At 46.9% G+C, this 57,671-nt stretch carries 51 protein-coding genes, 3 tRNA genes, 1 pseudogene, 1 riboswitch and 1 other annotated feature (1 of these 57 running past the window's edge); of the genes and pseudogenes, 17 read left to right on the top strand and 38 right to left on the bottom strand.

Features of this window, described 5'->3' with window-relative positions; genetic code table 11:
• The 7 genes from ftsX to ACWP87_RS05705 all read right to left on the bottom strand — a co-directional run.
• On the bottom strand, positions 1-225 hold the start of the coding sequence (ftsX, locus tag ACWP87_RS05735) for a permease-like cell division protein FtsX (RefSeq protein ID WP_005684490.1). The gene continues 663 nt to the left of window position 1, outside the view; 225 of the gene's 888 nt are visible here — the first part of the coding sequence; it begins with the start codon at positions 223-225; its stop codon lies off the left edge, out of view.
• Positions 215-901 carry a cell division ATP-binding protein FtsE gene (ftsE, locus tag ACWP87_RS05730; protein WP_005684489.1) on the bottom strand — a complete coding sequence of 229 codons (687 nt, stop codon included), beginning with the start codon at positions 899-901 and terminating at the stop codon, positions 215-217. The genes ftsX and ftsE overlap by 11 nt, the downstream gene beginning before the upstream one ends.
• Before the next feature lie 76 nt (positions 902-977).
• Positions 978-2,094, bottom strand: a protein-coding gene (gene prfB / locus ACWP87_RS05725) for a peptide chain release factor 2 (RefSeq protein ID WP_154241369.1) whose coding sequence is annotated in 2 segments (ribosomal slippage) — positions 978-2,021 and positions 2,023-2,094 — 1,116 coding nt in all. Because the reading frame shifts where the segments join, the coding sequence is not laid out codon by codon here.
• Positions 2,095-2,235: 141 nt separating this feature from the next.
• Positions 2,236-4,599: a preprotein translocase subunit SecA gene (secA, locus tag ACWP87_RS05720; protein ID WP_005684487.1), complete on the bottom strand. Its 2,364-nt coding sequence runs from the start codon at positions 4,597-4,599 to the stop codon at positions 2,236-2,238.
• Positions 4,600-5,181: 582 nt separating this feature from the next.
• Positions 5,182-5,739, bottom strand: a complete 558-nt coding sequence (gene hpf, locus ACWP87_RS05715) for a ribosome hibernation-promoting factor, HPF/YfiA family (RefSeq protein ID WP_005684485.1) — start codon at positions 5,737-5,739, stop codon at positions 5,182-5,184.
• 191 nt (positions 5,740-5,930) lie between these two features.
• On the bottom strand, positions 5,931-6,449 hold the full coding sequence (locus ACWP87_RS05710; RefSeq protein WP_005688681.1) for a ComF family protein: 519 nt from the start codon (positions 6,447-6,449) through the stop codon (positions 5,931-5,933).
• A 158-nt stretch (positions 6,450-6,607) separates the two neighbouring features.
• Complete coding sequence (locus tag ACWP87_RS05705) at positions 6,608-7,873, bottom strand: DEAD/DEAH box helicase (protein ID WP_014569356.1); 1,266 nt, start codon at positions 7,871-7,873, stop codon at positions 6,608-6,610.
• Positions 7,874-7,900: 27 nt separating this feature from the next.
• Between ACWP87_RS05705 and ACWP87_RS05700 the strand changes: the two genes are divergently transcribed.
• Complete coding sequence (locus ACWP87_RS05700; RefSeq protein ID WP_029943817.1) at positions 7,901-8,557, top strand: YigZ family protein; 657 nt, start codon at positions 7,901-7,903, stop codon at positions 8,555-8,557.
• Positions 8,558-8,645: 88 nt separating this feature from the next.
• Here ACWP87_RS05700 and rny read toward each other — a convergent pair whose 3' ends face one another.
• The 12 genes from rny to ACWP87_RS05640 all read right to left on the bottom strand — a co-directional run bounded on the left by rny (position 8,646) and on the right by ACWP87_RS05640 (position 23,703).
• Positions 8,646-10,217: a ribonuclease Y gene (gene rny / locus ACWP87_RS05695; protein WP_005684479.1), complete on the bottom strand. Its 1,572-nt coding sequence runs from the start codon at positions 10,215-10,217 to the stop codon at positions 8,646-8,648.
• A 624-nt stretch (positions 10,218-10,841) separates the two neighbouring features.
• On the bottom strand, positions 10,842-11,894 hold the full coding sequence (recA, locus tag ACWP87_RS05690) for a recombinase RecA (protein WP_005688187.1): 1,053 nt from the start codon (positions 11,892-11,894) through the stop codon (positions 10,842-10,844).
• 51 nt (positions 11,895-11,945) lie between these two features.
• Positions 11,946-13,187: a competence/damage-inducible protein A gene (locus ACWP87_RS05685; protein ID WP_014569352.1), complete on the bottom strand. Its 1,242-nt coding sequence runs from the start codon at positions 13,185-13,187 to the stop codon at positions 11,946-11,948.
• Between the two features lie 220 nt (positions 13,188-13,407).
• Positions 13,408-13,998, bottom strand: a complete 591-nt coding sequence (gene pgsA, locus ACWP87_RS05680) for a CDP-diacylglycerol--glycerol-3-phosphate 3-phosphatidyltransferase (protein ID WP_014569351.1) — start codon at positions 13,996-13,998, stop codon at positions 13,408-13,410.
• A complete protein-coding gene (locus tag ACWP87_RS05675) occupies positions 13,995-14,930 on the bottom strand; it encodes a helix-turn-helix domain-containing protein (RefSeq protein ID WP_005688668.1) in 936 nt (311 codons plus the stop codon). The genes pgsA and ACWP87_RS05675 overlap by 4 nt, the downstream gene beginning before the upstream one ends.
• A gap of 86 nt (positions 14,931-15,016) precedes the next feature.
• Positions 15,017-15,745, bottom strand: coding sequence for an elongation factor P 5-aminopentanone reductase (ymfI, locus tag ACWP87_RS05670; RefSeq protein WP_014569350.1), 729 nt, complete (start codon positions 15,743-15,745; stop codon positions 15,017-15,019).
• Entirely contained in the window at positions 15,745-17,037 is a 1,293-nt protein-coding gene (yfmH, locus tag ACWP87_RS05665; RefSeq protein ID WP_014569349.1) for an EF-P 5-aminopentanol modification-associated protein YfmH, read from the bottom strand. The genes ymfI and yfmH overlap by 1 nt, the downstream gene beginning before the upstream one ends.
• Positions 17,034-18,296, bottom strand: coding sequence for an EF-P 5-aminopentanol modification-associated protein YfmF (gene yfmF / locus ACWP87_RS05660; RefSeq protein ID WP_014569348.1), 1,263 nt, complete (start codon positions 18,294-18,296; stop codon positions 17,034-17,036). Before yfmF ends, yfmH begins: the two co-directional genes overlap by 4 nt.
• A gap of 8 nt (positions 18,297-18,304) precedes the next feature.
• Positions 18,305-20,605 carry a DNA translocase FtsK gene (locus ACWP87_RS05655; protein ID WP_014569347.1) on the bottom strand — a complete coding sequence of 767 codons (2,301 nt, stop codon included), beginning with the start codon at positions 20,603-20,605 and terminating at the stop codon, positions 18,305-18,307.
• Positions 20,606-21,232: 627 nt separating this feature from the next.
• Positions 21,233-21,640 (bottom strand): DUF1149 family protein, encoded by a 408-nt coding sequence (locus ACWP87_RS05650; RefSeq protein ID WP_005687267.1) that lies wholly within the window; start codon positions 21,638-21,640, stop codon positions 21,233-21,235.
• 23 nt (positions 21,641-21,663) lie between these two features.
• Complete coding sequence (gene trmL, locus ACWP87_RS05645; RefSeq protein WP_005688659.1) at positions 21,664-22,173, bottom strand: tRNA (uridine(34)/cytosine(34)/5-carboxymethylaminomethyluridine(34)-2'-O)-methyltransferase TrmL; 510 nt, start codon at positions 22,171-22,173, stop codon at positions 21,664-21,666.
• A 687-nt stretch (positions 22,174-22,860) separates the two neighbouring features.
• Entirely contained in the window at positions 22,861-23,703 is an 843-nt protein-coding gene (locus ACWP87_RS05640) for a methyltransferase domain-containing protein (RefSeq protein ID WP_014569344.1), read from the bottom strand.
• 65 nt (positions 23,704-23,768) lie between these two features.
• Between ACWP87_RS05640 and ACWP87_RS05635 the strand changes: the two genes are divergently transcribed.
• From ACWP87_RS05635 to rpsN, 3 genes are all read left to right on the top strand, one after another.
• Entirely contained in the window at positions 23,769-24,716 is a 948-nt protein-coding gene (locus tag ACWP87_RS05635) for a magnesium transporter CorA family protein (RefSeq protein WP_005688655.1), read from the top strand.
• Positions 24,717-24,911: 195 nt separating this feature from the next.
• Positions 24,912-25,889 carry a GMP reductase gene (locus ACWP87_RS05630; RefSeq protein WP_032953750.1) on the top strand — a complete coding sequence of 326 codons (978 nt, stop codon included), beginning with the start codon at positions 24,912-24,914 and terminating at the stop codon, positions 25,887-25,889.
• 114 nt (positions 25,890-26,003) lie between these two features.
• Positions 26,004-26,273: a 30S ribosomal protein S14 gene (gene rpsN / locus ACWP87_RS05625; protein ID WP_003564153.1), complete on the top strand. Its 270-nt coding sequence runs from the start codon at positions 26,004-26,006 to the stop codon at positions 26,271-26,273.
• 49 nt (positions 26,274-26,322) lie between these two features.
• On the opposite strand, the gene ACWP87_RS05620 is transcribed toward rpsN, so the two are convergent.
• Positions 26,323-26,697 carry a PTS glucitol/sorbitol transporter subunit IIA gene (locus ACWP87_RS05620; RefSeq protein ID WP_005687262.1) on the bottom strand — a complete coding sequence of 125 codons (375 nt, stop codon included), beginning with the start codon at positions 26,695-26,697 and terminating at the stop codon, positions 26,323-26,325.
• Between the two features lie 243 nt (positions 26,698-26,940).
• Here ACWP87_RS05620 and ACWP87_RS05615 point away from each other — a divergent pair, with 243 nt between their 5' ends.
• The 4 genes from ACWP87_RS05615 to ACWP87_RS05600 all read left to right on the top strand — a co-directional run bounded on the left by ACWP87_RS05615 (position 26,941) and on the right by ACWP87_RS05600 (position 30,932).
• Positions 26,941-27,981 carry a lactonase family protein gene (locus ACWP87_RS05615; RefSeq protein ID WP_014569342.1) on the top strand — a complete coding sequence of 347 codons (1,041 nt, stop codon included), beginning with the start codon at positions 26,941-26,943 and terminating at the stop codon, positions 27,979-27,981.
• Positions 27,982-28,184: 203 nt separating this feature from the next.
• Positions 28,185-29,003, top strand: coding sequence for an undecaprenyl-diphosphate phosphatase (locus ACWP87_RS05610; RefSeq protein ID WP_005687260.1), 819 nt, complete (start codon positions 28,185-28,187; stop codon positions 29,001-29,003).
• Positions 29,004-29,022: 19 nt separating this feature from the next.
• Positions 29,023-29,658, top strand: coding sequence for a copper homeostasis protein CutC (locus ACWP87_RS05605; RefSeq protein ID WP_015764886.1), 636 nt, complete (start codon positions 29,023-29,025; stop codon positions 29,656-29,658).
• A gap of 215 nt (positions 29,659-29,873) precedes the next feature.
• Positions 29,874-30,932 carry an FAD:protein FMN transferase gene (locus tag ACWP87_RS05600; RefSeq protein ID WP_014569341.1) on the top strand — a complete coding sequence of 353 codons (1,059 nt, stop codon included), beginning with the start codon at positions 29,874-29,876 and terminating at the stop codon, positions 30,930-30,932.
• A gap of 143 nt (positions 30,933-31,075) precedes the next feature.
• Here ACWP87_RS05600 and ACWP87_RS05595 read toward each other — a convergent pair whose 3' ends face one another.
• The 3 genes from ACWP87_RS05595 to yjbM are packed head-to-tail and all read right to left on the bottom strand — an operon-like array spanning position 31,076 to position 33,454.
• Positions 31,076-31,978 (bottom strand): RluA family pseudouridine synthase, encoded by a 903-nt coding sequence (locus ACWP87_RS05595; RefSeq protein ID WP_014569340.1) that lies wholly within the window; start codon positions 31,976-31,978, stop codon positions 31,076-31,078.
• Entirely contained in the window at positions 31,978-32,775 is a 798-nt protein-coding gene (locus ACWP87_RS05590; protein WP_014569339.1) for an NAD kinase, read from the bottom strand. Before ACWP87_RS05590 ends, ACWP87_RS05595 begins: the two co-directional genes overlap by 1 nt.
• Position 32,776: 1 nt before the next feature.
• The gene (gene yjbM, locus ACWP87_RS05585; protein ID WP_014569338.1) at positions 32,777-33,454 is read right to left on the bottom strand and encodes a GTP diphosphokinase; all 678 of its coding nucleotides are present in this window, start codon (positions 33,452-33,454) and stop codon (positions 32,777-32,779) included.
• A 166-nt stretch (positions 33,455-33,620) separates the two neighbouring features.
• Here yjbM and ACWP87_RS05580 point away from each other — a divergent pair, with 166 nt between their 5' ends.
• Together ACWP87_RS05580 and ACWP87_RS05575 are read left to right on the top strand one after the other, a co-directional pair.
• Complete coding sequence (locus ACWP87_RS05580; protein ID WP_005713275.1) at positions 33,621-34,214, top strand: CYTH domain-containing protein; 594 nt, start codon at positions 33,621-33,623, stop codon at positions 34,212-34,214.
• A gap of 69 nt (positions 34,215-34,283) precedes the next feature.
• Positions 34,284-34,919 carry a DsbA family protein gene (locus ACWP87_RS05575; RefSeq protein ID WP_005687248.1) on the top strand — a complete coding sequence of 212 codons (636 nt, stop codon included), beginning with the start codon at positions 34,284-34,286 and terminating at the stop codon, positions 34,917-34,919.
• A 240-nt stretch (positions 34,920-35,159) separates the two neighbouring features.
• Here ACWP87_RS05575 and ACWP87_RS05570 read toward each other — a convergent pair whose 3' ends face one another.
• From ACWP87_RS05570 to ACWP87_RS05560, 3 genes are all read right to left on the bottom strand, one after another.
• Positions 35,160-36,227, bottom strand: a complete 1,068-nt coding sequence (locus ACWP87_RS05570; RefSeq protein ID WP_015764885.1) for a competence protein CoiA — start codon at positions 36,225-36,227, stop codon at positions 35,160-35,162.
• Positions 36,228-36,392: 165 nt separating this feature from the next.
• On the bottom strand, positions 36,393-37,736 hold the full coding sequence (locus ACWP87_RS05565) for a PFL family protein (RefSeq protein ID WP_014569336.1): 1,344 nt from the start codon (positions 37,734-37,736) through the stop codon (positions 36,393-36,395).
• Positions 37,737-38,009: 273 nt separating this feature from the next.
• Entirely contained in the window at positions 38,010-38,276 is a 267-nt protein-coding gene (locus ACWP87_RS05560) for an ACT domain-containing protein (RefSeq protein ID WP_014569335.1), read from the bottom strand.
• Positions 38,277-38,490: 214 nt separating this feature from the next.
• Here ACWP87_RS05560 and ACWP87_RS05555 point away from each other — a divergent pair.
• Positions 38,491-39,809 (top strand): annotated as a pseudogene (locus ACWP87_RS05555) (metallophosphoesterase).
• A gap of 126 nt (positions 39,810-39,935) precedes the next feature.
• Here ACWP87_RS05555 and ACWP87_RS05550 read toward each other — a convergent pair.
• Entirely contained in the window at positions 39,936-41,144 is a 1,209-nt protein-coding gene (locus ACWP87_RS05550; RefSeq protein WP_014569332.1) for a MalY/PatB family protein, read from the bottom strand.
• Positions 41,145-41,250: 106 nt separating this feature from the next.
• Positions 41,251-41,724, bottom strand: coding sequence for a glutathione peroxidase (locus ACWP87_RS05545; RefSeq protein WP_005688627.1), 474 nt, complete (start codon positions 41,722-41,724; stop codon positions 41,251-41,253).
• 129 nt (positions 41,725-41,853) lie between these two features.
• Here ACWP87_RS05545 and ACWP87_RS05540 point away from each other — a divergent pair.
• From ACWP87_RS05540 to ACWP87_RS05530, 3 genes are all read left to right on the top strand, one after another.
• Positions 41,854-41,938 (top strand) — tRNA-Leu (locus tag ACWP87_RS05540).
• A gap of 181 nt (positions 41,939-42,119) precedes the next feature.
• Positions 42,120-42,620, top strand: coding sequence for an NUDIX hydrolase (locus ACWP87_RS05535; protein ID WP_005687236.1), 501 nt, complete (start codon positions 42,120-42,122; stop codon positions 42,618-42,620).
• Entirely contained in the window at positions 42,617-43,447 is an 831-nt protein-coding gene (locus ACWP87_RS05530) for an NAD(P)H-hydrate dehydratase (RefSeq protein ID WP_005713261.1), read from the top strand. Before ACWP87_RS05535 ends, ACWP87_RS05530 begins: the two co-directional genes overlap by 4 nt.
• A 132-nt stretch (positions 43,448-43,579) precedes the next feature.
• On the opposite strand, the gene ACWP87_RS05525 is transcribed toward ACWP87_RS05530, so the two are convergent.
• The 4 genes from ACWP87_RS05525 to leuS form a co-directional block, all read right to left on the bottom strand.
• The gene (locus ACWP87_RS05525) at positions 43,580-43,795 is read right to left on the bottom strand and encodes a zinc ribbon domain-containing protein (protein ID WP_005688621.1); all 216 of its coding nucleotides are present in this window, start codon (positions 43,793-43,795) and stop codon (positions 43,580-43,582) included.
• Positions 43,796-43,880: 85 nt separating this feature from the next.
• Positions 43,881-44,591 (bottom strand): pseudouridine synthase, encoded by a 711-nt coding sequence (locus ACWP87_RS05520; protein ID WP_014569331.1) that lies wholly within the window; start codon positions 44,589-44,591, stop codon positions 43,881-43,883.
• 4 nt (positions 44,592-44,595) lie between these two features.
• The gene (locus ACWP87_RS05515; RefSeq protein ID WP_014569330.1) at positions 44,596-46,239 is read right to left on the bottom strand and encodes a putative polysaccharide biosynthesis protein; all 1,644 of its coding nucleotides are present in this window, start codon (positions 46,237-46,239) and stop codon (positions 44,596-44,598) included.
• 616 nt (positions 46,240-46,855) lie between these two features.
• Positions 46,856-49,267 carry a leucine--tRNA ligase gene (leuS, locus tag ACWP87_RS05510; RefSeq protein WP_014569327.1) on the bottom strand — a complete coding sequence of 804 codons (2,412 nt, stop codon included), beginning with the start codon at positions 49,265-49,267 and terminating at the stop codon, positions 46,856-46,858.
• Positions 49,268-49,313: 46 nt separating this feature from the next.
• Positions 49,314-49,507 (bottom strand) — a binding site (T-box leader).
• Between the two features lie 180 nt (positions 49,508-49,687).
• Here leuS and ACWP87_RS05505 point away from each other — a divergent pair.
• A complete protein-coding gene (locus tag ACWP87_RS05505; protein ID WP_014569326.1) occupies positions 49,688-50,368 on the top strand; it encodes a phosphatase PAP2 family protein in 681 nt (226 codons plus the stop codon).
• A 55-nt stretch (positions 50,369-50,423) separates the two neighbouring features.
• Here the strand turns inward: ACWP87_RS05505 and ACWP87_RS05500 are convergent, their stop codons facing one another.
• Entirely contained in the window at positions 50,424-51,149 is a 726-nt protein-coding gene (locus ACWP87_RS05500) for a DUF4811 domain-containing protein (protein ID WP_005713248.1), read from the bottom strand.
• Complete coding sequence (locus tag ACWP87_RS05495; protein WP_005687221.1) at positions 51,146-52,624, bottom strand: MDR family MFS transporter; 1,479 nt, start codon at positions 52,622-52,624, stop codon at positions 51,146-51,148. The genes ACWP87_RS05500 and ACWP87_RS05495 overlap by 4 nt, the downstream gene beginning before the upstream one ends.
• 222 nt (positions 52,625-52,846) lie before the next feature.
• Between ACWP87_RS05495 and ACWP87_RS05490 the strand changes: the two genes are divergently transcribed.
• A complete protein-coding gene (locus ACWP87_RS05490; protein ID WP_014569325.1) occupies positions 52,847-53,317 on the top strand; it encodes a MerR family transcriptional regulator in 471 nt (156 codons plus the stop codon).
• A gap of 176 nt (positions 53,318-53,493) precedes the next feature.
• Here the strand turns inward: ACWP87_RS05490 and ACWP87_RS05485 are convergent, their stop codons facing one another.
• Both ACWP87_RS05485 and metK read right to left on the bottom strand, forming a co-directional pair.
• On the bottom strand, positions 53,494-54,987 hold the full coding sequence (locus ACWP87_RS05485) for an MDR family MFS transporter (protein ID WP_014569324.1): 1,494 nt from the start codon (positions 54,985-54,987) through the stop codon (positions 53,494-53,496).
• Positions 54,988-55,109: 122 nt separating this feature from the next.
• Positions 55,110-56,294 carry a methionine adenosyltransferase gene (metK, locus tag ACWP87_RS05480; protein ID WP_005713641.1) on the bottom strand — a complete coding sequence of 395 codons (1,185 nt, stop codon included), beginning with the start codon at positions 56,292-56,294 and terminating at the stop codon, positions 55,110-55,112.
• A riboswitch (SMK box riboswitch) is annotated at positions 56,292-56,379 on the bottom strand. Its footprint overlaps the gene before it by 3 nt.
• Before the next feature lie 93 nt (positions 56,380-56,472).
• Between metK and ACWP87_RS05475 the strand changes: the two genes are divergently transcribed.
• Complete coding sequence (locus ACWP87_RS05475; RefSeq protein WP_014569323.1) at positions 56,473-57,126, top strand: hypothetical protein; 654 nt, start codon at positions 56,473-56,475, stop codon at positions 57,124-57,126.
• Positions 57,127-57,279: 153 nt separating this feature from the next.
• Here ACWP87_RS05475 and ACWP87_RS05470 read toward each other — a convergent pair.
• A tRNA-Val gene (locus ACWP87_RS05470) sits at positions 57,280-57,352 on the bottom strand.
• A gap of 221 nt (positions 57,353-57,573) precedes the next feature.
• Positions 57,574-57,663: transfer RNA gene (locus ACWP87_RS05465), tRNA-Ser, on the bottom strand.
• Positions 57,664-57,671: the final 8 nt, after the last annotated feature.

Here is a 57,671-nt window from a genome sequence, read left to right as displayed (position 1 = left end):
ATCACGTTGTTTGGTGGTTGTTTTTTTATCAATATAAACCCGCACCTGAACATCATTTTCAACTTGTTGTGAAATGTGGTGCAGGTTGAAAATCAAGGCCATAAAAATACCGACCAACAGTAATGTGACGGTGACTGCACTAACCGCTGCAACCGACATCCAGCCGTTACGCCGCAAACTGCGCAGGGAATCTTTAACATGGCGGAAAAAGACCTTACTCTTCATTGCCGTATGTGCCTCCTTCTTCGTCACGCACTAAGCGACCCCCGGCAATTTCGAGTAGCCGGTGTTGACGTTCATTCACAATATCCTTGTTATGGGTTGCCATGATAACCGTTGTTCCATTTGCATTGATACGTTCAAGAATATCAACAATTTCATCGGAGGTTTGCGGATCAAGGTTCCCAGTCGGTTCGTCAGCAATCAACACTTTAGGCTTGTTGACAATTGCACGCGCTACTGACACCCGCTGCTGTTCACCACCGGATAATTCATCAGGAAAACGCCGCAATTTCTGTTCCAAGCCAACGAGTCCTAATACTTCGAGCACGCGGTCTTTAATTTTATCGTCCGGCGCTTCAATGACTTGCATCGCATAAGCCACATTCTCGTACACCGTCAAGCGTGGTAAAAGCTTGAAGTCCTGAAAGACGATCCCGATGTGACGACGCAAAAACGGCACCTGCGACGGCTTCATGGTTGAAAAATCAAAATCATCAATTTTAATACTACCGCTGGACGGCTTTAATTCATGGTACAGCATTTTAACGAACGTTGATTTCCCGGCACCACTAGGACCGATGACGTAAACAAACTCACCATCCTGGATTTTAAGATTCAAATCCTTAATGGCAGTGACGCCGTTAGCATACTGTTTCGTCACGTTTTCCATTTGAATCATGCATTTTGCTCCTTTTTCTAAGCTAGGATTAGTATAACAGCCGATTAAGTCAGCAAGATTTCAGGCAGATTACAGTTTAATCAGGATTTTTCTGGGCGAGCTCCCATTGCAAGTATGCATTGATAAATGGATTAAGATCGCCATCCATCACTGCCTGCCCATTACCGGTTTCGTAATTCGTTCGGTGATCCTTGACCATCGTGTACGGGTGGAAAACGTAAGACCGAATCTGTGAGCCAAAAGCAACATCTTTTTGCTCGCCTTGAATGGCTTTGGCTTTGGCCTTTTTGGCTTCCTCTTCACGCTGATATAACTTGGCTTTCAACATCGCCATTGCCGTGGCCTTGTTCTGAAATTGTGACCGTTGTGCCTGACTGGAAGTGACAATCCCGGTCGGCAGATGAATCAGCCGAACCGCACTGGAAGTCTTGTTAATATGCTGACCACCAGCACCACTGGACCGAAACACTTCCATTTTGATATCCTCTGGGCGAATATCGACTTCAATCGAATTATCAAGCTCCGGCATCACATCAACCGAGGCAAAACTGGTATGACGGCGGCCGGCGGAATCAAATGGTGAAATGCGGACGAGGCGATGGACGCCTTTTTCACTTTTCAATAAGCCATATGCGTTCTCACCGTTGATCAAAAGCGTCACACTTTTAATGCCTGCTTCGTCACCGGGTTGGTAATCCGCGACTTCAACCTTGAAACCATTCTGGTCGGCCCAGCGCTGATACATCCGCATCAACATCGAACCCCAGTCTTGTGATTCCGTACCACCTGCACCGGGATGAATTTCGAGAATTGCATTGTTGTGGTCATATGGCCCATTTAAAAGCAATTGCATCTCATACTGATCAAGTTTTTCCTGCAGATCTTTAAGCTTGGTCTCTTCTTCGCGTTGCAAATCCGGGTCGGGTTCGTCTTGTAACAACTCCAATCCAGCCTCAAGATCTTCCAGTTCATTTTCAAGTGCGTAAAAGCGATCGTGTTTTTCTTTGAGTTTATTGTTGGCATCGATCACTTTTTGTGCTGCTTCCGAATCATCCCAAAAGCCCGGTTCCGCCATTCTACCTTCATTTTCACTAATGCGTTCATTCAGCGCATCGAGGTCAAAGAGACCCCCTGAATTGATTTATTTTGGTTCGCATGGCGGCCAAGGTGTTACGCATGACACTGAGTTCCATGATAATTGCTCCTCTTTTTTTAAGTTGATTTTAGTAAAGACCGGGTTGCCTCAATCCTACATTTAGCTTCTGCTTCTGTTATCCTCAAAACACCCCAGTACCGCAAATTTGAGCTTGCAGTGCCGGGGCGCCGGTTCACCATTAACGGCGAATATTTTGCCGAATTTCGGCTTTCATGAACAATCGGGTCACATCATCATCAATTGACGCAATCATTTCCTCAAACATCCGGTAGCCTTCTTCTTGATATTCGACTAGCGGATTCATCTGCCCATAACCACGCAAACCAATAGACTGGCGTAGTTGATCCATGGCGTCAATGTGATCCGTCCAAGCTGAGTCAACAACGCGTAAGATGACCACTTTTTCGAATTCTAGCATCTGCGCGTCATCGCCAAGTTGCTTGTTTTTATGCTGGAAGTTAGTTTCAGCCATATCCGCCAGTAAACCGATGAGCTCATCTTGCGACTTGCCATCAAGTTCGCTGCGCTTGAATTTCTCCGGATCGGCCATGTTTGCGGTGATCCAGGCATACAACGCATCAAGATTCCAATCCTTTTGATCGCCTTGGGTATGCGTTTGAACGATGCGGGTGATGGTTCGATTAATCATCGCCATCAAAACGGGCTTCAGGGTCTCGTCTTCATTGATAATCTGCTGGCGCTGCTTATAGATAACTTCACGCTGTTCACGCATCACATCATCGTACTGCAACGTGTTTTTACGCGTGTCGTAGTTATTCCCTTCGACACGCTTCTGCGCTGATTCAACCTGCCGTGAGATCATCCGACTTTGAATGACCTGATCGTCATCGGCAACCTTGAACCGATCCAGCATTGCTTTGATCCGCTCAGAGCCAAACCGTTTCATCAAGTCATCTTCTAGACTCAGGTAAAATTGGGTAGAACCCGGATCACCTTGACGACCAGAACGGCCACGTAATTGATTATCAATTCGGCGACTCTCATGCCGTTCGGTCCCAATAACAGCCAAACCGCCTAACTCGGTGACACCAGGGCCTAATTTAATATCCGTCCCACGACCAGCCATGTTGGTCGCAATTGTCACAGCGCCTCGTTGCCCGGCATTCATGATGATTTCCGCTTCTTTAAAGTGGTTCTTCGCATTCAAAACCGTGTGCGGGATTTTTTCATCGTCTAATTGCTTACTCAAACGTTCGCTAGACTCAATCGCAACCGTCCCAACCAGAATCGGCTGCCCTTTTTTATGACGTTTTTTGATATCGTCAACAACCGCATTGAATTTAGCATCCAAAGTCGGGTACAAAACATCCGGTGAATCAACCCGGATAACCGGTTTATTGGTTGGAACCGAAATAACTTCCATATTATAGATTTCGCGGAACTCTTCTTGCTCCGTTTTAGCGGTTCCGGTCATCCCTGCCAGCTTGGTGTACATCCGGAAGAAGTTTTGATAAGTGATGTTAGCCATCGTCTTATTTTCATCCTGGATTTGGACCCCTTCTTTGGCTTCAATTGCCTGATGCAGGCCATCGGAATAGCGCCGGCCTTCCATTGCCCGACCGGTAAATTGATCGACAATCAGCACTTCGCCGTTAGACACCATATAGTCGATATCTTTAAGCATAATGTAATTTGCCCGCAATGCTTGGTCGATATGGTGGGTTAAAGCCGTATTTTCGGTATCGTATAGGTTATCCAAGCCAAAATTCTTTTCGGCTTTGCGAATGCCGCTTTCAGTGAGCGAAATGGTCTTCGTTGGCCAGTCAATCTTGTAATCAGTATCGGCTTTAAGCGTCTTAACGAAGCGGTCCGCCCGAATATAAAGGCCGGTTGTCTTTTCTGCGCCACCGGAAATAATCAAAGGTGTCCGGGCCTCATCAATGAGAATCGAATCAACCTCATCAACAATTGCAAAATTCAGTGGCCGTTGTACCATCTGTTCCTTATAAACCACCATGTTGTCTCGCAAATAGTCAAAACCGAGTTCACTATTGGTGGAATAGGTGATATCGCAGTTATAGGCTTCGCGTTTTTCGTCACTGTTCTTGGAGTTAAGATTCAACCCGACGCTGAGACCGAGCCAGTTGTACAACTCGCCCATTTCCGTTGCATCACGCGTGGACAAGTACTCGTTAACGGTAACCACGTGGACCCCTTTACCAGTCAAGGCATTCAAATAAACGGGCATGGTTGCCGTCAAAGTTTTACCTTCACCGGTTTTCATTTCCGCAATATTGCCTTCATGTAAAACGATCCCGCCGATAATTTGAACCCGAAACGGGAATAACCCCAAAACTCGTTTAGCCCCTTCACGCGCGGTGGCAAAAGCTTCCGGTAAAATATCGTCTAACGTTGCCCCTGCTGCAAGGCGATCCTTGAATTTTTGGGTGTTTGCTTTTAATTGATCATCTGATAATGCTGCATATTCATCTTCATAGCGCTGAACTTGATCAGCGATTTTGCCGAGGCGACCGATTTCTCGCTTATCGCTTTCGACCCATTTTCTAAGAATATTGGCCATTAATGGATTCCTCTCTGTCGAAACCTCGTAGAACTAACACTACTTTAATCATTCTAACATTTATACATCTTAACATTTATACATTCTAACATCTTAACATTTTAAAGGGGAGATTGAAAATAACTTGGTGAGCGTGAGCCAGCCCGGTTAGAAACCGGAGCATAAGTGGCCTTGGGCGTGATGACCCGGGTTTGGTCATTGCGCCCAAGGTCCTTATGTGCAGGTTTCTGGGCTGGCGAACGCGTTATGGGCATAAACCAGAACATTAGCGTCCTTGAACGTGATAACCACACTTTGGCCATTGCGTCTGAGGTCCTTACACGCAGAATTCTGCGCCGGGGAGCGCGTTATGAGCGTAAGCCAGAACATAAGTAGCCTCAGACGTGATGGCCCGCTCTTGGCCATTGCGACCAAGATCCTTAAATACAGATCTCCGCGTCAAAAATCACATTAATTGCCACACTTCTCATAAACTGTAATAGCCACACGCATCGTTTTATAGGCATGATGGAGCTGACAGGCAAATAAAAAGCAAGCCCGCTGATAAGCAGCAGCCTTGCCTTTCTTTTAAGAAAATCGCTATTATTCGTTCGTTTCAATCAAGCCATAACGGCCATCACGACGTTTGTAAACAATGCTCGTGCCATTTGTATCTGCATCTTCGAAGATAAAGAAGTTGTGGCCCAGCATATCCATCTGTAAAATGGCTTCCTGTGAATCCATTGGTTTTAACGAAACGCGTTTTGTTCGCACAACCTTCAGATTATCATCATCTTCGGCCGGTTTCGGTTCAGCCGGTGCATTGCTATCGATGTCAATCTGACCAAAGCCTTTTTCACGTGACTTGCGATTAATCTTGGTTTTGAACTTACGCACCTGCCGCTCCAGCTTGTCAGTAACAAGATCGATGCTGGCGTACAGATCCGGACTGGTTTCTTCCGCACGCAGGGTCAAGAACGACAGCGGGATCGTCACTTCTACTTTTGCGGTCTTATCTGGGTAAACCTTCAAATTGACGTGCGCTGTCGCAGTAACTGAACCACCAAAGAACTTGTTCAGTTTGCTAATCCGCTTCTCCACGTAATTTCTGATGGCTTCGGTGACTTCGATGTTTTCGCCACGAACATTGTATGTGAGCATAAAACTTCTCCCCTTTCCTGCGTGTAGGCAAAACGCTTACACGCTGATTGGCTGGGGTAAAACCCTTCCAATCTCCAACTTCATTATACCGCTCCGTGCGGCTAACGTAGCCATAGCTAAGGGTAAAACCCTTCCAATCTCCAACTTCATTATACCCGAATGTTACCACCAGACACAACAAAAGCCACATTTCACCGAATTAATGTAAACGCCTGGATAGTCCCCTTGAAACCGGCAGCCACTAAAGCATCCCGCGCGTGGTACAACGTCCGCCCCGTCGTATACAAATCATCAAGCAATGTTATCTGACGCACGCGGTTTAAGGTTTTGGCTGAAACGAGCACCCGAAAACTTTGTGGCGTCTTCAGCCGTTCTCGGCGGGTCTTTTGAGCTTGTGGTCGCGCTGTTGCCGACTTTTGGAGCCAGTTTTGTAATGGCAGGCAACCAAATAATCCTAAAATCGGATCAAACCCGCGCCATTCATAATGTTTAGCTTCGCTTGGAATGGGAACCAACGCTTCTGCATGTCGCAGACGCTCGGCAATCAAATCCTGAAAAGCTACATGCAGCCGATAGTCACCCAGTCCTTTATATTGGTAAATCCACGCCTTCATTTTCGCGTCATACACAAATAAGGCCCGATTATTTAAAAGCGGCCCATGCTTCGCCCATTTTCGACAGTCCAAACATGGCTCCGCGGCTACCTGCATTCGCCCGCAGCCGGAGCAGGTTATACCGGTAATGAAACTAAATTGGCTCAAGCAACTGTGACATAACCTCGGCGCTAGCAATGGACCACGGGAAAATAACGTTGTCAGCTTCAAGCCGCGATCTGTCGGGCGGGTACAACCAATACAGCGCATCGTCTTCACCTGCCATTCATCATCACAATTTGGCGTCTGGCTGCCAACATCGCAAGGGTATAACGATCGGAAAAGAAGACAACCGGATCGTCCGGACTATCCGCTGCCCGACCAGCTCGACCGGCAATTTGAATTAAAGCTGATGCCGAAAACTCGGGATCTGCCGCTGCTAGCACTGCAACCGCACAGCGAGGGACAGTCACGCCTCTTTCCAGAATTGTTGTCGTCACTAAAACCTCCAATTGTCCTTGTCGAAATGCTGTAACCTTTTCCGCCCGCTGCGCATCAGTACTCGCAACACCAGCCGCCTTTAGCCCTATTTGGCGCAACTTACCGGCAAGTTGTTCTGCCCAACTAATCTTCGGCACAAACAACAGACAGACTCTTTTAGTCGCTAGCACTTGCTGCACCCACACAATGACTGCTTTGGGAAGCTGATGGGGCACATGCCGTAAGTTCACTAATTGAATCCGAGGAACCGGTAATGGATGCCCGTGAAAACGGCGAAAAAGTCGACTAACCCCAAGCCGCCCCCGCCGAATTGCCTGTTTTAATTGACGATCAGGAGTGGCCGTCAAATAAGCAATTGAGCCGCGGCGTGCCTGTCTCACTGCTTGATGCAACATCGGTGTTCCGCGCATAGGAAACGCGTCAACTTCATCTACGACAATTAAGTCAAATGCCCGATAAAAGCGTAATAATTGATGAACCGTTGCTAAAAGCAAATCACTATCCGTTTGATCAAAATGCCCACCATAACGCACGGAAATGGGTGTGGTTGCAAATGCCGTTCGAAATCGTGGTGCCAGTTCCCGAATCACGTCAATTCGTGGTGAAACAATGGCCACCCGCTTTTGCTGCTGGATCAGCTGGGCAATAGTCGGAAAAAGCATTTCAGTCTTTCCCGCTCCGGTAACCGCCCAAATCAAATGCTCACGCCCTGCTGCGACACTCGCCTGTAATGCATCCGATGCCGCCTGTTGATCAGGTGTTAGTACACCATGCCAGGTTAATTGACCATCACCAACCGGCAGATGCGCCTGTTCAAACCGATAAAGATGATCGGCATTGGTCAGTCGTCCTAAAGCAACACACTCCGAACAGTAGATTCGGCCATCTGGCAGTGCAACAGGTCTGCGGCTGCAACATCGCTGACATTGCCACTGATGATGGTCTTTTACCAATGCCGGCACAACAGTTGCGTGTGATATATTAGAAACAGCTAAACGCGCCAGTTCACGCTGTGTGAGTTGGGCACCTGCCAGATCCATTTTCATCACCTCAAAAGGAGATTACGCATAATGAAGCCATATCTCACCATAAAAGAATCCGGAAATTACACTCAAATCATTAAAAAGTCTCGTTTCATCACCCACCTCGCTCGTATTCATGATGAAGACGAGGCAAAGGCTATTATTGATCGCATCAGCCACGAGCATGCCAAAGCAAATCACAATGTCTTTGCTTACGTGCTCGGTAACGAAAACCAAATCCAGCGGGCCAGCGATAACGGCGAACCATCCGGAACTGCAGGCCCCCCGACGCTTGAAGGCCTCTTGCAACATGAACTTCGCGATACACTCGCCGTGACGACGCGTTATTTTGGCGGGATCAAGCTTGGTGCCGGCGGTCTGATTCGCGCTTATGCCGGCAATGTCAACGCCGCAATTGAAACAATTGGCATTGTAGCCCGAATTAAACAAAAGGCTGTTACTTTTCAGATTCCATATGCGGATCTTGATCCACTGCAGCATTTTTTAGAAACGCACAACCTCACAATCGCAACCATTGATTATGGCGTAGCAGTGACACTGACGCTACATCTTGATGCTGACCAGTTAGACAAGAACCTCGCCTTAATCAAGGATTTCCTACACGGACAATTTGACCCACAGATCGGTACAAGTCAGTATCGTGAGGTCCCTTATGCCACGTCAGAAGTTCACAAGCCTTAAAAACGTAAAAAGATCCGCAAGCTCAATTACCGCTTGCGGATCTTTTTGGTTTACATATAGTGCCCTTTAATAAGGCCTAACTGCAAACTTATTTAGCATATTCAACGGTCCGGGTTTCTCGAATGACTGTAACCTTGATGTGACCCGGATACTCTAATTCTTTTTCAATTTCATTGCGAATGTCGCGAGCCAAAATGACACTCTGATCATCAGAAAGTTTTTCTGGCTGAACGATCACCCGTACTTCACGACCGGCCTGGATCGCGAAACTATGGTCAACGCCAGCATGACTGTTGGCAATAGCCTCCAATTTCTCTAAGCGATGCAGGTAATTTTCAAGTGATTCCGACCGCGCGCCTGGACGAGCGGCGGAAATAGCATCAGCGGCGGCGACTAGTACCGAAATGACACTAGTTGGTTCAACGTCACCATGATGGGACGCAATGGCATTAATCACCGTCTTTGGTTCTTTGTACTTTGTTGCTAGCTCGACCCCAATTTCAACGTGGGATCCATCGACTTCATGATCGAGCGCCTTACCAATATCATGTAATAACCCCGCGCGTTTTGCTAAGGTAACATCTTCTCCTAATTCAGCAGCCATCACACCGGCCAGCTTTGCAACCTGAATCGAATGATCCAGAACATTCTGACCGTAACTCGTACGAAAATGCAAGCGACCCAAAATCTTAATCAAGTCAGGGTGCATATTATGGATACCCACATCAAAAATAGCTTGTTCGCCGATTTCACGAATGCGGTCATCCATCTCTTTGCGTGCCTTATCAACCATTTCTTCAATGCGGGCCGGATGAATTCGGCCATCTTGAATGAGCTTCTCCAACGCGATTCGCGCGATTTCCCGTCGAATCGGATCAAATCCGCTCAAAACAACGGCTTGCGGGGTATCGTCAATAATTAAGTCAATCCCCGTCAAAGTCTCAAGTGTCCGGATATTTCGACCTTCACGACCGATAATTCGGCCTTTCATGTCGTCATTTGGTAAATTAACAACCGTAACCGTTGTCTCGGCAACGATATCTGAAGCACTGCGCTGAATTGCATCCGCAATCAGTACCTTGGCTTTCTTATCTGCGGCCTCCTTTGCTTCATCTTCGCTTTCTTTAATCATCACGGCGCGTTCATGCGTCAATTCTGATTGTGTCTGGTCAAGGATCTGAGTCCGAGCCTGCTCATGGCTTAGCTCGGCAATTCGTTCGAGTTCTGTCTGTTGTTTGCTGATTTCAGAAGAGATAGCTTGTTCACGTTCATCTAACTGTTGCTGCCGCTTGTTCAAATTTGCTTCCCGGTCAGCAAGACTCTGCTCTTTACGATCAAGCGTGTCATCACGCCGATCAAGAGTATCTTCTCGCTGGTTCAGTCGATGTTCTGACTTCTGGACTTCCGCCCGCCGATCTTTCAATTCGTCTTCAAGTTGGGTTCGATAGCGATGATTCTCATCTTTTGCTTCTAGCAGTTTCTCTTTTTTTAAAGTCGCTGCTTCTTTTTTAGCGGCCTCAATGATACCTTCTGCTGTCTGCGTCGCTCGATCCAAACTGTTCTGGTGGAGCTTCTTTTGAAGTGCAAATCCGATCAATAAACCGACCGCTAAAGCGATGACTGCTGCGAGGGTTATTGAGACCAGTGTTACTGAACTCATCATTTCACCTCCGCATCATCTAAGCGATTCAATCATCAAGTTGATCAAAATCTTTGATGCTTTTTTTAAATTATTACACCTCTATTAGTTTACGTGCTGGCCTGCAAGGTGTCAACTGGAGGCAAATTTAGTGAGCGCGAGCCAGCCCGGTTAGAAACCGGAGCATAAGTGGCCTTGGGCGTAATGACCGGGCTTTGGTCATTGCGACCAAGGTCCTTATGTGCAGGTTTCTGGGCTGGCGAGCGCGTTATGGGCGTAAAACAGAACATAAGTGGCCTCAGGCGTGATGACCGGGCTTTGGTCATTGCGACCAAGGTCCTTATGTGCAGGTTTCTGGGCTGGCGAACGCGTTATGGGCGTAAAACAGAACATAAGTGGCCTCAGGCGTGATGACCGGGCTTTGGTCATTGCGACCAAGGTCCTTATGTGCAGGTTTCTGGGCTGGCGAGCGCGTTATGGACGTAAGCCAGAACATAAGTGGCCTCATACGTGATGGCCCGATTTTGACCATTGCAATCAAGGTCCTTACACTCCGATTGCCGCGACTACGAACGCGTTATGAAAAGCGTGAGCCATTTTCACACCCGATCCGCTCGCAACACAACAAGCACCCCTTTTAACCAGTCATGATGCGGCAGATGTGGTAGTATCTGTCTCTATGTCTGCTTGATCGATAACGTGATCCGGCGACATTCCATAAGCAAGCCGGACTTGTTTTTCAATGGTTCGGCGCAGCTCCTCATGCGTTTCAAGATAGCTTTTAGCGTGCTCACGTCCTTGACCAATGCGCTCGCCTTGGTAGGCATACCATGAACCCGCCTTTTCAATGATGTCTTTTTCAACCGCCATGTCGACAAGTTCACCGCTTTGGGAAATGCCTTGACCATACATAATATCAACAATGGCAGTCTTAAACGGCGGTGCAACTTTATTTTTAACCACTTTGATTTTGGTGCGATTGCCAATAATATCGGCACCGTTTTTGATCTGCTCGGAACGGCGCACTTCCATACGCACAGTAGCATAAAATTTCAGCGCCCGACCACCTGGCGTAATTTCAGGATTGCCGAATACAATGCCGACTTTTTCCCGGATCTGGTTAATGAACAAGGCAATTGTTTTGGTCTTATTGATCGCCCCAGACAACTTTCGTAAGGCCTGTGACATTAGCCGTGCCTGTAACCCAACGTGTGCATCACCCATGTCCCCTTCAATTTCTGCGCGCGGTACCAGAGCTGCCACTGAATCAACCACTAAAATATCAATGGCGCCCGATGCAACCAGCTCATCGGCAATTTCTAATCCTTGTTCACCGGTATCCGGCTGTGAAAGCAACAGCTCATCAATATTGACGCCAAGTGCCGCCGCATATTTGGGATCCATGGCATTTTCAGCATCAATATAAGCGGCCGTGCCACCGTGTTGCTGAACCATGGCAACTGCATGCAAGGCCACAGTCGTTTTCCCGGAACTTTCCGGACCATAGATTTCAACAATTCGTCCACGTGGCAGCCCACCAACACCAAGTGCATCATCAATTGCAAGTGATCCGCTGGAAACAGCAGAAACGCGTGTCTCCACTTTGTCCCCCATCCGCATAATGGCCCCTTTGCCAAAATTCTTCTCAATCTTCTTTAACGCCGTTGCCAATGCTTCCTGTCGTTCGGTTTCTGCCATCTCTTACCGCCTCCTGTTTAATGAGCTTGTTCCATCCACAACTATTTGCTGTTATTCGCGTAAACGCTTCAACACCATCATCATCCCCGTCATAACGGCGCGCTTGCGGACGTCATTTCGCCCACCCGGAAAATGATAAACTTGTGCTATTGGTTTCTCTCCTAACCGCGCCAAACCAATCCAGACGGTGCCGGCTGGCTGTCCTTCCAGCTTGTCAGGACCGGCAACTCCGGTAAAACTAACGGCAATGTCTGCCGCCGCTCGTTGACGAGCATGCTCTGCCATTGCTTTGGCAGTAAATTCACTCACCACACCATGTTCTGATAGCTGACGGGCATCAATATTTAAAAATGCAGCTTTTGTCGCTAAAGCGTACGTAACGAAGCCGCCTTTGAAATAAGCCGAGACTCCCGGAACGTCTCCCAATGCCGCTTGAAATGCACCTGCAGTCAGACTTTCAGCGGCACTAATTTGCTTATCACTAGCCGCCAATGCTTTGACTAATTCCTGGGCAAGACTGTTATCGTCACCGTAGCCGTAAAAGTAGCGACCTTCACGATCCATAATGATGCCGATCATTGGCTCAAGTTTCGCCGCGGCTTCTGCTTGTGTTTTGCCACTCGCAGTTACCCGAACTGTCACCTCATGATCTTTTATATAAGTTGCAAGTGTCGGATTCGTCTGGTTGGCAATTAAATCACTTAAGTCTGTCACAAGTTGCGATTCGCCGATACCAAAGAAACGCATCACGCGACTTTCCAAAACTTCTTGATGCCCGCTATATTTTGCCAGTCGTGGCAACAGTTCATGATCAACCATCGGCACAAACTCTTTAGGTGGTCCCGGCAATAAAACATAGGCGTGTTGGCGCTGCTCAACCCATGCGCCGACCGCCAACCCGACACGATTGGCCAATACGATTGCGCCTTGGGGATACATCGCTTGCAGGCGATTATTGGGTGTCATTGGACGTTGCTGTTGTTTAACCCGCGCAGCCAACTTGGCCATAGCGTCAGCGTCTTCCACCAAGGGTAAATTCAGGTGTGCGGCTAGGGTTTGCTTCGTTAAATCATCCGGTGTTGGTCCTAAACCACCAATCAAAATAACGATATCACTGCGTTGTTCCGCCAAACTTATCGCGTCAGCCAGTCGTTTTGCATTATCCCCAACAACCTGTTGATGATAGCTCGCAATACCTAATGTAGCCAGTTGTTTAGCCATATACGCGCCATTTGTATTTGTAATTTGTCCCATCAGAATTTCCGTTCCGATAGCAATAATTTCTGCTTGCATATTTTTCCCACCTAACAATAGAATTCGATGTTTAGCACATCTGCCCTTTAATGCATTCACTCAATATTCAAAAATTCTGCTGCGATCACCCAACCATTAACATAAACAATGCCTCCAAACCCAACAAGCTTCAGTTTTATTTTACTACCCGTTCCGTTTTGCGCCGAATGACGGGCACAAAAAAACCCAAGCCATCAGCCTGGGTAAAAAAACGATATTACTACTGTTTAGATCCAAATGAATCTGCAAAAACGCCGCGATTCTTGTAAAAATATTCCACGCCGGAATAAATCGTGAAGAACACTGCAACATAGAAAAGGATTAGCGCAAACGGAATGTTAATGTTGTTGAACCATGCGTTATTGAGCATCAAAAAGATGATCGCAAACATTTGCGTATTGGTCTTAATCTTTCCGGGCCAAGCAGCAGCCAGTACCTCTCCTTCATTGGAAAGCAATAGTCGCAAACCCGTCACCGCTAACTCACGCCATAGGATAATCGCCGTTCCCCATGCTGGAATCTGTCCAGCTGCTGTCAGGAACAAAAATGCGGTCATAACTAACAACTTATCGGCCAACGGATCGGCAAATTTCCCAAAATTGGTCACTAAATGTTTGCGCCGGGCAATCTGACCATCCGCAAAATCGGTAAGTGAGGCCACAATGAAGATAATCAAGGCGATAAACCAGCTCATGGCAACTTTTGTCCCGGCAATTGTCAGATAACCAGCCGGCCAATTGAATGCCAATAACAAAGTGAAAACGGGAATTAAGAAAATGCGAATCAGCGTCAACTTATTAGGGAGATTCATTCTTGAGAAGCCTCACTTTCACTCGTACTGCTTGTGAAGGTAATCGTTCGAACAACACTGGTACCGTTCGAAATGTCAACCTTCTTGCCATTCAACTCAATCGTCGTAGCAGTCGCATTCCCTGAGCGGACTTGGAAGGTGGACGTATTATCTGGCAATGTCACCTCTTGTGTATTTCCTGATGTCAAGGAACCCTGCCAAGTTGTCGAACCATTGACAATGACTGAAATCCAAGCGGTCGCCCCGTTTGCACCGAGGGTAAGTTTATTCCCGCTGGTAGGCAAATTCTTCAACGTAACTGCCTGAGTAGCACCATTTGCCGCAGCAACAGAAATGTCGAGCTTGTCACTCTTCTTTTTGCTTTCTTTAGATGCCTTTTCTGATGACTTGGAACTACTTGATGCAGAAGACTTGCTAGACTTCGAGGATGATGAGGTTTTTGATGATTTCGATGCCTTAGAACTACTGCGCTTGGACGAAACCGCAACACTCTCGGAATCCGCGGGAATCGTTTGTTTCGGTCCGGATTGTGAAAATAGCATCACGACATAAATGACGATGATGGCAACAATCACAAAGGCAGCAATCGCAATCTGTGGCAGATAACGCCGCAAACGGTTAACCGGACTCGCTTCTTCGGCGCGGGTCGCCCGAGTCTTATTTTCAACTGACTGTGCAGCGTATTCTTGGGGTTGCGGTTCCGGGATATCCTGCTGAAATTGCGTCAACAATTCATCCCCGTCAAGCCCAACCGTATCGGCATACTGCTTGATAAAGGCACGCACATAAAAGTCGCCTGGCAACGCATCGAAATGACCTTCTTCGATTGCAATCAGGTAGCGTTTTTGAATTTTGGTAATTTGTTGTAGATCATCAATGGTATAGCCTTTTTCAATCCGGGCGTCCCGTAATTTTTGCCCAATTTCATCCATATGTTTTCTTCACCCGCTATTTTTTATTAACCATTTTCAGTATAGCATGAAAAACCGTCTGAAAGCCTTAAGAAATCCTTTGTTTACTACATGCGCCAGCCGCCTGTTACGTACAGTGTCTGTCCGGTTAGATAAGCCGCATCCTTGGCAACCAGCATACTGACATAGTAACTAATATCCTGGGGGGTCGCAAACCGAGCCGCGGGAATCTCTGCCTGAACTTTGGCGAGTGTATCGGAGTCAAACATTTTTGTATTCATTTTGGTGGTGACGGCTCCGGGGGCAACAACGTTCACGGTAATGCCAAGACTGGCAACTTCTTGTGCATAAGCCTTCACAAAGGCACTTTGCGCTCCCTTGACCGTGCTATAGGCCACCTCCATCGCTGATCCGGTACCACCATAGACAGATCCAATGAAAATAACGCGTCCATGACCAGATTGTGCCAATTTACGCTCCACTTTAGTCAAAAGAACCATCGGCGTTAACAAATGGACACGCATTAAAGTCGTCATCTCAGGGACGGTGGTTTCTTTAAAAAGATGATAATAGGTCATGCCAGCTGCAAAAATGACAGCATCAAGACTAAAAAGTTGATTTGTGAGTTCGTCTAGATGACGGTCATCCGTCAAATCATATTGTAACGGAATAAAGTCCTGATGCGGATATGCTGCTTGATAAGCCTTCATTTGATCCATCACAACTTGCTCATGCTTAAAGTAATGCAGATAAAGCGACCACCCTGCTGCCGCCAATTTTGCTGCTACCGCTTGGCCAATATCACCAGAAGCGCCAATGATTAACGCCGATCGCATTATTTCCCCTCCGGAAGCATTGTCAAAACCGTTAAAGCTTCAGTATTAAAAAGTTTAGGAATTAACTGCTCAAGATCTTCAAAACTAATCCTGTTTAATATTTGCGGAAAATCAAACAAAGACGCTTCGCCAAAGCTTAAGGCGCTTAGTTGGTTGGCAACGCCATTTAACCCATTCAATCCGGCATAGTATTTGCCGAGTGACGCGCGTTTAATTAGCGCAACCCGATTTCTATTCAAATCAGCCTGATCCGCAGCATGTGCCAATACTTCCTTGATGGCGGCGCTTAAGCCTTGAGGATCATCGGTGTCGCCGCCAACAAGCCCATAACTAAAACTACGCTGATTCGTAAAATCAAAATCAAACGAGTCATCAATCAAACCGCGGTCATACCATGCTTGATAAAGCTGCGATGAATCCCCAAACAAAACTTCCAGCAATAGGCGAATACTTAATTGATACTGCCAACCAGCAGCCGTCTGCGGAATTGCCACCTGTCCTTTAAAGCCAACCAGCGTTTTGGGACGACTGACCGGCATTTTCAACTCCCGATAAGGAATAATATCTGCTGTTTGCACGTCTGCTTCAACGCCTCGCACAATTGGCTGTCGCGTTGGAAATGTCTTTTGAGCCTGATTGGCAGCAACAAAATCAATCACATTCTCCACATCAATATTGCCAACAATCACCAAAGTCATATTGCTTGGTTGATAAAAAACGCGGTGAATGGTATAAAGCATCTCCGGCGTAATCTGAGCGATACTTGCTGCTGTTCCTGCCACGTCAACATGCGCTGGATGATTGGGGAAAAGGTTTTCCAACAAACCAGCATACACCCGCCAACCTGGATCATCTTGATACATTTGAATTTCCGAGCCGATAATGCCTTGCTCTTTAGCCACCGATTCCGTGGAAAAAAACGGTGCCTGCACAAAATCAAGCAAAATTTGCAGGTTCTTATTGAATTGAGTGGTCGTGGAAAATAAGAAGCTGGTTTTTGTCGCACTGGTAAACGCATTGGCTGACGCACCGGTCTCGCCGAAAAGATCAAATGCATCATGATCTTCTTTTTCAAATAACTTATGTTCCAAAAAATGGGCGATGCCGGCTGGATAAGTCACCATCTGTTTGCCGTCCGGAGCAAAGCGCGTATCAATCGCACCATAATCAGTGGTCATGATCGCATAACTTTTATGATAAGCCGGGCGCGGCACCACTTGCAGGCGCAAACCGTTGGGCAGCGTCGTTGTGATGAGTGTTTCATCAACATCACGGAAATATTGTGTCTTCATTCGCTGTCCTCCCCAGTCAGAAAATACGTCGCTTGCAGTTTCATCGCGGCCGCCGCTTGTTGCACTGCCTGCCGATCCACCGCCTGAATTCGGCTAGCAAAGCTTTCAAAGTCTTGCGGTGCGTCCGGCACCAACAGTCGATACAGCGCCTGATTTGTCAAAAACCGCGGACTATCATACGCTGCACGCTGATGATCCAAAATGCCATCTTTAATCGCCTGCAACCGGTCATCGGAAAAATCGCCGCGCACAATGGCTGCCAGTTGCTGCTGAATCAAATCCGCAACCCGCGCCTGATCTTTGCTTTCAATCCCGGTTTGAACCAACATCAAGCCGCGAAAAGTATCCAACATGGAACTCGCGTAGTAAGCCAGACTGGCCTTTTCGCGAACGTTGGTGAAGAGCAATGACAAACTTGAACCGCCAAACAATTCTTCTGCCACTAAAGTAGCTGCATACTTTGGACCCATCAAATCCGTACTGACATGATAGGCAAGATCAAATTTAGCTTGTTGGGCAACGACTTTGGCGGTTTGGCTGACGACTTCAGCATGCTCCGGTAAATTAAATGCAATCGCAGGGGTGGTTTGCGAGCGCGCCGCCAGTGGCCAATCAGCAAACAAAGCCGCCACGTTTTCAGCCTGGACATCGCCCAAAACGGTGATGACGACTTGATCCTCACTGATCATTTGATGGTAATAGGCGGTTAAACTCGCTGTCGTGATCGGGGCAAGATCTTCACGCGTGCCAAAGCTGGGGATAGCCTGATCAGGATCAACGCCGAAATACAGACGCTGGACGCCCAATGCTGCCTGCGTTTGGCGATCATCATCTAAGCTGGCCAGATAGTGATCCAAGTTTTGCTTTTCCCGATCAAAAGTTGCCGCGTCAAATTGCCCAGCTTGAAAGTTGGGAGAAAACAAAACCGTCTTCAAAAACGCTGCTGCCTTTGGTAACAACGGTGCATCCGTAAACCGATCGTCCACAGTACTCATTGTCACCCCAACCCGGTGCAGTCGGCCTTCGCGCGCAACACCAATACTGAAGTTTGCACCGTAAAGTGACTCTAAATGGGCCGCCATAGCTGCTTGAGTTGGATACTCCTGACTATTTGTCTCCAAAAGACTGGTCAGCAACGTTCGTTTTGTGACCGTATCTCGCCGCAATGGGGTTAAAAACTGAATATTGATCCGAGTGGTTTTAAATTGGGTGGTTGGCAAAACCATAAGCCAAACGCCCGGCTTGATTTCTTTTTGCATAGTCTCCCTCATGACTGATTCCCATCTGTTGGGGTGACGAAAACTTTCCGGGGCTTACTGCCTTCGCTGGGGCCAACAATCTGATTAGCTTCAAGATCGTCAATCAATCGTGCCGCACGATTATAGCCAATTCGAAAGCGTCGTTGCAGCATCGATGTAGAAGCGCTTTGTTGTGCAATGACAAATGCCTTGGCATCATCGTACAACTCGTCTTCAGAATCCCCTTGTTGCTCGGTTTCGACATTTTCAGTCGGCGTCATACTGTCTACATAAGCTGGTGCCACTTGATCCGTGATAGCTTTCACAACCCGTTCTACATCAACAGACGGGATAAACGCACCTTGAACTCGTAATGGCTTGGAAGCGCCAATCGGTGAAAACAGCATATCACCGCGGCCCAGAAGTTTTTCTGCGCCATTACTGTCAAGAATCGTACGTGAATCAATGCCGCTAGATGTGGCAAAAGCAATACGTGATGGAATGTTAGCCTTCATCAACCCCGTGATAACATCCACAGATGGCCGTTGTGTGGCAATGATAACATGAATGCCGGCAGCGCGCGCCATTTGGGCCAGTCGTACAATGGCGGTTTCAATTTCGTGACCCGCAACCATCATCAAGTCACTTAACTCATCAATAATGACAACGATATACGGCATTTTGGACTGACCACTGGCAGGATTTGCTGCTACTTTTTGATTAAATTCTTTCATGTTACGCACGCCTGCTGCCGCAAATCGTTGGTAGCGTTCATCCATTGCGGTTAAAATCTTATTTAAAGCACTTGGCGCCTTTTTTGCTTCGGTCACGACTGGCGTCAATAAGTGCGGCACGCCATTATAAACGGACAATTCAACACGTTTGGGATCGATTAACATCAGCCGGACATCAGTTGGCTTCGTACGCATCAAGATACTCGTCAGGATCACATTGATCATCACTGACTTACCTGAACCGGTTGCGCCGGCAATTAGTAGGTGCGGCATTTTGGTTAGATCAAAGGTGACCACTTGACCATTAACATCCCGGCCAAGTGGTAACACTAAGGGATGATTCGGTGCCTTAGGCGTCTCCGCCATGACCTCTTTAAACCCGACTGTTGCAATATGTTGATTGGGCACTTCAATTCCGATTAACGATTTCCCGGGGATCGGTGCTTCAATCCGAATATCTTTTGCAGCTAAAGCCAATGCCAAGTCGTCGGATAGATTCACAATTTTTGAAACCTTTACGCCGACCGCGGGCTGAATCTCATATTGCGTAATTGACGGCCCTAATGTCGCACTTTTAACGCCCACCTTAACCCCAAAGCTTTCAAAAGTTTCCTTCAGTTTTGTACGGTTCGTTTTAATTGCCTGATATTCTGCACTTTGGTCGACAGGCGGTGTCGCCGTCAGCATGGCTAGGCTAGGCAACTGATAGTCTGAAGCCGGCATGTCTGAGTCCAGCTTGCTGGCGGGCACCTGCGCAGTGGCAGCAGATGACTCACTCATAGGTGCGGTACTTGCTGGTTTCGTCGGGGCAGGCGCTTCACTTTGCGGCAACGGTTTAACCGGAGTTGGCCCCTTAATCGTGAAGTCATCGGCTCGCTCCGATGATGGTTCTGATTGCGTGTGAGCAGCATCCGTTGCAGCTTTTGGCGTCGATGTTGGACGAGTGGCAGCTTTTTTAGCATGTGCTTGTCTTAGCGCCGTTATGTGATCAGATACCTGAATCAATCCACGTTTGCAAGCCTGTCCAAAAGCTTGCAACCAGTTAAAAACCTGGTTGGCGCCCACCCCCAAAAACACGAGGATACCGGCAATAACACCAAACCACGCAAGAATGGTTGCGCCTAAGCTACTTAATAATGGTGCCAACAACGCAAAAAGTCCTGCACCAAGCAAGCCGCCTCCGACTTGTGACGCGGTCGTCATTAGCCCAAAATCATTTTGCAACAGGCGCCAAGTCGCTAGCAAATAATGACTGTGGACATTCAGCGTCGCCATTGTCTGTGCTGTTAGCAACACCAATGCAGCGATTAGAATGATGCTTAGTCCGATCCAGACATGCCGCGCTAACTTCGGCAACCGATCTGCTAGTAAAAACCAGATACCGGTCACAACGGTCGCAGCACTGACTACCAGAAAACTATCGCCAACTACTAACCGAAAAACGTTGGCAAGGACCGTTCCAACAATGCCGAGACGGAAAAATGCCAGGCTCGCGAACACGACAAATAGCGCGCCAACCCAACTTAAGGTGTGCTGTTGCTGTTTAGTTGGTCGTTTTTTGCGCGGTCGCCTGCGCCCGCCGCGTTTTTGTGCCATGGTCATGCTCCTTTCATTCCTGCCTATTATACACGAGCTGAGCCCGCATTTAAAAAGCCACTGCGGTGATTTTGTTACGTTCTTTTGAGATATGCGGTGTGTCGTTATGTCGGCTTTTACATTAGCCAGGGGTATGTTTGGGCATAACGCGCTTTCCGGCGCAGAAGTCAGAGCGTAAGGACCTTAGGCGCAATGGGCAAGCTCAGGCCATCACGGCTGGGGCTGCTTGTGTTCTGGTTTATGCCCATAACGCGTTCGCCAGCCCAGTAGCCTGCGTGTATGGACCTTGGGCGCAATGGCCAAAGCCCGGCCATCACGGCTGAGGCTGCTTATGTTCTGGTTTACGCCCATAACGCGTTCGCCAGCCCAGTAGCCTGCGTGTATGGACCTTGGGCGCAATGGCCAAAGCCCGGCCATTGCGGCTGAGGCCACTTATGTTCTGGTTTACGCCCATAACGCGCTCCCCGGCGCAGGGATCTGCGTGTAAGGACCTCAGGCACAATGGCCAAAGACCGGCCATTGTGCCTGAGGCCACTTACACTCCGATCCCTAACCGCGCCGGCTCGCGCTCAGCAAAAAAGGCAGCTTTCCGGCCGCCTTTTTGATCTTTCCCTATTCACTACCTGTTTAAGCTTGGCCAGGTTGTTCGTCGCTTGCGCCGAACTGAAGATTAACGCCTTGATCCAAGGCTACCGCTGTCACCTGATAGGTCAAGGTTTCAATGGTTTCAACCAGTGGCCGACTCAATTTGCCTAGTTCTTCTTGTGGCAGCTCATTTGCTTCACCGAAATAATCCATAACCTGAACAATTTGGGTGATCTTGCCGGAAATTTCAAATCCGGCATTGTCAGGCACCACGTCAAAGGGAATCATCATTTCAAAAAGATTGCCTTTTTTTAATTCTGCCTGTTTCTTAGGGTCAGACCACTGAATCTGACGCATGGCTACCTGTAAATCGTTCTTCACTGGGGTTCCTTGTTTCACGAGATCATAATGAAATGATTCAACCGTAATCGGATAACGTTTTGCTTCCATGGGTTGCGCCTCCTAGCGTATTTTCACTTTAGTTTGTCATGTTCATAGGTATGCACGGTTTCCAGTCCGGCAAAATGCTGCTGTCGTAAAGCTTCATAAACCACTAATGCTGCACAATTGGATAAATTGAGTGCGCGCACGTTTGCAGTCATGGGAATGCGAAGGCACTGATCTTCATGTTCCCGCATAAATCCCTCAGGCAGTCCAGTGGTTTCTTTGCCAAAAAGGAAATAGTGGTCGGCATGCGTATCGGTGTAATCGCGATCAGAATAGGTTTGATCTGCAAATTTGGTGATGAGATACAAATGCTGCGGATCCTTGACCGTTGCCATGAAGTCATCAAGACTATCATGATAGACAATTCGAACCTTGGCCCAATAATCCAACCCGGCGCGGCGCAAATGCTTGTCATCGGTCTCAAATCCCAATGGTTTAATCAAGTGCAAATAGCTATTGGTCGCTGCACAAGTCCGCGCAATGTTACCAGTGTTCGCTGGAATTAACGGTTCAAATAAAACAATATGATTCGCCATGTTATCGTCCCTTCAACACAAGTGCTTTCAGTGTAGCACATTCTATTGTGTTAACACCAACCTGCAGTGAGCGTGAACCGGCGCGGTTAGGAATCGGAGTGTAAGCGGCCTGAGACGTGATGGCCCGCTCTTGGCCATTGCGACTCAGGTCCTTACACGCAGATTCCTGCGCCGGTGAACGCGTTATGGGCGTAAAGGCGGACTTGTGGCCTTGGGCGTGATGACCCGGGCTTGGTCATTGCGCCCAAGGTCCTTACACGCAGACTTCTGCGCCGGTGAGCGCGTTATGACAGTAAAGGCAGACTTGTGACCTGAAACGTGATGGCCCGCTCTTGGCCATTGCGACTCAGGTCCTTACACTCCGATTCCTGCGCCGGCGAACGCGTTATAGGCGTAAAGGTGAACTTAGCGTCGAGCGTGATGTCCCCCGCCCTTGGTCATTGCGACTCAGATCCTTACACGCAGATTCCTGCGCCGGGGAGCGCGTTACGAGTCAAAAACTTGGCGCCAACCTGATTTTAAGCAAGAAAAAAACGCATTGCTTCGGAGCGCACTCAGCGAAGCGATACGTTAGTGAAGTAATTTATCGCAAACTTTTATCAATTACCCAAAAGCTAGCCCTGATAAAAGCCCGAAATAAATAGCTTAAAAGCATATTAACACCGGTTATTCCTGTTTTCAACCCTTTTACTTGACAAGATTCGAAACGGTGAGTAAATCAACCTCAATATGAATACTTTTTGGTGGATTGGTTAACATTGCCTGGCGCCGTTCAGCCGGTGCTTGCCAAGACAGTGGCGTCATGGTCATCAAATCGGTAAACTGATCTGCAGCCAGTGAAAAATCATAAGTTATTGATTGAATGGTTGCCTGAGGAAACGCTGCTAAAAACCGTTCACGCACAGGCTGGTTATCATATTCAGCCTTACGTGTTCCAGAATATAACCCTTCACGCAGCTCTTTTAAATAGCCGGCGCGTGGGATAATCTTCAGCAGCTGTCCTGTTGGTCGTAATACGCGCCGAAACTCCCGGTAGTTGCCTGGCGAGAAAATGTCGATAACCGTGTCAAAAGCATCGTTGACAAATGGTAGGTGCGCCAAATCGGCCACGGCAAATAATACTGGCGCTGCCAAACTACCCGCTAAGTTAATTGCCGGGGCTGAAATATCGAAACCGACTGCCATCTGTTGCTTTTGGTGAGCCAAGTAAGCAGTTGGTGTCCCCTCACCGCAACCAACATCTAATAGGCGTTGATGCGGGACTAATTTAGCTGCCATAGCGTCCAAAAACGGTGTAAACAATCCCGCCGTCAACATTCGCCGTCTGGCTGCTAGCATCGTAGCTGTATATTCAGTCGCGACTTGTTGATTCAAGAAGTTCACGGTCCCTTTACGACTAAAATCGCGCCGGTGTCCTTTAGAACAAATAAGCGATCCGGCTTTGACCTGCATTGGCTGAGCGCACACTGGACACGCAAATAAAGGCGTTTGTTGAGCCGCCAATTCAATTTTTGCTTCACGTTTTCGCATGATTTTCCTTCCTGCATAGCTTGGCCGCTTGTTGTAAACTAAGAGAAAAAGCCAAGGAGACTGCCATGCTTTCAATTTATCGTTTCGATGACAAAACCGGCCGGCTAAATCCACAATCGCGGATCAGTCCCGGCGTCTGGATCAATGTGGTCAACCCAACCCCAAAAGAACGGGAACAATTGCAGACTAAAGCCAATCTATCAGAAGCATTCCTACTATATGGCCTTGATCCGGATGAAGGCGCACGGTATGAGTATGATGAAGACAATGACAGCCACTTGTTTATTTTTGACATGCCCGTTGTTACCCGTGACGCCCGAAAAAAAGTGGTTTATGAAACGGCTCCGCTTGCCATTATTATTACAAATATCGCGGTGATTACGATTAACGAAGAACCGATACCGTTGCTGAGCCTTTTTTCGGAAGGCAAAATCAGCAACTTCAATCCGCAACATCAAAATCGCACCGTCTTACAGATACTGTATCAGATTTCGATCAGTTACCTGACCTACCTGCGCGATCTCAACAAAGCCCGCGAAGCCAACGAAAATAAACTTCAACGCAACTTGCGCAACGAAGAACTTTACGGATTAATGGGCATTCAACGCTCCTTGGTTTACTTTATGATGAGTCTGCGAACCGACCGTAATGTCCTGGAACAACTCAAACGCACCAACCCATTGCATCTAAACGAAGATGATCAGGATCTTCTGGAAGATACCATCATCGAAAATCAGCAAGCGGTTGAAATGGCGCAGATTAGCAATTCCATTATTAACGAAACGGCTGATACTTATTCGTCAATCATTAACAATAACATGAATGGCGTCATGAAATTTCTGACATCCTATTCAATCTTACTGACCATTCCCACGTTGGTCTTTTCATTTTATGGCATGAATGTCCACTTGCCACTAGCAGATATGAAGGTGAGCTGGATCATCACGATTGCCATTTCAATTGCGATTGCGATGGTTCTTGCCTTTCAATTTTGGCGAAACAAATTTTTCTAATCCACTTGCTACCTGGCCGGGATATCCCGGCTTTTCTTATTTTTAAGCAAAACACGAACATTAAAAAGAAAAGAAAGTATTTTGGTTGACTTTTACATTTTAATCGCGTATCTTAGCACTTGGTGTTTTGAATAACACCAATAATGCTTAACAATGTTCGGCTTTTGCGAAAGGATGAATCCGATGAACAACGGCATGCAGATTTTTGATTACGAAGATATTCAAATGATTCCCAACAAATGTGTGGTGCGCTCACGTAAAGAGGTTGATACCAGCGTGAAATTTGGCCCACACACGTTTAAAATTCCGGTTGTTCCTGCCAATATGCAGACCATCATTGATGAACCTTTGGCGATCTGGCTGGCCGAACACGATTACTTCTATATTATGCATCGCTTTCAGCCAGAACGGCGCATGGATTTTGTCCGCGACATGAAAAAGCGCGGTTTAATCGCGTCAATCAGTGTTGGCGTTAAGGATGAAGAATTTGATTTTATCGAAGCGCTGGCTGCTAACGATTTGACGCCAGATTATGTGACCATCGACATTGCCCACGGTTACGCCCAAATCGTCATTGACATGATTCAGCATATCAAACACTATTTGCCAAAAACGTTTGTGATCGCTGGTAATGTCGGAACGCCTGAAGCTGTTCGTGAACTGGAAAATGCCGGCGCCGATGCAACGAAAGTCGGCATCGGTCCCGGTAAGGTCTGCATTACCAAGCTCAAGACTGGTTTCGGGACAGGCGGTTGGCAACTTGCAGCTGTCCGTTGGTGCGCTAAAGCAGCGCGTAAACCCATCATCGCAGACGGCGGTATCCGTAACAATGGCGACATCGCCAAGTCCATTCGCTTCGGTGCCACCATGTGCATGATCGGTTCTTTGTTTGCGGGCCATGAAGAAACGCCTGGTAAGCACGTCACCATTGATGGCAAAGAATATCAGGAATATTACGGTTCAGCTTCCGAGTATCAAAAAGGCACCCATCATAACGTTGAAGGCAAAAAAATCCTGCTGCCAGTTAAGGGTAAGATCGGCGATACATTAAAGGAAATGCAGGAAGATTTACAATCCGCTGTTTCCTATGCCGGTGGTCGCGATCTGGAAGCTTTAACCAAGGTCGATTATGTCATTGTTAAAAACTCGATTTTCAATGGTGATCAATACTAATCGCTTATCTTTTGTAAGTGTTGCGAGTGACTTATTGCTGTGCTATGCTATGTGGGTTGAACTGTTCGAATACCAGTATCCAATACAAACCACAAACAAGGAGTGATTGCATAGATGGCTAAGAAGTCAAAGATTGCCAAAGAAAAAAAGATCGAAGCGACGATTGCCAAGTACGCTCCGCTGCGTGCCAAGTATAAGGCCGAGCATAATTATGCTGCTTTGCAGGCGTTGCCGCGGAATGCTTCACCTGTTCGCGCACACAGCCGTGATGAACTTGACGGTCGGCCACATGCCTACATGCGTAAATTCAAAATGTCACGCTTGAACTTCCGCGATTTGGCTCACAAAGGTCAAATTCCCGGTGTTCGCAAGGCATCATGGTAAAAAAAACACCTGTCATTACAGGTGTTTTTTAATATCCAATTAACAACCGCTAAGCTTGCGTGTTATAGGTCAATGTTGTTCCGACACGAAATGCTGGCCGCTGGGTCGGTTTGAGATAAATCGCATTCTGCATTGGCTTTTCAGCTGGTACGTCTTGGAATAACAAGGTAACGTGACCGATTGCCTTCAAATTGCTGATGGCTAACTGGCCCACGTAAGTCATGGTGAAAGCTGTCCCGTCAATCGTCAGCCGATCCCCCGCCTGAATGGAGAATTGGGATAAGGCCGCGGGATCATCAAACTGTTGAATCACTGCAACATCGCGCAGTGCATCTGTGGCTTCGGGGCCAAATAAAATAATCATGGGATCTTTTGAACTTAAAGCGTCTTTACCAATGGCAGTGATCGTTGCCGTAAATTGCATGTTGTTGCCTCCGTTTTTACTTGTGATATTTTTAAGCCTATATCGCAGTACTAAAAAAGATGCGGTACGTTCGTTTTTGTCGGTCTTGTTGTACCTCGAAAAGGGACAAGTAAGCCGCTGCTTTGAAGGACAGCTGGCAGCAAGTTAACCAGCTATGTTGGGGCGGCTCACGTTCTATATCATAGCATAAGCATCCCCAAAACATGCTATACTCAAAGCAAATTCGAAAGGAGCATTTTGTCTATGAAACAAAAACTCTTGTTAGGCGGTTATACCCGTCACGGCGGTGCTGGTATTTATACTGGTACGTTTGACGACACACAAGGCCAATTAACTGCCCCGCAACCGTATATTACCGATTTAGGTTCCCCTACTTATTTAGCCGTTTCAGATGACCATATTTTATATGCGGTCGATGCTGAAGGGGATCAAGGCGGTGTAGCCAGTTATGATCTCAACGTTAATCCTCCTAAGCTGATCAATCGCGTTTTACAACCCGGCTCTTCTCCTGCCCACATCTCAATCGATGAAAATCGTCAACTTGTATACGCGAGCAATTATCATGAAGGGCGCATCAACGTCTATAAGATCAACCGTGATCGTAGCTTAACTACGACAGACGAAATTGTGCACACCGGTAACGGTCCGCGTCCGGAACAAGACGGCGCCCATGTCCATTTCGCTGCCGTGACGCCAGATTTTCAACGCTTGGCAGTCGCTGATCTTGGTAATGACACTTTGACCACTTACACGATTAGTGATGCTGGCAAGCTTGGCGATCCCGTTGTCTTCCACGCTGAACCCGGGTTTGGTCCGCGCCATATTGCATTTAATCATAACAATCCGGTTGCTTATTTACTTGGGGAACTCTCGAGTCAGGTCAGCATCTTAAGCTATGATGCTGCCACCGGAAGTTTTGAACTTATTGCTACCTTACCGACCATTCCGGAAGATTATACGGATCATAATGGTGCCGCAGCTATTCGCCTAAGTAGTGATCAACGGTTCCTATATGTTTCTAATCGCGGCTTTAATAGTTTAACCGTTTTTGCTGTCAGTCCGGATGGTCGCAACTTATCACAACTGCAACAAATCAGTACCGCCGGCGATTTTCCACGTGACTTCAACTTCGACCTCACCGAACGCTATGTCTTAGCAGTTAATCAAAACACCAGCAACGGGACTTTATACAGCCGGGATTCTAAAACCGGGCTGCTAACCGAAGAACAGCGCGATATTCCAACTCCGGAAGCCGTTAACGTTTTGTTTCTGGCAACCAAATAGCCGACTTTCAAACTGAAAAGCGGCTTTAATCAGATCTTTTAACAGCGGCTTTAACGCAATTTGCTTAAGCCGCTTTTTGCTTGCCACAAATCAGTTCATCCTAAACCGCACAGATTATATAAGATCTCGCTAAATTGCATTTGCATTATGGCAAGTAGGATAAAACCTTGTATACTGTTAACATTGAGAATTGGAGGGTTATTATGTTTGATATTATCAAGGCCGTGATTATCGGCATTGTCGAGGGGCTGACAGAATTTCTGCCGATTAGCTCCACCGGCCACATTGATCTGGTTGACCAGGTCGTTAAGTTGTCGCAAGGACGGCAATTTATGAACATGTTCGAATACGTCATTCAGTTTGGGGCAATCTTAGCGGTTATTTTGCTTTACTTCAATAAATTAAACCCATTTTCCAAACCGACTGTCCAGGCGCAAAAAGATACTTGGCAGTTATGGGCCAAAGTCATCATTGCGGTGCTGCCATCTGTCGTTGTCGGCTTACCGCTCAATGACTGGATGGACAAACATCTACATACACCACTCGTTGTCGCAACGACTTTGATCCTTTACGGGGTTTTATTCATTGTTTTGGAAAATTACCTCAAAAATAAGCACGCGCACATTACAAGTTTGGCCGACATCACCTATCAAACCGCTTTGTTAATCGGCTTGTTCCAGGTTCTGTCAATTGTTCCGGGGACTTCCCGCTCCGGCGCCACCATTTTGGGGGCCTTATTGATTGGGACATCGCGCTATGTTGCGACGGAGTTCTCTTTCTTCTTAGCTATTCCGACCATGGTTGGCGTTTCAATTTTAAAAATTGGCAAGTATTTGTTGCAAGGCAATGGCTTTACCGGCGAGCAATGGGTTGTGTTACTAACCGGCTCAGTCGTGTCCTTCTTAGTCGCCATCGTTGCTATCAAATGGCTGCTTAAATTCGTCCAAACGCACGACTTCAAACCGTTTGGCTGGTATCGAATCATTCTGGGTGCCATCGTGTTACTTGTGATGTTTCTTTAAATAATGACAGGAGGTTACCATGTTACGAGAAATTGCTGTTGAAAACTATACCGACATTCCCAAGGCACTTGCTGCAGGCGCTGATCGAATTGAACTCAATGATAATTTGGCGGTTGGTGGGACGACCGTTTCCAAGGGTGTGATGGCTGAAAGTGCCAAGTATGTCCACGAACATGGTCGCAGCCTCGTCACTATGATTCGGCCGCGCGGAGGCAATTTTGTTTACAATGACACCGAGTTAAAGATCATGGAAGCCGATTTATTCGAGGCGCAGGCACTTGGCGTCGATGGCGTTGCATTCGGTGCCTTACTGCCGGACGGGACAATTGATGAAGATGCCATGACGAGTTTGATCGCAGCAAGCGCCGGTATGAGTGTTGTCTTCCACATGGCTTTTGATGCCATTCCCGAAACCAAGCAGCTGGCCGCCATTGACTGGCTAGCCGCACATCACGTTGATCGGATTTTGACGCATGGTGGCCCACTATCAACCCCAATTGAAACAACCTTGCCACATCTACAGGCACTGATCGCCCATGCCGCGCAAAAACAAATCACGATTCTTCCCGGCGGCATCACTAGCCAAAATGCCGCTACTATCAGCGAACAATTAGGCGTTAAGGAGCTTCATGGCACCAAACTGATCGCCTTCTAACTTTCTTTGTTTATTCAAGACACTAAAAAGCCGGCTTCAGAGACAAACTCGTCTCTGAGGTCGGCCTTTTTAATGTACCCAATTAATCCGTTGATGGTAAACCTGACTTGGCTAATATCGGTTCGTCTAAATCACAGCAGGGCGAATCGCGTTTTTCTTTTTAGAAAACGAGCGTTATGATATTAAAGGGTAAAATGAAATGAGGGTTAAGTAACATGCGTAAAATATTCATCGGTCTCATTGCTTTCATGGGACTTTTAACGTTATCCGGGTGCCAAAAGAAAACACAGGCGACCTATCTAAAAACGCCATATACACGCAATGAATTCGTCATGGGGACAACATGTACGCTTACCATTTACGATAAAGGCAAAAAGTCAGCTTTAAAAGATGGTTTTGCGATGATCCATCATGTTGACGCCGAAGCTACCTTGACCCGAGGCGGTTCAGTGCTTGATAAAATCAACGCCAATGCCGGTATCAAGCCTGTCAAGGTTCCAAAAGATTTTATGCCGCTACTGGAAAAGGCCTATTATTTCTCCAAAAACTCAAATGGCAGTTTTGACATGGCGATCGGTGCTGTTACCAATCTCTGGCAAATCGGGCTGCCCGGTGCGCGTGTTCCCGCACAAAGCGAAATCACCCAGGCATTGCCGCTCGTTAACTGGCGCGATGTCAAGCTTGACACCAAAAACAACACGGCCTACCTAACCAAAAAAGGGATGCGGCTTGACTTTGGCGGTATTGCCAAAGGTTGGGTTGCCGACAAGGTTCGCGAAGTCTTGCGTAAAGATGGGGTGACCGCCGCCATTATTGATCTTGGCGGTAATGTCGTGGTCATGGGTCATTCACCACTTGGCGCGAAACGTGATTGGCATGTCGGGATTCAAGACCCGACAGCCGCGCGCGGTACTGCCGTTGGGACAATCCCGGAAAGCAACGAATCCATCGTCACTGCCGGCACATATGAGCAATACCTAATCTCGCACGGTCACAAATATATCTATCTCTTTGATCCCAAAACCGGTTACCCATACGACAACAATCTGGCCTCGGTCACCATTGTTTCCAAAAACAGCGTGGACGGGGATGCCTTGTCAAACGCCGCTTTTGACAAGGGGCTCAAGGATGGCTTACAGTACATGAATGCCAAAAACAGTCAGCACATTCAAGCCATCTTTATCACCAACGACAAAAAGATTTACTTAACTAACGGACTCAAGAAACAATTTAAGTTCGATGCTGATTCCGGCTATCATAAAGGGAATTTTTAACCTGACAGTGGCAAAAATAAAAAGTATCCCATTTTCGCGATCGCGTGAAAATGGGATACTTTTATTTAGAAGCTGCAAATGATGTCTCAGTCTTCATGCGGCCAAACGACTTGCCAGTGTCCCCTTCATCAATGACGCCATGCCTAATAAACAACTGGTAAATGCAAGTGGTCGCTAAGCTTTGCCATGTCAGTTGGTAACGGTGCATGCAAATCGACCCACTTTTTTTGCAACGGCTGCCAAAACCGCAAATGTGCGCAATGCAAGGCTTGCCGCTTAAAATCGTCAGCTTGCCGATTATACAGATCATCGCCAAACAACGGATGCCCGATCGCGGCAAAATGAACGCGAATCTGATGAGTGCGGCCTGTGTGTAACGTTACCAGTACCGCGGCGGCGTGCGAATTTTGCGCAAGTGTTTGATATTCAGTCACAGATGGCTTACCGGTTTCACTGACGACACGGCGCATATAAAATCCTGTGCTGACACCAATTGGCAATACAATCCATCCATGTGCGGACAGCAATGACTTACTCGTCACCAGCGCCAAGTACTGTTTTAAAAAATTCTCGCTGTGCAATTGCCGATCCAGCAAACTGTGCGCCAAACTATGCTTAGCAAACACCATTAAGCCGCTGGTGTCGCGATCTAGCCGCGTGACAACATGAACTGCCTGACTTTCTGCATGGGTCTTAATCAAATACGCCTTGACCATATTGGCCATGCTGTCATTTCGCCGGCCAACTGCTGGAATCGATGCCACCCCAGCAGGCTTATTAACGACCAAGTAATCATCGTCTTCATAACAGATCGGAAACTCATGTTCATATGGGACAACACTAGCGGCGGCTTGCTCAGGTGCGGTTTGAACCAGAATCCGATCGCCGTTTCGCAGCGGATAAGCTGTATGCCGCTGCCGTTTATTAACAAAAATAAAGCCGCCTTGATAACGCAGCTTTTTAAGTTGGGCCCGGGAGAAACCCTGTTGTTTTAAAAAAGCCGCCAATTTGAGCGGCGGTCCCTCGTATTGCCATTCAAATCGCATTAATGTTTTGCTCCAATAAACGCATCCTCCACACGGTCCCAAAAATGCATGTGCCGATAACGGGCAAAGTGAATGCGCTCTTTTGCAATTTTATAACGAATCTGCTTAATCGTCGGCGGATTAATCACAAACTGGTCAACTGTCATCACATAATCATCCCGCCCGGTTGGTTCCAAAGTGACCCATTCATCTGGTGCGATAATAATCGGTGAACTGAGGGTCCGGAAAACCCGGTTATTGATTGAGGCAATCTCCGTAATTTGTAAGGCATCAAGGCGCGGATGGATCACGGCCCCGCCATTTGACTTACTATAGGCAGTTGATCCGGTCGGCGTTGAAACGCACAGACCATCCCCGCGAAAACTTTCAAAAAAGTCGCCTTTAATATAAACTTCTGTCCGCATCGTGCCATTCAGACGCTTCAGTGTTGCCTCATTCAGGGCCAAATAATGGGCACTCGTAGCATCTGCATAAATCGCCCGAACATCTAATAGCGGATAACTGACACTTTGGCCGGAGTCTTCTTTTAAAGCAATGACCAAATCCTCGATTTCAAAATCACGCCAGTCCGTATAAAAGCCTAAATGCCCTGTATGCACGCCGATAAAGCGAATCGTATCCAATTGGTCGGCATACCGGTGAAAGGCTGACAGCAGCGTGCCATCGCCGCCAATGGTGATCACAACTTGGGGATGGCGCTCATCGAGTTCAAAATGGCCATTTTTTAATAACTTAAGTAGTTTCTGCGCTGCTTTAATTGAAGCAGGTATGCTGTTATGAAAAACTGTCACACGCATCTTATTCATCCTTTTTATCATCAGGCTTTGAGTCATCGGTTGTATCTGAATACGGCTGTTGGCCTTTACCGTAGACAAATAAATGTTGTGCTTCCTGAATTTCTTCGCGAATATCCGACATTTCTTTATCAAGCATAAAGGACGCTTCAGCAGCGCGTTTGAGTCGCGCCTTCAAAGTATCGGGGAACTCACCATTATATTTATAATTCAGACTATGCTCAATCGTTGCCCAGAAATTCATGGACATGGTTCGAATCTGGACTTCCGCAAGAATCTTTTTTTCACCATGAATCAATTGAACGGGATATTCGATGACCACATGGTAGCTGCGGTATCCTGAGGGCTTGACGTTGGTCACATAGTCGCGTTCTTCCACAATCTTCATGTCGGTTCGCTGCCGCAACAAGTCAACCACTTGGTAAATGTCTTCCACAAATTGGCACATAATGCGTAGGCCAGCAATGTCTTGCATGTCTTGTTCCAGGAGCTCATCGCTGATAAACCGTCGACTTTGCTTTTCAATAATCGAACTGATCGGTTTTACCCGCCCCGTCACGAATTCAATGGGCGTATGCTCGTTTGCCTGTTGAAATTGTTTACGCATCCCGCGAAATTTGATTTTCAATTCGCCGACCGCTTGTTCATATGGCATTAAGAAACTGTCCCAGTCCCTTTGCATTACTGGCCCTCCCATACTAAACTACTAGATAATGTGATGTCCATCTGGCTAGTCGTCACCACGTCAGCTAAACGTGATGTTGACTTTGGCTAAATATGACACTCACGACCATCATTCTATCATATTTTTGGCATGTAACCGGTGCCGTTGTTTCTGGAGGCAAATCATGTCTATTTCCCGCGAGCAGGAATTCAAAACTTGTTTAAGCAAAAATGCTTTCTTAGCACTTTTGAATCATTTTGATTTTGAACCGGCCTTTAGCCAAATGAACACCTATTATGACACAGCTGACGGTGCTGTCAAAGCAGCGCGGCTTGGTTTGCGTATCCGTCAGTTTGCCGACCATGCGGAACAAACCCTTAAAGTGCCTAATGAAAGTACCCAGCGCGACTTAGAAGAAATCACCGATCCATTGAGTTTAGTGGAGGCACAGAAACTAATCGAACAAGGTGAGCTCAAATCAGGCCAAGTGACTCAGGCTCTGGCTGCCCGGGGGATTGATCCGGCAACGGTTGCTCCTCAAACCCAAGCCAAGACAACCAGAAGACTTGCCCATTTGCCGGCTGGTTTGTTAACGCTCGATCAGACCTTTTATATCGACCAGACTTCTGATTTTGAACTGGAAATGGAGTATCAGAATCTTGCTGTAGCGCAAAAATTTTACGATGATTTACTACGCCATTTTCACATAAAAAAACAACCCGTTATTAATAAGGTGCAACGTGCATACATGCATGTGCACGATTCACAAGCTAAATAATTGTTACTTTTCGGTTTTCTGATAAAGTAAGTATAGAAATTTGTTGCCAGCAAATTGGAGGCCATGACCGTGTTAGAAATCTTTCTTTTTTTCAATCCTATTGGAAGTGTCTGTCTTAGCACCGAACAAAAGTTGCTACACCAGTTGGACAAATTCGAACAGGAAGTCAAAGTTCACTTTGTTCCGGTTTTAAATCTGGATATTATCGAACAGTTTATGCAGTGCGAACAATTAAATGTTCACAGCCTCGCCAAACGCAACCAGTTATTGCGAGCTGCTTATAATCTTGCTTTAGATTACAAAGCTGCCCAATATCAAGGAAACAAAAAGGCCAGGATGTTGCTGTTACGACTACAACAGCACGCGCCTTTAGTTCAATATCAATACGATGCAGCGTTTGTAGCGAAAATGTTAACCAAATGCCACTTAGATCATGAGATGTTTTACGAAGATCGACAACGGTCAGAAGTCAAAATGGGCTTTGATTCCGATCAACGCACTGCTAATCAAATGGGCATTACCCAAACCCCATCTTTGGTGATTGTCGATACCGATCGCAAAGTTGATGATGGGCATGCCGTTTTAATTGAACAGATTAGTGATCCTGATCTTATTCCCCGCCTTTGCGAGCTCATTCGAACCGATCCATCCCACTTCTTTACTGAGCGACCAGAAAACATGGGCAGTCATTTCCGATTTTTCTAACCATGGGCAACTGTGATTTCACCAACACTTAGTCTTCGTCTGAATGAAGCAACCTTTGTATTTGGATTTCAACCCAGCCTTTTTGCTAGCGGCAACATCAAATAACCTAAAATTTACTGTTTTTTAGCGGGCTCTGCGATTATGCAGGGTCTTTTTTACGCTTAAACCGGCGCATTTAGGAGTTAACGAAGCAATTGACCGCGCTGTCCCATCGTCGTTATTGCTTCTGAGTCCTTTCTCTCAGGGCTTTGCGCTTGGGGCGATGCATGATCGAGCAACAAGTTTGTGATCAATATCCGTAAACCAGTGCGGTAACTGACGCCAACGATACCCCAAATGATCACGCCGAATAAACCCAGCTGTTTGTAGCAGTTCCACCCAGTGTTTACCGATTAGTGTGCCGAGGGTTCCTGCTGGCAACAACGGCGTCCAGACATTCGGTAGCGCCGCCAGCCAGAAGTTTAAATTGTCGCGATCCGTAAACGTCCGCCCTTCAAACGTCAGTAACCATTTAACCCTTAACAGTAATTCCGGGATGCCAAAATGCCGCAGCGGATGTGAACGGTGATGCACAATCCATGGAACCCCGTGTAAGTTATGATGCTGCTGATATGCTAACGCCTGAAGCGTCATCCATGAAGGTACCCGCTTTTGTAAAGACAAACCGATATGCCTAGCCTGACGCAACCCATCTACCAGTTCCGGTTGCCAACATTGTTTAGGAGAACACCGCTGAACATAATAAGTCAATAGACGTCCAGTTGGCATCAGCTGAACCCGTGTAAGTTTGCCAGCTTGCGAATTCAGATACCACAATGTCAATAAGTTGTCTTCCAACGTTAAAAACTTTCGTGCCTGTCTTTTACCACGGTTATGCTGATACCGACGTCCTAAAATCCAAGTGACTTCCCACCCACGAGCGTGATACATCGTGGTACGCTTTTTCAAATCAGGAATACTTAACGGACTGGCTTGGAATTCCAATACTTTTGGCGGGTTACGGTGAACAAGAATATCTGCCCGCTGCCGAATGTTGGCATCATAGTACTCCAACGTAGCCGCCTGCTGATGCAATCGAAGCCAGGTTACCAACCAACTTTTACCTGTCAGGTGTTCGACACTCTCCGGTTCTCCTTCATTGTCTGATCGCTGCCGATGAGCAAAATGTGCCGGCATCACCACACCATTTTTAATCAAAACGCGTTGTTTGCAGATTGGGCAATGGAACGATCGGTTGCGTAGTTGTTGCGCCTGTTCATGACTGGTTAATATGACTCGCCGGTTTTCTTCATCCAAAGCTACAAACATCATTCTCACCTCATGAATAGATTACGCCGTCAATTAAAAATGCCTTGCGCCGCCATAAAACATGAGCCGGGCAAGACATTTTTCGAATGCAATTGCAAAGTACGTTATTAAAAAAATAAACCGGCCATCAGAAATGCTTCCATGCTAAGAATTTAAAGTAGCGGGTTAATTCTTAAAGCTATGGATTGGTGCCGGGATGCGACCGCCGCGATTAATAAATTGACAGGCATCCCCATCATTAACCGCCATAATCGGGGCAGTTCCAAACAAGCCGCCAAATTCGACTTGATCACCGACTTGCTTACCGGGTACCGGAATCACGCGCACTGCAGTGGTTTTATTGTTAATCATGCCAATCGCTGCTTCATCGGCAATCATCCCGCTAATTGCTGCATCCGGCGTATCACCGGGAACGGCAACCATGTCCAACCCAACGGAACAAACTGCCGTCATCGCTTCTAATTTTTCCAAACTGATTTGACCATTAGCCGCTGCTGTGATCATGTTGGCGTCCTCAGAAACCGGGATAAACGCACCGGATAGACCGCCTACTCGTTCAGCAGCCATGATCCCGCCTTTTTTGACTGCATCGTTAAGCAAAGCGAGTGCCGCAGTGGTTCCTGGCGTGCCAACATGGCTAAGACCCATCGTTTCTAAAATCTGGGCGACGGAATCACCTTGATCCGGCGTCGGTGCGAGACTTAAATCGACAATATTAAACGGTACCTTTAGCCGATCAGCAGCAACCTTTCCGACAAATTGCCCCATTCGTGATACCTTAAATGCCGTTTGTTTGATCGTTTCGCACACTTGTTCAAAACTAGCATCTGGTTCAGCGGCGAGTGCGCGCTGTACCACGCCGGGACCGGAAACACCGGTGTTGATCGCAACATCACCTTCTGAAATCCCCCAGAAGGCTCCTGCCATAAACGGATTATCTTCAACCGCATTGCAAAAAACGACCAGTTTCATGGCATTTTGCGGCTTCCGATCAGCCACCTGTTTGACCACCGTTCCCATCAACTTAACGGCGTCCATGTTCAACCCACTACGAGTACTGCCAATATTTACCGAAGCGCAGACCCGTTCTGTCGTTGCTAACACTTCCGGCAAACTCTTCATCAGCGCGGTTTCGGCCTTGGTACTGCCATTTTGGACTAATGCCGAATACCCACCGATTAAATCTACGCCCAGATCCTTAGCGGCACGATCCATCGCATAGGCAACCGGCCGAAAATCAAGCATTTGATCCGCCCCAGCTAAAAGACTAACCGGGGTCACACTGATCCGCTTATTCACAATCGGAATGCCATACTCATCACTAATGGAATCCGCCACCGCTACCAAATTGGCCGCCTTTTTCATAATCTTAGCGTAAACATGATCAGCGGTTGTTTGTAAATTACCCGTCACACAATCCAGCAAGGAAATCCCCATGGTTATCGTTCTAATATCCAGATTTTCCTCACTGATCATTTCAATTGTTTCTTTAATTTGTTGCGTCTCCATGATCAAGCTACTCCTTTATAGTGAGCGCGAGCCAGCGCGGGAGAAACCGGAGTGTAAGCGGCCTGGGGCGTGATGGCTGCACTTTGCCATTGCGACCCAGGTCCTTACACGCAGGTTTCTGCGCTGGCGAACGCGTTAATGTGAGCGTGAGCCGGCGCGCTTAGAAGTCGGAGTGTAAGCGGCCTTAAGCGTGATGGCCCGCTCTTGGCCATTGCGCTTAAGGTCCTTACACGCAGACTTCTGTGCCGGCGAACGCGTTATGACTAAACCAGCTTACAGACGGTGCATCGCGTCAAAAATCTCCTGACGGGAAACTTTGATCTCCACACCGATTTTGTCGCCTAAAGCTGTTAGTTTTTGCTTAACAGTTTTGAAACTGGCATCATCCGGAATTTTAGCCAATAGCATCATGGTAAAGGCGCCTTGCATAATGGTTTGTGACACATCTAAGATATTAACATCTAAATTAGCGAGTGCAGTGGTAACCTGCGCTATGATCCCGACCTTATCTGTCCCAATAACGGTTACGATGACTTGCATGCTTCTTTCCTCTCTTTAAAAACAATTATTTTGGTTCATACGGTGAAACGATGCTTTATTTTACCATAACCGATGAAGTAAGCTGCGAAGATTTTCAACAACTGCCCGCAGTCCCCCACTCCCAAATTCGCATCCGGCAATTAATGCTTATACCTAAATAAGTCAATCTAGCGCCGGTCTTTTATCATGGTAGAATTAACTTTGGAGGCAGAAAATGAAAGTCGGTAAATATTTGGTAGCACTGTTTGGTATGTTCCTGCTCGCATTAGGGTTAACCCAAGTCCACCCTGATCATCAAACGCCGTTAACTGACGATGCCCATCCACGCATCTGGGTGCTTAGTGATACGCATTTTATTGCGCCTAGCTTGCACGATGAACGCAGCGCCTATACCCAAATCAAACGATCAGCCGCGGGTAAAGATATGGATTATCAACCAGTTGCCATTCATGCATTAGTGCAAAACGCCTTAAAATCACGGCCAACCGCCTTAATCATCACTGGGGATGTGACGTTTAACGGTGAGAAAACCAGTGCTGAAAGCTTAATGCACCGACTACAACCCATGGCATTAAAGTGTTAATCATCCCCGGGAATCATGATATTTATGACGGTTGGGCCCGCGCTTATAAGGGACGCCAACAACGCCTGACTGAACAAATTAGCCCCAGCGACTGGCGCCAGATCTTCCACAGCAGTTATGAACAAGCTGCTGCCCAAGATGGGAACAGTCTAAGTTATCGCGTAAATCTCAATCACCAATACCAATTGTTACTGCTAGATAGCAACATTTACACGATTGAGCCATCTAATCGTCCGCCTAATACAGGTGGTAAGCTTTCTCCGCAAACGATGACCTGGGTGCGCCGCCAATTAGCGCTGGGTGCCCGCGCGCATCGCAAGTCAATTATTTTCATGCATCACAATCTATACACGCATAACGAAGCCGTCAATCAAGGTTATGTTTTAGACAATAGTGACGCGTTAAAAAAGTTATTAACCCGCTATCATGTGCCCTTAGTCTTCTCCGGGCATATTCATGCACAAGACATCAGCCACGACCCAGCTGGCCAGTGCCCGACTATCGAAATTGTCAGTGGTGCGTTTTCTATTAGTCCCGCTAGTTATGGGGTCGTCACGTTTGGTCCCCAGCAAATTACTTATCAAAAACAGATCACCAACCTGACCCCTTATCTCACCGCAAAACAGCGAAAAAATCCTGATCTTTTGCACTATCAGCGTTACTTGAAAAAATTATTTCTGCAAGATGGTGAAGCGTTAGCCTATGGTGATTTAATGGACAATAATGTGACCAATCAGCGTGATCTTGACGCCGCTGCCAGATTAATGGGTATTTTGAATTGGCGCTTTTTCACCGGAAATGATCATCCAAGTCGCGCTGAACTTAAACGGTTGCATGCCGACCCCGGTTGGTCCGTGCTTGAACGTTCAGCCATGTTACGCCGATATCTGAAAACCATTGTTCAGGATCACAATTTAGGCGATCAGTATTTACGCCTCAAGCTTCGATAACACGTCCCATATCAAGTAAACTGGTTTGTGCAGCACAATATTAAAAAACTCGGATTCAAGGAGAACCATTCCGTCTCTTTGAATTCGAGTTTTATCTTGAAAAAGGCAATTTAACTCTTGTCCCGATCACCGCTGCGGCTGCTGTGCCAAATGAGTGGTTAATCGGTTAATCGCCTCGGCAACAAGCTTAGGATCAGTAGCTAAATTTAAACGAATATAAGTTGCCGTTTGAGGTGAAAACCATGCACCATAATCAACGGCCAATCCGCACACCCCTTCAACAAAGTCTTTGATCTGACTTGGCGCAACATAAGCACCAATATCAACATAAGCCAAATAAGTCCCTTGTAAATCGGCCAGGGTCGCTTGTGGGGCCGCCGCGGCTAAACCAGCTTGCAGTTGCCGATAATTGTAGCGAACCACTTGTAAGACCTGATCTAACCAAGCAGCACCATGCCGATAAGCAGCTTCACCGGCCACTTGCCCCATCAAGCTCGTATCAACCGGATGCAGCTGCTTAATGAAGGCATCATAACTCGTACGCAACGCTTGATCGGGAATAATAATGTGTGAATTCAGCAAGGCGGCTAAATTAAATGTTTTTGACGGCGCATTGAGCACAACAAGCTTTTTTCGAGCTTTACCTTCAACGACCTGTAGAGCGGATGTAAACTTCGGCCCACTCACTTCAAGATCACCGTGAATTTCATCAGAAACCACTGTCACATCATACCGACTTGTGATGGCAAAAAGTTGTTCTAACTCATCTCGGGTCCAGATCCGACCAACCGGATTGTGCGGTGAACACAGAATCATCGCTTTAATTTCATTCGCCGCCAAGGTCTTTTCTAATTGGTCAAAATCCATGCGCCAACCATCAGCGGTTAATTGCAAGTCAACTGATACGACTTTACGTCCAAGATCATTAATGGCATTCATAAAGGGATAATAAACCGGCTGCATGATGAGGACCGGATCACCAGGTTCTGTCAGCCAGTTCACCATCGCATACAGTGATTTGACAACGCCAACGCCAAAACGCATCCACTCAGGTTCAACCGTAATGCCATGTCGTTCCTTTTGCCAGTTAATGAAGGCTTCGTAATAAGACTGCGGGCGAATGGAATAGCCAAACGTCCCTTCCTTGACGCGAGCTGTCAATGCATCCAAAACTGCTTGAGGCGCCTTAAACTCAGTGTCGGCAATCCACATAGGCAACAAGTCAGCCCGGCCAAATTCTTCTTTCAGACCGTCCCACTTCACAGCATTGCTATTATGACGATCAACTAAGTGCGTGTCCACAAACGTTGCAATATCAGTTGGCAAATCTTCCATCAATGATCCCTGCTTTCTTGCTTTTGTTGTCATTGTACGCATCCAGTAGAACCATGTCCACCGTCATCAAGTACCCAATCAGTCATCCGGCAATCCTTTTAAAACCTTAGGATAACAGCTCCTCAACCGCTGGCTCAATTGCTTCAGGAGTTGTTTTAGGTGCAAAGCGCTTCACGACATGCCCATTGCGATCGACCAAAAACTTGGTGAAGTTCCATTTGATCGACTTACCCAATTCGCCTGGAGCCTCAGTCTTTAAATATTTAAACAACGGCGCCGTCTGCTGACCATTGACCTTGATCAGTTGATGCATCGGAAAGCTGACCCCGTACTTCATTCGACATGCCTCTGCTGCAGCATGTCCATCCGCCAGCTCCTGCTTAAACTGATTTGATGGAAATCCTAACACGATCAAACCTGCTTTTTGATACTTTTTATACAATGCTTCCAAACCGTCAAACTGCGGGGCAAAACCACATTTGGTTGCCGTATTGACGATCAGCATCGGCCGGCCTTTATATTTATTCAATGAATACTTGGACCCGTCTTCTAGCGTTACTTCAAAATCGTAAATTGACATGATGCTACCACCCTTCTCAAATAATCACGTTGCTTTATCCTAACATTTTTTGAATCGGACAACCCGGAAAAATATTTAAAGTTTTGCTTGCGCCCCTTCTACGCATCCGCTATAATCATTATTGTTGTTGCCGCGATGGCGGAACTGGCAGACGCGCAGTGTTCAGGTCGCTGTGGGATTTATTCCCGTGCAGGTTCGATTCCTGTTCGCGGCATTTCATAGGATATTTTAGCCTTCTTTAGAAAATGAAATGCCTATACATCAACGTTTTAGCCCTCCTAGGTTATCTTAGGAGGGCTTTGTTTTTGTTTTCAGGGGGACAAAAAGGGGACAAGCCAAGTACTCATTGTCTCACCTCCCTCTCCGTGCTACGCTTAAATGATGGAGGCGAGACAATGACACATAAAACCCATCGCGCGTTTGGCTGTTATGGCATTGCAACCATTGACCAGCGCTTGATCGTCATTCGGAAAAATGGCGGACCGTATATTCATCGATTCGATCTTCCCGGTGGCAGCTTGGATGGTCCCGAACCACTTGAGCATGATGTCTTGAGGGAGTTTAGCGAAGAAACCGGCCTAACTGCCACGATCGACCGACAGTTAGGGGCAACCAGCTTTGTTTATCCGTGGCAATATGAACGTTGGACGATTAATCAACATATTTGCGTGTTTTATGCATTGACGTTAACCGGTGGACAGTTGGCATCGTCAGTCCCACAGTTTACAGGTCAAGACTCACTGGGTGCATGTGCCCTGCCGCTAGCAAAGTTAACTTGGGAAAACGCCTCACCACTTGTCATGTTTGCCAAAGACTACCTGCAAACCGGCACCCCGAATTTATCCACGCAAACATTTAATGACTGGACGGTTTTAAAAGAGGTGCCCACACCATGAAACAACTGACGGAACAATTAGCGCGTGCCATTGTTCGTCCGCGATCACGGAATACTTATAAAGGCAGCTTCGGTAAAATCCTTATCATCGGCGGTAATGCGCAATATGGTGGTGCAGCAATTATGAGTGCCAGTGCGGCTGTTTACGCCGGTGCCGGACTGGTTAGTGTTGCGACCGATCCTGTCAATCGCAGCGCTTTACACGCCCGCTTACCTGAAGCGATGATTCTGGATGCTTCCACTTCGGCACTGGAGACAGCGATCCATCAAGCGACCGTCATTGTTGTGGGACCGGGATTAGGCACGGACACGACTGCTTTGAAAATTTTAAAGCGTGTCTTTGCAGCCGTTAGTCAAACCCAAGTGCTCATTATTGACGGCTCGGCCATTACCCTTGTAGCCACCCATCACCTCGCCTATCCCCAAGCCCAGCTAATTTGGACACCGCATCAAGTCGAATGGCAACGTCTCTCCGGCTTGGCACTCGCAGCGCAAACAATTGAAGCCAGCCAACAAGCAGCCGCAAAAATCCCTGGAATCATCATTGCCAAAAGTGCCCAAACGCATGTATTCATCGGACACGAAATCTATGCCAACACAGCTGGCGGACCAGCCATGGCAACTGGCGGCTCCGGTGACACCTTAACCGGCATCATTGCTGCTTTTGCGGGACAATTCCATCCTTTGAGCCAAGCTGTGTTAGCCGCGGTCTTTGTTCACTCACACGTAGCAGACATCGTGGCCATGAATAGCTACGTCGCCTTACCAACCATGGTCATTCGCGAGCTACCAGCCTATCTGAAACAATTATCTGTATCAGCGAATTAACAACTTAAATAATGTCAATCAAGACAGCCAAAAAACGCCCTTAGAATTTCGTGCTTCTAAGGACGTTTTTATGTATTCTGCCAAGTTTATCTTAATGATATTTCACGGACGCTACCGTCAAAATGGTCAAAATCAACCGCCATTTAATAGAAAATCCAAGACATTCATCCCCGAACTGGTTTCACTGCGATATAGCTCGGTATAACCACAGCGGGTACAGGAAATCGTCACGAACTTTTTGTTTTGAACATCAAAGATTTTGGAGAAATTACCGCCCGTTGCCTGAAACCGATCCGAGATATAGCTTGTATTTTGACATTTGGGGCAAATATATTGTTGTTGGTCCATTGCGCTCACCCTTTCTTGTCTATCAGTATAGGGGTACAACTATGCCCTGACAATGGATCCGTTAACGAAAAAGTAAAGATTAAACTTAGCGTACCATCTGATCCAGTAGCGAACGCTCATCATCCGTCAGTGCCCGATACTCACCGGCGTCTAAGTCCTCAGGCAGACGTAATGGTCCCATTGCAATTCGTGTCAACGCGACGACTTCATTATCAACGGCCAGCAGCATCCGCTTAATTTGGTGATATTTGCCTTCTGTAATCGTGATATGAATTTCTTTATTGTCAGTCGCCGGTACAACCTGAACGTCAGCTGGTGCCGTCGTAAAGTCTTTTAAAGCAACGCCTTGTTCTAACTGGTGTTTCATCTCAGTTGTAAGTGCCTTGGCTAACTTAGCAGCATAAGTTTTTGGTACATGGTGGTTTGGCGCTAACAAAGTATGCCCTAAGTTGCCGTCAGTTGTGAGCAATAACAGTCCAGTTGTATCTTTATCAAGGCGCCCGACTGGATAAAGGCCGGGCCGATAATCATGTGGTCGAATCAAGTCCAATACCGTTGATTGCGTTGGATCTTCGGTTGCGGTGATGACGCCAGCCGGTTTGTTCATTAAATAATCGACTTCAAGTGGCCCGTCTGCTTGAGCATCATTAACCTCAACGGCAACACCCGGAAGAATATTGTAGCCCGGATCCGTCACTAACTCACCGGCAATCCGAACGCGCTTGTCGCGAATCAGGGCTTTGACTTCTTTTCGACTACCAAACTGTAAATGACTTAAATATTTATCTAATCGCATAAAATCACCGGATGTGTAAAATTTCGCGCAGCCGACTGACCCGTGCACCAATGATCATATCGGCCAAACGTGTTTTCAAAATCAAATAACCGTAAATCAAAACGCCAAAACCAACTGCTACCAGTAAAACAAACGCTGCGCCAAACTGACTCTCAGGGTTAATGAGAATACCGGATACGTCCACGATCAAGTAGCAAACCGCACACATAATCAGGGAAAAAGCTAAAATACCGACGCCGCGCCGAATGGTCTGTCTGACATGAATATTGTACATCCGATTAGTCGAATACAACATCAACAAACTAGACACCGTCATGCCCAACATTGTCGCCATCACCGGCCCATAAACATTAAAGAAGAAGATCATCGGCCATTGCGCAATGACTTTAACAGCGAGACCAACCAGCATCTCCTGAATCGCCAATCGATTATTAAACAACCCTTGAAGAATAGCGGCCAACACCGTAAATAATCCTAGGAGAATCGCCAAAATTGACGAAAATTGTAACAAGCGAATCCCAAGGAAGTCCATATCACGATAAAACAAAACATATAACGGACGCGCAACGGCCACCATGCCTAACGCCGATGGAATCATGACGATGAAGAAAAGCTGCAACGTGTTCGTAATTTGCCGTGCTAAACCTTCAACATCCCCACGCGTTTTTGCGCCAGCCAGCAAAGGAACAACCGTAATTGCCATGGCCACTGCAAGACTGACAATGATCATGATCAGCTTGTTGGCGTTGCCGGCAAATAATGCATAGAACCGATCAAGCTGATCTTCGCTAACTAAGTAGAACGCCTTCATCATTGGATTAAACGTGTATTGATCAACAATATAGTAAATATTAATCGTTGAATCCATGATAATGAACGGAATCGCCTGCCGCGCAACATCAACTAAAATTTCGTTAACGCTGATATTGAGCGCCTGTTTACTTTGTGCCACCAAAGTATCCAATCGCGGTTTCTGCCGAACAAAATACACGACCAATAAGCCAAGTCCAAAAACTGCCCCAATGAATGCCGCAAAGGTTGAATGCACAACCGCATTCAGGTAATCATGGTTACCGGCAACCATGATGGCATAAGTCATGACAAGCATATACAGAATACGGGCAACCTGTTCAATAAACTGACTGATCGCACTAGGCGCCATTTCGTTATAGCCTTGGAAAAAGCCCCGAATCAGGCTCAACGATGGAATCAGCAACAGTGGCCATGCCAACGAGCGGAAAACCGGAATCATCCGGGCATCCCCTGCTGCGAGCAATGGCGCTAGCAACCACATTGCCCCACAAGACAGAATCCCCATAATGAACATGGCAAATGTCCCGTGATAAAAGAGCCGCATACCGGTTTTATATTCACCCATCGCATTATAGCGGGCAACTTGTTTGGAAACCGCTCCAGGCACACCAGCAGTTGAAATAATCAAAAACAGGCTGTAAATCTGATAGCCTTTAGTAAATAAAGCATTAGCCGTTAAAAAAGCCGCTCCAAGCCAAATACGCCACGGAATGACATAAATAGCACCAAGAATCCGCGAAAAAACACTGCCGGCAGTCATCCACGCCGAACCGCGGATCATTTTTTCCTTGTCTGAACGTGGCGGTTGCGTCCCGCCGCCCAGCGAATTTTCCATGATAAGCTCCTGTCGTGTTGCGTAATCCTTTATATTTTAGGCAATCCCAGCCTCACTTGCAATCTTTACTGAGTTTCTTTGTTGAATCAAAAGAAATCTTTGAAAATCGTGGTCACGTGAGCTGAACCATTGCCTTCACATAATGGACACGTTGCGTCATGAACCCGATGTCTTCACAAGATGAATTTGACACTTTTACTAGCTGATAAAAGTCATAAAATTGGGAAGATGCTCTTCTGCCCGACCGATACTGTCCAGCTTTTTACGCTCACCATAACGCGTTCACCAGCCCAGAAATCTGCGTGTAAGGACCTCAGGCGCAATGGCCAAAGACCGGCCATCACGCCTGAGGCCGCTTATATTCTGGTTTACGCCCATAACGCGCTTGCCAGCCCAGAAGCCTGCGTGTAAGGACCTTGGTCGCAATGGCCAAAGACCGGCCATCACGCCCAAGGCCACTTACACTCCGGCTTCTAAGCGGGCTTGCTCACGCTTACTTTCTAACCGCGCCGGCTCGCGCTCACCAAAAAAGCGATTCCAGAGGCAGTTTTTGTCTCTAGAACCGCAATTGTGGCAATCAAACTTATCCTATCAGTCTGACCAAAATGCAACCACATTACTTAGCAACGATATTAATAATCTTACGTGGTACGACAATGATTTTTTTAATATCCTTGCCTGTCGTATACTTCTGGACATTTTCATTGGCTAAAGCAGCTTGTTTGATCTCGTCATCAGTCTCGTCAACGCTCGCAGTGATGGAACCACGAAGTTTGCCATTGACCTGCACCATCATGTCGTAGGTGTCGGTTTTAAGCTTGCTTTCATCATAACTTGGCCACGGCGCATAGGTTAAGCTGTGATCATGTCCCAGCCGTTGCCAGATTTCTTCCATCAAGTGCGGTGCGATCGGTGCGAGCATTTTGACAAAGCCTTCAACATATTCTAGCGGCAAATCATCGTCTTTGCGCGCCGAATTGATGAAGACCATCATTTGGGCAATCGCCGTGTTAAAATGCAACGCCTCATAGTCCTCGGTTACTTTTTTAACCGTTTCGTTGTAGACCTTATCCAAACGACCGTCATTAATGGTGGTGATACGATCGCGCAGTTTACCTTCATCATCAATAAAGGCACTCCATACCCGATCCAAGAACTTGCGGGCACCCGCCAAACCATCTGTGGACCAAGCGATACCGGCATCCAACGGTCCCATGAACATTTCATACAGGCGCAAAGTATCGGCACCGTATTCGTCCACCACGTCATCGGGGTTAACAACATTCCCCTTAGACTTACTCATCTTTTCATGATTATCACCCAAGATCATGCCTTGGTTAAACAGGCGCTGGAATGGTTCCTTGTTTGGAATCGCACCGATATCATAAAGGAACAGATTCCAAAAACGCGCGTACAGCAGATGCAGCACGGCATGTTCGGCCCCGCCGATATAAAGGTCCACTGGCATCCACTGCTTGAGCTTGTCATAATCAGCCAAGGCCTCTTTGTTATGTGGATCGACAAAGCGCAGGAAGTACCACGAAGAACCGGCCCATTGCGGCATGGTGTTCGTCTCCCGCTTACCTTTACGGCCATTCTTGTCCACAACATTGACCCAGTCTGTCAAATTGGCGAGCGGGCTCTCACCGGTTCCGCTTGGCTTGATATCAACTTCTTCCGGCAAAGTCAGCGGCAATTCATCTTCTGGTACCAGGGTTGTCTCGCCATCTTCCCAATGAATCACTGGAATCGGTTCGCCCCAATAACGTTGCCGGGAAAAGACCCAGTCACGCAACTTATAGTTAACTTTTGCCTGGCCAATGCCTTTATCTTCCAGCCATGCGATCATCCGATCAATGGCATCCTGTTCGTTTAAGCCATCAAGAAAGCCGGAATTAATGTGCACGCCATCGCCGGTATAAGCTGCCTCGTCAATGTTGCCACCTTCAATGACCGGTTTGATTTCGATGCCAAACTTCTTAGCAAAAGCATAGTCGCGATCATCGTGGGCCGGCACCGCCATAATTGCCCCGGTACCATAAGTTGCCAGTACATAATCTGAAATCCAGATCGGCAACTTCTCGCCATTGACGGGGTTGGTCGCATAAGCACCCGTCCAGACGCCGGTTTTTTCCTTATCGAGCGCCGTCCGGTCAAGATCGGACTTATGTGCTGCTTCTTCAATATAAGCATCAACAACTGCCTGCTGTTCCGGCGTCGTAATCTTTTCAACCAAGTCGTGCTCTGGTGCCATGACGACATAAGTTGCGCCAAAAAGGGTGTCCGGACGCGTTGTGAAAACGTCAAACTTTTCCTGGGTATCGGTGACCGTAAACGTGATTTGCGCCCCGGTTGACTTGCCGATCCAGTTTCGTTGCATCTGCTTGATTGATTCAGGCCAATCCAAATCATCCAAGTCTGCAAGTAATTTATCGGCGTACGCTGTGATCTTTAGCATCCATTGCCGCATCGGCTTACGAACAACCGGAAAACCGCCCCGCTCCGTTTTACCATCGATCACTTCTTCGTTAGCGACTACGGTTCCCAAATCAGGGCTCCAGTTAACCGGAACTTCAGCTTCATACGCTAGTCCATGTTTATACAGTTGTTCAAAAATCCATTGTGTCCATTTGTAGTAATTCGGATCGGTCGTATTAATTTCCCGGTTCCAATCATATGAAAAACCAAGGCTATTAATTTGACGCTTAAACGTTTCAATGTTTTGCTTAGTAAAAGTCCGGGGATTGTGACCGGTATTCAAGGCATATTGCTCAGCTGGTAAACCGAATGCATCCCACCCCATCGGATGCAAAACGTTAAATCCTTGCATTCGTTTCATCCGCGCCACAATATCGGTTGCGGTGTAGCCTTCTGGATGTCCAACATGCAAGCCCTGGCCTGATGGATATGGGAACATGTCTAATGCATAATAATTCGGTTTCTTCGGATCGGTCGTGGTATTGAATTCGTTATGTTCGGCCCAATAACGCTGCCACTTCTTATCGATCTCATGATGATCGTATGCCATTTTGTTACCTCCCACTTATTTTCAAACAAAAAGCCGCCCTAGTCTTCATTAGGACGGCTCAGCCGCGGTACCACCTAAGTTCTGCTTTCACAGCGCTCAAAAGGGGTAACGGTCCGGCCGGCTGCGATTACTCCGTTCACCGCAGCAACTTCAAAGGTCAGTTCAGTCTTAGCATCGTCAGGCTCGCACCACCGCCTGCTCTCTGAAACCCGCGCCGACTTACTACTCCTTTGTTCGTTTGATGATTGCGTCAATCATAGCAAAAACCATGAAAGTGTTCAATGGTCTTTATGCTATTCTAGTCATATTAGTTATTTTCTTTGTCAATCTGCGGAAACGTCAACGCGTCACCGTGGATTGACCAAAAGCCGACTAAACGGTATTCAGTCGGTTATCAATTTACGTTTACAGGAGGTTGTCTTGTTGCATCGTCGGTCATTGCCACTTTATTTTTCAGGTACTGCTTTTATGATCTTCATTATTTTCTTAATTGGCATTCTCAATCGGGCAAGCTGGATTCAAACGACTGATCAGCATGTCATCGCATTTGTGACCCGGTTCCATGTGGATGCGCTAAAGCCAATCCTCATCGCCGTTACCGAACTCGGCAATCCGAGCATTCTGATTTTTTTAACGCTCGGGTTAGCAGGGGTGCTTTTGATCTATCGTTATCGGATCGCCGCTTTGTTTACGGCTAGTGTCGGTGCCATGATGGGGATTTTAAATATTGGTATTAAATATCTAGTCCAGCGACCGCGTCCATTCATCGCCGACCCGCAAATTCGCGCTTTGGTACAGGCTGGCGGGTTCAGTTTTCCGAGTGGTCATTCAAGCGGCACGATGATGTTTTATGGAACCTTGATTCTTTTAGCATGGACTTTTGTCAGGCGACCAACGATTAAATGGATGATTACTTTGTTGGCTGGCGGCATGATTGGATTGACCGGTTATTCGCGAATTTTTGTGCGGGTTCATTATCCAACCGATGTCTTCGCAGGCTTTGCGCTCGGGTTTGCCTTATTAATGCTCAGCTGGTGGTACTTTAGCCCGTATTTCTCCCGCCGTCATCAGCGCCATGAAAAAAGCAGATACCAGCTTTAACGGCTGATATCTGCTTTTTGATTGTCGCATCGTCATCAACATTAACTCGGACCGGTTATTTTTGTTGTTGAACTTCTTTAACCGCCTGTTGAATCATTGCTTGTTGAACCGCTGCTTGTGCTTGTTTCAACAGTGCCGCCTGATCGCTCGCCAGTTTCGGATTTGCTTGAGCCAACTCAGCAGCTTTGGCTTTCACCGCGGCAGCCATGGTTGCTTTTTGCTGAGCAGTCGGGTGTTGCAAGGCTTTGAGCTTAGTGCCGAGACGTTTGGCTTGCGTCGTCGTCAGCTCAACCCAACTTTTAGGCACCACGAGTCGATTATGCTGTGCCACCAATTGGCCTGCACCTTGGTGGTTAAACAATGCACTGAAAAAGCTATTTTGATATTCCCAGCGAGTTGTGCGACTTGTCATCGAAGCCGTTGTTCCTGTCGTCTGCACAACCTGATTGCTGACGGCCAGATCTGCTTTGGTATGCACCGCTTTTTTCTTAGGATCAGTTTTATAGATGTAGACAACATGCTTACCGGCAGTGCCAACATTTTGCTTCAATAACATTGGCATCTGCGCATTGGGTGATGCCGTATAAATCGTTTGTTCATCCGTAGTCGTTCGTTTTTCCATTCCAAAATGGGCGTTATCGTTAAGCACCATCAGTAACAGACTGCCCATCAAGCCAATACTGAAAATGGCAATTAACGTGCTCCGCTTTGCCGATCGATGCATCATGATGAAACTGAGATAAAGGCCAATGACCATTAGACCTAAGAACCAAAGAATCATGCCTTCACCTTCTTTTCTGGTTGAATCGTGATTTCCTGTGACATGGCGTGGCTATTCAGGAAGAATGCAAGCACCCAGCCAACCAAGCTAAAGCCAACTGCTAATAAAAAGGCTGCGTGGTAACCGTTTAATGTTGCATTGAGGAAGTCCTGCTTATACTGCAAAGGATTGCGCTTCAACAAGCTGGCAGCCGGCTTGGCGAGGTTGGTAACATTTGACAACACGGAAATCAAAACCGCCGTTGTCATGGAAGTCGCAACCTGACGTACCGTGTTATTCACCGCGGTACCATGCCGAATCATATCAGGTGTCAGTGCATTCATCCCGTTGGTGGTCAATGGCATCATCACCATCGAAATCCCAAACATCCGCACCGCATAAATCACGGTAATGAAGATTGACGGCGTATTCGTCGTTAAGAAGAAATACGGCAACGTTGCAATCGTCAGGAAGAAGAGACCTAACTGAGCTAAGCGTTTTGCCCCAATGCGATCAAAAACCTGACCGGTAACGGGACTCATCACGGCAATTAAAAGCGCCCCTGGCAACAGCGTTAGTCCTGATTCCAAGGCACTTTTACCATGAATGATCTGCAGATACAGTGGCAAAATCATTTCAACGCCGACCATCGCCATGTTGGCAATCGTCCCTAAAGCAGTCGATAACGCAAAAATCTTACTCTTGAAAACTCTTAATTCGACAAACGGCTCCTTAAGATGCAACTGCCGATACCCAAAGATGACAATGAAGATGAGTCCGACAGCAATGGAACCAAGGACCATTGGATCGCCCCAGCCGTCATTACCGACTTCAGAAAAGCCGTACAACAAAGCGCCAAATCCAATTGACGACTCAATCAGCGACGGCACATCCAGCTTCGGATTCGAAAGTGGTAACACGTTTTTGAAAAAGAACATGGCCGCAAGAATCACCAACGCCGCGATTGGCAGGATCATGCCGAACAAAACCCGCCAGCCGAAATTATCGATGACATAGCCGGAAAGTGTCGGCCCGATTGCAGGCGCCACCCCAATCGCGATCCCCGCCATTCCCATAGCAGCTCCACGCCGATTTGGTGGGAAAATCGACATCATGATGTTTTGTAACAGCGGCATGGTAATTCCGACGCCGATCGCCTGAATCAATCGTCCGGCTAATAAGACGCCAAAACTATTAGCAACAAACGCCACCAGCGTGCCAACAAAGAAAGTACTCATGGCACTCATATAGAGCCATTTTGATGGGACTTTTGCGCTTAAATAAGCCGAAACGGGAATCATAATACCGTTTACCAGCATGAATCCCGTTGACAACCACTGGACGGTTGCGGTTGAAATATCAAAAGCCTTCATCAACGTTGGAAACGCGGTGGAGAGAATTGTCTGATTAAGAACCGTGATGAATGTCCCGACAATGAGGGTAATCACCATCATCGGTACGTTCACAGGTTTCCCGTTGATATCTTTAACGTCCATAACTTCGCCTGATTTCTTTATAATGTTTCATACTTTTAATATTACATAATGTAATATTGACAGGAGATTATATTACATTTAAACTAACTAGTTGTCAAGGTTGTGATTTGAAAGTCGCTGCATATTTTTTAAAGGCAGCGGGTTCAGGTTTAGCAAAATTCGTCTGGTTCACGCTCACCATAACGTGCTTCCCGGCGCACGCTCATCAGAGGAGAGATTTTCATGGAACTGTTTAATAAGCGGTTGCGATCACTCGATATTTCACTAGGCATCGGCGAAACAAGTCGTATCACCGGTGCAACCCCTACCCAAATTCGTTATTGGGAAAAAAAGCACCTGATTCATTCACGTCGCCACGAAGCAAATGGCAACAAACGTTATTCGCTGTCCAATATTGCGTTAATTGTCATGATCAAAACCATGCTGGATGAAGGTTATACCTTAGCTAAAGCCAGTGAAGAAATCAAAAAGTCGCATCAAAAAGCCGACATGCTTCATGTCCTCATGAGTACCCGCCTTCAAGACATTCAATACGATGACCAGCAAACCTTGCTAAATTTTGGGCCCCTTGAAAATGACCCCACATATGATGTCGTGGCCGTCGTAAATGAAAAAAATGCTAAATTATATAAACAGCCGATTAAACCGTCCGCCGCGATCAATCAGCAAACGACCGATAACCTGCTGAAATGATTGATACCTCTTTTCGCGCTTGATGATGAACGCTGCTATGCAAAATCGGCCTTAGAGAAACGAATTGACGTTCTCTAAGGCCGATTTTTTTATGCCCGTCCGCTCAATAATACAACGGCTTGATTAGAAAAACTTTGGCTCAAACGAATGGCTACCGTAACTACCGGCTTCATAGTTCAAGCTTCTTCATCAGATTCTTGCGCGGCCGCTTTTGCTAAAACCTTTTTGGCTTCAAAATGATTGGCCACCAAAGCGAGCGCCACAATCACAATTGAAAAGAAGTAAATATTGTGCAGCCCCTCATAAAGGATTTGACGTAACGTTGGCAAAACGCTAGCCGGTAACTGTTTTGCCGTATGCGGATTGATCAGTTCGTTTAACATATTACTGTTTAGCCGGCCATCAGCCGCCACGCCTTGAGTCAGCCGCAAGTTAAGCACGATCCCATAAACGGAAACCATCAAAGTTTGCCCCAGCGTCCGCGATAACGTATTAAAACTCGTCGCCACACCCACTTGATCAGGGCTGACCACCGCCTGAGCTGTAACCGTTGTGATCGTAATGACCAAGCCAAATCCCAAGCCAAGACAGCCAGCAACCAGTAGGAAAACAAAATACGGCGTTGACTGTGGCACCAACGCTAAGACCAAGCTTCCCCCAAGCAGCCAAAACATGGCCCCTGTCAGAATCGGTTTAGGTTGAAAACGTCCCAGTAACTTACCGGCAAAAAACGAACCGACCACCCACATCAACGAACTCGGCGTTACGGCAAAACCACCAAGCGATGCATCCATACCAAGAATGCCTTGAATCCACATCGGCATATAAACTTCAAACCCAATCACAAACCCTGAAATCAACGCCGCAATCAAGTTATGAATGATAAACGTGCGATTTTCAAAGAGTTTTAGATCAATAATCGGATCAACTGCCCGCCGCTCTGCCTGCCAAAAACGCCAAAAGCCAACAACGGCAATAAGTGCCATCCCCGCTAACTGCCAAATCGCATTGGGTTCAGCAAGCGTCTGGAATCCGTACATCAGTGCTAACAACGCAACCAAAAGCCAGACCGTACCGCGCATATCCAACGGTTGCCGTACCTGACGCCGATCTTCTTGCAAAAAGAACCAAACAAGGCCAAAAGTGATTAATCCGAGTGGCACATTAATAAAGAAGATCCAATGCCAGCTCAATTGATCCACGATGAAGCCACCCAGTAACGGAGCAATGACAGATGCAATCCCCCACATCGAACCATTAAACCCCAGCATTTTAGCCCGCTTTTCAAACGGATAAATATCGGCAACGATGGTAAACGTCACCGGCATAATGGCACCAGCACCGACCCCTTGAATCGCGCGAAAGACGATCAGCATCACCATCGACTGCGACAAACCCGATAACAAAGAACCGATGACAAAAACAGTCAGCCCAATCAAGAAAACCGGTTTACGGCCAATTTTGTCACTTAATTTCCCATAAATCGGCGTTGCCATCGCATTAGTCAAAAGAAAAATTGAAAAAACCCAATTCATAAGATGCACGCCATGTAAACTACCAATAATCGTCGGCATCGCAGTTGAGACAATCGTCCCCTCGATGGCGGTCATAAAAGTACCCATAAAAATTGCCGCCGTCACAACAGCAACATTTGTTTTTCTCTGCTTCATAAATTACTCCTTAAAAAATGTGAGCGCGAGCCAGCGCGATGCCAGTGCTAATCTCACACCACCAAAGCATAAAAAAACGACCCGGATGGGAATACGCCCGTCCAAGGCCGCCTCTTTTCTCGCTAATCTCGATACTTGAGAAGTGCTTGCACCTTATCTAAGTGCTCCCAAGGAAGATCAACATCTGTACGTCCAAAATGACCATAAGCCGCTGTTTGTTCATAAATCGGCCGCTTAAGATCTAACATTTTAATAATACCAGCTGGGCGCAAATCAAAGTTCTCGCGAATAGCCTGTTCAATTACTTGTTCAGAAATAACGTTGGTGCCAAATGTGTTGACAGATACCGACACCGGTTTAGCAACGCCAATCGCATAAGCCAGTTGCACTTCCACGCGTTTGGCCAAGCCGGCTGCAACAATATTTTTAGCAATATAACGCGCTGCATAACTAGCAGAGCGGTCAACCTTCGTCGCATCCTTACCGGAAAAGGCCCCACCGCCATGCCGGGCAAACCCACCGTAAGTATCAACAATAATCTTACGACCAGTCAATCCGGAATCGGCTTGCGGACCACCTAAGACAAAGCGACCGGTCGGGTTAACATAAATCTTCGTGTCATCATCCATCATGTCAGCTGGAATGATCTTCCGAATGATTTTAGCCTCTACGTCACGCCGAATTTCTTCCAGTGTGACGTCAGGATCATGCTGAACAGAAAGAACTACTGTATCAACCCGAACAGGCTGCTCGTTATCATCATACTCTACTGTTACCTGGGCCTTTGCGTCTGGGCGCAGATAACTGATTTCGCCAGCGTGCCGCAATTTATCCGTTTGACGCATTAAGGCATGAGCCAACGAAATCGGTAATGGCATATAGGTGTCGGTTTCGTCAATGGCAAACCCAAACATCATCCCTTGATCACCGGCACCGATTTTATCTAACGGATCGGTATCGGAATCGCGGGCCTCAAGACTTTCATCCACACCTTGAGCGATATCCGGGCTCTGTTCATCAAGTGCAACCAAAACACCGACACTATCCGGATCAAACCCAGACTCTTTTGTATAACCAATTTTCTTAATCGTGCCACGAACAACGGACTGAATGTCAACATAAGCATTGGTCGAAATCTCGCCGACCACCAACACCAATCCCGTCGTCACAGTTGTTTCACACGCAACTCGAGAATTCGGATCTTTTTCGAGCATTGCATCCAGAATGGCATCACTGATTTGATCAGCAATTTTATCCGGATGTCCTTCTGATACAGACTCAGAAGTAAATAAATGGCGTTCTTGCATCGTTTGTTTCCCCCTCATGATTTTCGGTTACAAGGCATGTTCGTTAATCGCTAACGAACCCCATCGGGAATGTATTGCAACTCTAGTAGCATAACATAAAAAATATAAAAATTCCGAAAATCTTTGTCTCTGGCAACGTGGTTTTGTAAAATGAGGCTATATAGAAAGGACATCCATCTTGAAAAAAATCGATCAAAGCGCCTACGCAATCGCATTCTTAGGCCAGGCACTTGCTTACCCATTTTTAATTGCTATGGCGCTGCAAGTCAACTGGACTTTTCAACTTGTCGCATTACTGTTTATGACAACATGTCTTGCTGGAACAACACTCGTCAGTTCAAACAAGCTTATGCTCCTACTGCTCATAGCAGGCGTTAGCGGTATCATCGGCACAATCAATCAATGGCTGCTACTGCCACTCATTATTGTTCAAATCGTCATTGCGTTTCTTTTACAGACGCAAAAAATGCCTGCGCTCTGGGTTGACACTGTCGTTTTTGGTCAGGCCCTGCTACTTCAAATTACGCTAATCTATGCCAGCCTGCATTTCTTCAATCGCACCATGCTGCTAGACCTAGCGCTTCTCTATTTACCTGCGCTGATCGGGCTTTGGGCCAACCGTTTTCCTAAGTGGACCGATCTGATTCTCCTACTGGTTGTTGCCATCCTTGGCTATGTACAGCAACGAATAAACTTCATTGCCATTGGCGGCATGTTCATCATTGTCACCGTCATTAACAGTCGACGTCCCTTTAAATTGCCTCGTTACATTTATCAATTCAGCCCATTAATCATGACCCTTCTACTCTACTTAGCACGCATGCATGGTTAGCATAAACATCACCGTCAACACTAAATCTCCTCCCTTAATTCAACAGTTTAGGGAGGATTTTTTTAACTTTCACGATATCACAATCAAAGTTTAGACGTTGAATTAGCTTAACAATTCAAAAAAACGCCCGCAATGACAGCGGACGTAAACTGATGGAGGATACAGGGCTCGAACCTGTGACCCTCTGCTTGTAAGGCAGACGCTCTCCCAACTGAGCTAATCCTCCATGACGATTACTACTTGTACAAGACTACCGGAGACAGCCAAGAATGGCAAGTACTTTAAACATTTATTACAAATAAAAATTAGCGTCAATTTTACTTTTGTAGCATAGGCTTTTGGTCTCAAAATTTTTAAAACATCCAAAAACAAAAGAAAATAAAAATCCCAAAACACTATCATATCAGCGTTTTGGGAAGCTATGGAAAGCAACTAGAGACAATAAAACGGAGAGTAAGGGATTCGAACCCTTGATACAGGCAAAACCCGTATACATGGTTTCCAACCATGCTCCTTCAGCCTCTCGGACAACTCTCCATAAAAAA

This window comes from Lacticaseibacillus sp. 22 (assembly GCF_055413445.1).
This window is presented reverse-complemented; position numbering and strand designations above follow the sequence as displayed.

What these genes read in the sequence shown, in the direction of transcription:
- yfmH (WP_014569349.1), bottom strand. Translation starts at nt 17,037, where the DNA reads ATGAAGACACAATATTTCCGTGATGTTGATGAAACACTCATCACAACG.
- pgsA (WP_014569351.1), bottom strand. Translation starts at nt 13,998, where the DNA reads ATGAATCTCCCTAATAAGTTGACGCTGATTCGCATTTTCTTAATTCCC.
- rny (WP_005684479.1), bottom strand. Translation starts at nt 10,217, where the DNA reads ATGAGTTCAGTAACACTGGTCTCAATAACCCTCGCAGCAGTCATCGCT.
- ACWP87_RS05675 (WP_005688668.1), bottom strand. Translation starts at nt 14,930, where the DNA reads ATGGATGAAATTGGGCAAAAATTACGGGACGCCCGGATTGAAAAAGGC.
- ACWP87_RS05620 (WP_005687262.1), bottom strand. Translation starts at nt 26,697, where the DNA reads ATGCAATTTACGGCAACGATCACTGCCATTGGTAAAGACGCTTTAAGT.
- trmL (WP_005688659.1), bottom strand. Translation starts at nt 22,173, where the DNA reads ATGGCGAATCATATTGTTTTATTTGAACCGTTAATTCCAGCGAACACT.
- ACWP87_RS05615 (WP_014569342.1), top strand. Translation starts at nt 26,941, where the DNA reads ATGAAACAAAAACTCTTGTTAGGCGGTTATACCCGTCACGGCGGTGCT.
- ACWP87_RS05635 (WP_005688655.1), top strand. Translation starts at nt 23,769, where the DNA reads ATGCTTTCAATTTATCGTTTCGATGACAAAACCGGCCGGCTAAATCCA.
- ACWP87_RS05590 (WP_014569339.1), bottom strand. Translation starts at nt 32,775, where the DNA reads ATGCGTGTGACAGTTTTTCATAACAGCATACCTGCTTCAATTAAAGCA.
- ACWP87_RS05630 (WP_032953750.1), top strand. Translation starts at nt 24,912, where the DNA reads ATGCAGATTTTTGATTACGAAGATATTCAAATGATTCCCAACAAATGT.
- ACWP87_RS05640 (WP_014569344.1), bottom strand. Translation starts at nt 23,703, where the DNA reads ATGCGAAAACGTGAAGCAAAAATTGAATTGGCGGCTCAACAAACGCCT.
- ACWP87_RS05560 (WP_014569335.1), bottom strand. Translation starts at nt 38,276, where the DNA reads ATGCAAGTCATCGTAACCGTTATTGGGACAGATAAGGTCGGGATCATA.
- hpf (WP_005684485.1), bottom strand. Translation starts at nt 5,739, where the DNA reads ATGCTCACATACAATGTTCGTGGCGAAAACATCGAAGTCACCGAAGCC.
- ACWP87_RS05605 (WP_015764886.1), top strand. Translation starts at nt 29,023, where the DNA reads ATGTTACGAGAAATTGCTGTTGAAAACTATACCGACATTCCCAAGGCA.
- ACWP87_RS05650 (WP_005687267.1), bottom strand. Translation starts at nt 21,640, where the DNA reads ATGGAAGCAAAACGTTATCCGATTACGGTTGAATCATTTCATTATGAT.
- ACWP87_RS05710 (WP_005688681.1), bottom strand. Translation starts at nt 6,449, where the DNA reads ATGCAGGTAGCCGCGGAGCCATGTTTGGACTGTCGAAAATGGGCGAAG.
- secA (WP_005684487.1), bottom strand. Translation starts at nt 4,599, where the DNA reads ATGGCCAATATTCTTAGAAAATGGGTCGAAAGCGATAAGCGAGAAATC.
- ftsE (WP_005684489.1), bottom strand. Translation starts at nt 901, where the DNA reads ATGATTCAAATGGAAAACGTGACGAAACAGTATGCTAACGGCGTCACT.
- yjbM (WP_014569338.1), bottom strand. Translation starts at nt 33,454, where the DNA reads ATGCAAAGGGACTGGGACAGTTTCTTAATGCCATATGAACAAGCGGTC.
- ACWP87_RS05535 (WP_005687236.1), top strand. Translation starts at nt 42,120, where the DNA reads ATGACACATAAAACCCATCGCGCGTTTGGCTGTTATGGCATTGCAACC.
- ACWP87_RS05570 (WP_015764885.1), bottom strand. Translation starts at nt 36,227, where the DNA reads ATGTTTGTAGCTTTGGATGAAGAAAACCGGCGAGTCATATTAACCAGT.
- ACWP87_RS05705 (WP_014569356.1), bottom strand. Translation starts at nt 7,873, where the DNA reads ATGGATCTGGCAGGTGCCCAACTCACACAGCGTGAACTGGCGCGTTTA.
- ACWP87_RS05525 (WP_005688621.1), bottom strand. Translation starts at nt 43,795, where the DNA reads ATGGACCAACAACAATATATTTGCCCCAAATGTCAAAATACAAGCTAT.
- ACWP87_RS05545 (WP_005688627.1), bottom strand. Translation starts at nt 41,724, where the DNA reads ATGTCAATTTACGATTTTGAAGTAACGCTAGAAGACGGGTCCAAGTAT.
- leuS (WP_014569327.1), bottom strand. Translation starts at nt 49,267, where the DNA reads ATGGCATACGATCATCATGAGATCGATAAGAAGTGGCAGCGTTATTGG.
- ACWP87_RS05600 (WP_014569341.1), top strand. Translation starts at nt 29,874, where the DNA reads ATGCGTAAAATATTCATCGGTCTCATTGCTTTCATGGGACTTTTAACG.
- ACWP87_RS05565 (WP_014569336.1), bottom strand. Translation starts at nt 37,736, where the DNA reads ATGGAGACGCAACAAATTAAAGAAACAATTGAAATGATCAGTGAGGAA.
- ACWP87_RS05595 (WP_014569340.1), bottom strand. Translation starts at nt 31,978, where the DNA reads ATGCGATTTGAATGGCAATACGAGGGACCGCCGCTCAAATTGGCGGCT.
- ACWP87_RS05520 (WP_014569331.1), bottom strand. Translation starts at nt 44,591, where the DNA reads ATGCGATTAGATAAATATTTAAGTCATTTACAGTTTGGTAGTCGAAAA.
- ACWP87_RS05490 (WP_014569325.1), top strand. Translation starts at nt 52,847, where the DNA reads ATGGAACTGTTTAATAAGCGGTTGCGATCACTCGATATTTCACTAGGC.
- rpsN (WP_003564153.1), top strand. Translation starts at nt 26,004, where the DNA reads ATGGCTAAGAAGTCAAAGATTGCCAAAGAAAAAAAGATCGAAGCGACG.
- ACWP87_RS05530 (WP_005713261.1), top strand. Translation starts at nt 42,617, where the DNA reads ATGAAACAACTGACGGAACAATTAGCGCGTGCCATTGTTCGTCCGCGA.
- ACWP87_RS05500 (WP_005713248.1), bottom strand. Translation starts at nt 51,149, where the DNA reads ATGATTCTTTGGTTCTTAGGTCTAATGGTCATTGGCCTTTATCTCAGT.
- ACWP87_RS05685 (WP_014569352.1), bottom strand. Translation starts at nt 13,187, where the DNA reads ATGCAAGCAGAAATTATTGCTATCGGAACGGAAATTCTGATGGGACAA.
- ymfI (WP_014569350.1), bottom strand. Translation starts at nt 15,745, where the DNA reads ATGCGATCGGCGTTAATCATTGGCGCTTCTGGTGATATTGGCCAAGCG.
- ACWP87_RS05550 (WP_014569332.1), bottom strand. Translation starts at nt 41,144, where the DNA reads ATGGAAGATTTGCCAACTGATATTGCAACGTTTGTGGACACGCACTTA.
- ACWP87_RS05495 (WP_005687221.1), bottom strand. Translation starts at nt 52,624, where the DNA reads ATGGACGTTAAAGATATCAACGGGAAACCTGTGAACGTACCGATGATG.
- recA (WP_005688187.1), bottom strand. Translation starts at nt 11,894, where the DNA reads ATGGCAGAAACCGAACGACAGGAAGCATTGGCAACGGCGTTAAAGAAG.
- ACWP87_RS05610 (WP_005687260.1), top strand. Translation starts at nt 28,185, where the DNA reads ATGTTTGATATTATCAAGGCCGTGATTATCGGCATTGTCGAGGGGCTG.
- ACWP87_RS05485 (WP_014569324.1), bottom strand. Translation starts at nt 54,987, where the DNA reads ATGAAGCAGAGAAAAACAAATGTTGCTGTTGTGACGGCGGCAATTTTT.
- ACWP87_RS05655 (WP_014569347.1), bottom strand. Translation starts at nt 20,605, where the DNA reads ATGGCACAAAAACGCGGCGGGCGCAGGCGACCGCGCAAAAAACGACCA.
- metK (WP_005713641.1), bottom strand. Translation starts at nt 56,294, where the DNA reads ATGCAAGAACGCCATTTATTTACTTCTGAGTCTGTATCAGAAGGACAT.
- ACWP87_RS05580 (WP_005713275.1), top strand. Translation starts at nt 33,621, where the DNA reads ATGTCTATTTCCCGCGAGCAGGAATTCAAAACTTGTTTAAGCAAAAAT.
- ACWP87_RS05515 (WP_014569330.1), bottom strand. Translation starts at nt 46,239, where the DNA reads ATGGAAAATTCGCTGGGCGGCGGGACGCAACCGCCACGTTCAGACAAG.
- yfmF (WP_014569348.1), bottom strand. Translation starts at nt 18,296, where the DNA reads ATGCAAAAAGAAATCAAGCCGGGCGTTTGGCTTATGGTTTTGCCAACC.